This is a genomic window from Streptomyces aureus (assembly GCF_001418135.1).
In the GTDB taxonomy this organism is placed as follows: domain Bacteria; phylum Actinomycetota; class Actinomycetes; order Streptomycetales; family Streptomycetaceae; genus Streptomyces; species Streptomyces aureus_A.
Genome location: NZ_LIPQ01000029.1, coordinates 1 through 50,894, shown reverse-complemented (window position 1 = coordinate 50,894; position 50,894 = coordinate 1). Strand labels below are relative to the sequence as shown.

General features: G+C 70.9%; 48 protein-coding genes and 1 riboswitch. Of the genes, 18 read left to right on the top strand and 30 right to left on the bottom strand.

What is annotated here, in order from left to right; genetic code table 11:
- From thiS to AOK00_RS03510, 5 genes are all read left to right on the top strand, one after another.
- Positions 1 to 151, top strand: a 151-nt coding sequence (gene thiS / locus AOK00_RS03530) for a sulfur carrier protein ThiS (protein WP_055598854.1), incomplete at its 5' end; no start/stop codon positions are given.
- Between the two features lie 5 nt (positions 152 to 156).
- Positions 157 to 951 (top strand): thiazole synthase, encoded by a 795-nt coding sequence (locus tag AOK00_RS03525; RefSeq protein WP_055598853.1) that lies wholly within the window; start codon positions 157 to 159, stop codon positions 949 to 951.
- Between the two features lie 155 nt (positions 952 to 1,106).
- Complete coding sequence (gene pknB, locus AOK00_RS03520; protein ID WP_173861494.1) at positions 1,107 to 3,017, top strand: Stk1 family PASTA domain-containing Ser/Thr kinase; 1,911 nt, start codon at positions 1,107 to 1,109, stop codon at positions 3,015 to 3,017.
- A 6-nt stretch (positions 3,018 to 3,023) separates the two neighbouring features.
- Positions 3,024 to 3,890 (top strand): deoxyribonuclease IV, encoded by an 867-nt coding sequence (locus AOK00_RS03515; protein WP_055598852.1) that lies wholly within the window; start codon positions 3,024 to 3,026, stop codon positions 3,888 to 3,890.
- Positions 3,891 to 3,957: 67 nt separating this feature from the next.
- Positions 3,958 to 4,539, top strand: coding sequence for a DUF4396 domain-containing protein (locus AOK00_RS03510; RefSeq protein ID WP_055598851.1), 582 nt, complete (start codon positions 3,958 to 3,960; stop codon positions 4,537 to 4,539).
- 34 nt (positions 4,540 to 4,573) lie between these two features.
- Here the strand turns inward: AOK00_RS03510 and AOK00_RS03505 are convergent, their stop codons facing one another.
- Positions 4,574 to 5,218: a sulfite oxidase-like oxidoreductase gene (locus AOK00_RS03505; RefSeq protein ID WP_055598850.1), complete on the bottom strand. Its 645-nt coding sequence runs from the start codon at positions 5,216 to 5,218 to the stop codon at positions 4,574 to 4,576.
- A gap of 177 nt (positions 5,219 to 5,395) precedes the next feature.
- Here AOK00_RS03505 and bfr point away from each other — a divergent pair, with 177 nt between their 5' ends.
- On the top strand, positions 5,396 to 5,872 hold the full coding sequence (bfr, locus tag AOK00_RS03500) for a bacterioferritin (protein ID WP_030314454.1): 477 nt from the start codon (positions 5,396 to 5,398) through the stop codon (positions 5,870 to 5,872).
- An 8-nt stretch (positions 5,873 to 5,880) separates the two neighbouring features.
- On the opposite strand, the gene AOK00_RS03495 is transcribed toward bfr, so the two are convergent.
- Both AOK00_RS03495 and AOK00_RS03490 read right to left on the bottom strand, forming a co-directional pair.
- A complete protein-coding gene (locus AOK00_RS03495) occupies positions 5,881 to 6,120 on the bottom strand; it encodes a (2Fe-2S)-binding protein (RefSeq protein ID WP_055598849.1) in 240 nt (79 codons plus the stop codon).
- Positions 6,121 to 6,252: 132 nt separating this feature from the next.
- The gene (locus tag AOK00_RS03490; protein ID WP_437441383.1) at positions 6,253 to 7,605 is read right to left on the bottom strand and encodes a class II 3-deoxy-7-phosphoheptulonate synthase; all 1,353 of its coding nucleotides are present in this window, start codon (positions 7,603 to 7,605) and stop codon (positions 6,253 to 6,255) included.
- Between the two features lie 195 nt (positions 7,606 to 7,800).
- On the opposite strand from AOK00_RS03490, the gene AOK00_RS03485 reads away from it, so the two are divergent.
- The 3 genes from AOK00_RS03485 to AOK00_RS03480 all read left to right on the top strand — a co-directional run bounded on the left by AOK00_RS03485 (position 7,801) and on the right by AOK00_RS03480 (position 12,666).
- A complete protein-coding gene (locus tag AOK00_RS03485; protein WP_254047226.1) occupies positions 7,801 to 10,533 on the top strand; it encodes an N-acetylmuramoyl-L-alanine amidase in 2,733 nt (910 codons plus the stop codon).
- 100 nt (positions 10,534 to 10,633) lie between these two features.
- Entirely contained in the window at positions 10,634 to 10,690 is a 57-nt protein-coding gene (locus AOK00_RS41300; RefSeq protein ID WP_073917353.1) for a trp operon leader peptide, read from the top strand.
- A gap of 104 nt (positions 10,691 to 10,794) precedes the next feature.
- Entirely contained in the window at positions 10,795 to 12,666 is a 1,872-nt protein-coding gene (locus AOK00_RS03480) for an anthranilate synthase family protein (RefSeq protein ID WP_055598848.1), read from the top strand.
- Here AOK00_RS03480 and AOK00_RS03475 read toward each other — a convergent pair.
- The 4 genes from AOK00_RS03475 to AOK00_RS03460 all read right to left on the bottom strand — a co-directional run bounded on the left by AOK00_RS03475 (position 12,663) and on the right by AOK00_RS03460 (position 16,478).
- Positions 12,663 to 13,706 (bottom strand): 2-hydroxyacid dehydrogenase, encoded by a 1,044-nt coding sequence (locus tag AOK00_RS03475; protein WP_055598847.1) that lies wholly within the window; start codon positions 13,704 to 13,706, stop codon positions 12,663 to 12,665. The two genes, AOK00_RS03480 and AOK00_RS03475, sit on opposite strands and share 4 nt — an antisense overlap.
- Before the next feature lie 106 nt (positions 13,707 to 13,812).
- Positions 13,813 to 14,487, bottom strand: coding sequence for a response regulator (locus tag AOK00_RS03470; protein ID WP_055598846.1), 675 nt, complete (start codon positions 14,485 to 14,487; stop codon positions 13,813 to 13,815).
- The gene (macS, locus tag AOK00_RS03465; RefSeq protein WP_055598845.1) at positions 14,484 to 15,698 is read right to left on the bottom strand and encodes a MacS family sensor histidine kinase; all 1,215 of its coding nucleotides are present in this window, start codon (positions 15,696 to 15,698) and stop codon (positions 14,484 to 14,486) included. Before macS ends, AOK00_RS03470 begins: the two co-directional genes overlap by 4 nt.
- 48 nt (positions 15,699 to 15,746) lie before the next feature.
- A complete protein-coding gene (locus tag AOK00_RS03460) occupies positions 15,747 to 16,478 on the bottom strand; it encodes a lysophospholipid acyltransferase family protein (RefSeq protein ID WP_055598844.1) in 732 nt (243 codons plus the stop codon).
- A 200-nt stretch (positions 16,479 to 16,678) separates the two neighbouring features.
- Here AOK00_RS03460 and AOK00_RS03455 point away from each other — a divergent pair, with 200 nt between their 5' ends.
- Both AOK00_RS03455 and AOK00_RS03450 read left to right on the top strand, forming a co-directional pair.
- A complete protein-coding gene (locus tag AOK00_RS03455; protein WP_055598843.1) occupies positions 16,679 to 17,461 on the top strand; it encodes an alpha/beta hydrolase in 783 nt (260 codons plus the stop codon).
- Positions 17,454 to 18,137: a hypothetical protein gene (locus tag AOK00_RS03450; protein WP_055598842.1), complete on the top strand. Its 684-nt coding sequence runs from the start codon at positions 17,454 to 17,456 to the stop codon at positions 18,135 to 18,137. The genes AOK00_RS03455 and AOK00_RS03450 overlap by 8 nt, the downstream gene beginning before the upstream one ends.
- 66 nt (positions 18,138 to 18,203) lie before the next feature.
- Here AOK00_RS03450 and AOK00_RS03445 read toward each other — a convergent pair whose 3' ends face one another.
- The 6 genes from AOK00_RS03445 to AOK00_RS03420 form a co-directional block, all read right to left on the bottom strand.
- Positions 18,204 to 18,950, bottom strand: coding sequence for an endonuclease/exonuclease/phosphatase family protein (locus tag AOK00_RS03445; protein WP_055598841.1), 747 nt, complete (start codon positions 18,948 to 18,950; stop codon positions 18,204 to 18,206).
- 72 nt (positions 18,951 to 19,022) lie between these two features.
- Positions 19,023 to 19,964 carry an ROK family glucokinase gene (locus AOK00_RS03440; protein WP_030314421.1) on the bottom strand — a complete coding sequence of 314 codons (942 nt, stop codon included), beginning with the start codon at positions 19,962 to 19,964 and terminating at the stop codon, positions 19,023 to 19,025.
- A 66-nt stretch (positions 19,965 to 20,030) separates the two neighbouring features.
- Positions 20,031 to 20,528, bottom strand: a complete 498-nt coding sequence (locus tag AOK00_RS03435) for a DUF5304 domain-containing protein (protein WP_055598840.1) — start codon at positions 20,526 to 20,528, stop codon at positions 20,031 to 20,033.
- A 43-nt stretch (positions 20,529 to 20,571) separates the two neighbouring features.
- Positions 20,572 to 21,723 carry an ArsA family ATPase gene (locus AOK00_RS03430; protein WP_055598839.1) on the bottom strand — a complete coding sequence of 384 codons (1,152 nt, stop codon included), beginning with the start codon at positions 21,721 to 21,723 and terminating at the stop codon, positions 20,572 to 20,574.
- 66 nt (positions 21,724 to 21,789) lie between these two features.
- Entirely contained in the window at positions 21,790 to 22,233 is a 444-nt protein-coding gene (locus AOK00_RS03425; protein ID WP_055598838.1) for an SRPBCC family protein, read from the bottom strand.
- A 90-nt stretch (positions 22,234 to 22,323) separates the two neighbouring features.
- Complete coding sequence (locus AOK00_RS03420) at positions 22,324 to 23,091, bottom strand: metallophosphoesterase family protein (protein WP_037637491.1); 768 nt, start codon at positions 23,089 to 23,091, stop codon at positions 22,324 to 22,326.
- A 255-nt stretch (positions 23,092 to 23,346) separates the two neighbouring features.
- On the opposite strand from AOK00_RS03420, the gene AOK00_RS03415 reads away from it, so the two are divergent.
- Positions 23,347 to 25,143 carry an AMP-dependent synthetase/ligase gene (locus AOK00_RS03415; RefSeq protein ID WP_055598837.1) on the top strand — a complete coding sequence of 599 codons (1,797 nt, stop codon included), beginning with the start codon at positions 23,347 to 23,349 and terminating at the stop codon, positions 25,141 to 25,143.
- A gap of 99 nt (positions 25,144 to 25,242) precedes the next feature.
- On the opposite strand, the gene AOK00_RS03410 is transcribed toward AOK00_RS03415, so the two are convergent.
- Positions 25,243 to 26,385: a glycosyltransferase family 4 protein gene (locus tag AOK00_RS03410; protein ID WP_055598856.1), complete on the bottom strand. Its 1,143-nt coding sequence runs from the start codon at positions 26,383 to 26,385 to the stop codon at positions 25,243 to 25,245.
- A gap of 88 nt (positions 26,386 to 26,473) precedes the next feature.
- Here AOK00_RS03410 and AOK00_RS03405 point away from each other — a divergent pair, with 88 nt between their 5' ends.
- Entirely contained in the window at positions 26,474 to 27,739 is a 1,266-nt protein-coding gene (locus AOK00_RS03405; protein ID WP_055598836.1) for a glycosyltransferase family 87 protein, read from the top strand.
- 79 nt (positions 27,740 to 27,818) lie between these two features.
- Complete coding sequence (locus tag AOK00_RS03400; protein ID WP_055598835.1) at positions 27,819 to 29,285, top strand: DUF2079 domain-containing protein; 1,467 nt, start codon at positions 27,819 to 27,821, stop codon at positions 29,283 to 29,285.
- A gap of 27 nt (positions 29,286 to 29,312) precedes the next feature.
- Here the strand turns inward: AOK00_RS03400 and AOK00_RS03395 are convergent, their stop codons facing one another.
- A complete protein-coding gene (locus AOK00_RS03395) occupies positions 29,313 to 30,737 on the bottom strand; it encodes an MATE family efflux transporter (RefSeq protein ID WP_055598834.1) in 1,425 nt (474 codons plus the stop codon).
- 113 nt (positions 30,738 to 30,850) lie between these two features.
- Between AOK00_RS03395 and AOK00_RS03390 the strand changes: the two genes are divergently transcribed.
- On the top strand, positions 30,851 to 31,396 hold the full coding sequence (locus tag AOK00_RS03390) for a PadR family transcriptional regulator (RefSeq protein WP_055598833.1): 546 nt from the start codon (positions 30,851 to 30,853) through the stop codon (positions 31,394 to 31,396).
- 52 nt (positions 31,397 to 31,448) lie between these two features.
- Here AOK00_RS03390 and AOK00_RS03385 read toward each other — a convergent pair whose 3' ends face one another.
- The 5 genes from AOK00_RS03385 to AOK00_RS03365 form a co-directional block, all read right to left on the bottom strand.
- Positions 31,449 to 32,678, bottom strand: coding sequence for a hypothetical protein (locus AOK00_RS03385; RefSeq protein WP_055598832.1), 1,230 nt, complete (start codon positions 32,676 to 32,678; stop codon positions 31,449 to 31,451).
- Positions 32,679 to 32,828: 150 nt separating this feature from the next.
- A complete protein-coding gene (locus AOK00_RS03380) occupies positions 32,829 to 33,842 on the bottom strand; it encodes a C40 family peptidase (protein WP_055598831.1) in 1,014 nt (337 codons plus the stop codon).
- A 201-nt stretch (positions 33,843 to 34,043) separates the two neighbouring features.
- The gene (locus AOK00_RS03375; RefSeq protein ID WP_055598830.1) at positions 34,044 to 35,093 is read right to left on the bottom strand and encodes a C40 family peptidase; all 1,050 of its coding nucleotides are present in this window, start codon (positions 35,091 to 35,093) and stop codon (positions 34,044 to 34,046) included.
- A gap of 267 nt (positions 35,094 to 35,360) precedes the next feature.
- On the bottom strand, positions 35,361 to 36,725 hold the full coding sequence (locus AOK00_RS03370; protein ID WP_055598829.1) for an NYN domain-containing protein: 1,365 nt from the start codon (positions 36,723 to 36,725) through the stop codon (positions 35,361 to 35,363).
- 33 nt (positions 36,726 to 36,758) lie between these two features.
- Positions 36,759 to 37,001, bottom strand: a complete 243-nt coding sequence (locus tag AOK00_RS03365; RefSeq protein WP_030314394.1) for a hypothetical protein — start codon at positions 36,999 to 37,001, stop codon at positions 36,759 to 36,761.
- 158 nt (positions 37,002 to 37,159) lie between these two features.
- On the opposite strand from AOK00_RS03365, the gene AOK00_RS03360 reads away from it, so the two are divergent.
- Complete coding sequence (locus tag AOK00_RS03360) at positions 37,160 to 37,894, top strand: rhomboid family intramembrane serine protease (RefSeq protein ID WP_055598828.1); 735 nt, start codon at positions 37,160 to 37,162, stop codon at positions 37,892 to 37,894.
- The gene (locus AOK00_RS03355) at positions 37,891 to 38,172 is read left to right on the top strand and encodes an Lrp/AsnC family transcriptional regulator (RefSeq protein WP_015033007.1); all 282 of its coding nucleotides are present in this window, start codon (positions 37,891 to 37,893) and stop codon (positions 38,170 to 38,172) included. The genes AOK00_RS03360 and AOK00_RS03355 overlap by 4 nt, the downstream gene beginning before the upstream one ends.
- Before the next feature lie 71 nt (positions 38,173 to 38,243).
- Here AOK00_RS03355 and AOK00_RS03350 read toward each other — a convergent pair whose 3' ends face one another.
- From AOK00_RS03350 to ctaE, 6 genes are all read right to left on the bottom strand, one after another.
- Positions 38,244 to 39,665 (bottom strand): aminotransferase class V-fold PLP-dependent enzyme, encoded by a 1,422-nt coding sequence (locus AOK00_RS03350; RefSeq protein WP_173861493.1) that lies wholly within the window; start codon positions 39,663 to 39,665, stop codon positions 38,244 to 38,246.
- Between the two features lie 253 nt (positions 39,666 to 39,918).
- Positions 39,919 to 40,035: riboswitch (SAM riboswitch) on the bottom strand.
- Positions 40,036 to 40,123: 88 nt separating this feature from the next.
- Positions 40,124 to 41,188, bottom strand: coding sequence for an anthranilate phosphoribosyltransferase (trpD, locus tag AOK00_RS03345; protein WP_055598827.1), 1,065 nt, complete (start codon positions 41,186 to 41,188; stop codon positions 40,124 to 40,126).
- 131 nt (positions 41,189 to 41,319) lie between these two features.
- Entirely contained in the window at positions 41,320 to 42,942 is a 1,623-nt protein-coding gene (gene qcrB / locus AOK00_RS03340) for a cytochrome bc1 complex cytochrome b subunit (protein ID WP_055598826.1), read from the bottom strand.
- Positions 42,939 to 43,991: a cytochrome bc1 complex Rieske iron-sulfur subunit gene (qcrA, locus tag AOK00_RS03335; RefSeq protein ID WP_055598825.1), complete on the bottom strand. Its 1,053-nt coding sequence runs from the start codon at positions 43,989 to 43,991 to the stop codon at positions 42,939 to 42,941. The genes qcrB and qcrA overlap by 4 nt, the downstream gene beginning before the upstream one ends.
- Complete coding sequence (gene qcrC / locus AOK00_RS03330; protein ID WP_055598824.1) at positions 43,988 to 44,797, bottom strand: cytochrome bc1 complex diheme cytochrome c subunit; 810 nt, start codon at positions 44,795 to 44,797, stop codon at positions 43,988 to 43,990. The genes qcrA and qcrC overlap by 4 nt, the downstream gene beginning before the upstream one ends.
- 74 nt (positions 44,798 to 44,871) lie before the next feature.
- On the bottom strand, positions 44,872 to 45,492 hold the full coding sequence (gene ctaE / locus AOK00_RS03325; protein WP_055598823.1) for an aa3-type cytochrome oxidase subunit III: 621 nt from the start codon (positions 45,490 to 45,492) through the stop codon (positions 44,872 to 44,874).
- A gap of 202 nt (positions 45,493 to 45,694) precedes the next feature.
- Here ctaE and AOK00_RS03320 point away from each other — a divergent pair, with 202 nt between their 5' ends.
- Positions 45,695 to 46,096 carry a hypothetical protein gene (locus AOK00_RS03320; protein ID WP_055598822.1) on the top strand — a complete coding sequence of 134 codons (402 nt, stop codon included), beginning with the start codon at positions 45,695 to 45,697 and terminating at the stop codon, positions 46,094 to 46,096.
- Between the two features lie 30 nt (positions 46,097 to 46,126).
- On the opposite strand, the gene AOK00_RS03315 is transcribed toward AOK00_RS03320, so the two are convergent.
- The 4 genes from AOK00_RS03315 to ctaC form a co-directional block, all read right to left on the bottom strand.
- Positions 46,127 to 47,383 carry a L,D-transpeptidase gene (locus tag AOK00_RS03315; protein ID WP_055598821.1) on the bottom strand — a complete coding sequence of 419 codons (1,257 nt, stop codon included), beginning with the start codon at positions 47,381 to 47,383 and terminating at the stop codon, positions 46,127 to 46,129.
- A gap of 121 nt (positions 47,384 to 47,504) precedes the next feature.
- Complete coding sequence (locus AOK00_RS03310; protein ID WP_055598820.1) at positions 47,505 to 47,903, bottom strand: cytochrome c oxidase subunit 4; 399 nt, start codon at positions 47,901 to 47,903, stop codon at positions 47,505 to 47,507.
- Entirely contained in the window at positions 47,900 to 49,636 is a 1,737-nt protein-coding gene (ctaD, locus tag AOK00_RS03305) for an aa3-type cytochrome oxidase subunit I (RefSeq protein ID WP_055598819.1), read from the bottom strand. The genes AOK00_RS03310 and ctaD overlap by 4 nt, the downstream gene beginning before the upstream one ends.
- Positions 49,633 to 50,598, bottom strand: a complete 966-nt coding sequence (ctaC, locus tag AOK00_RS03300; RefSeq protein WP_055598818.1) for an aa3-type cytochrome oxidase subunit II — start codon at positions 50,596 to 50,598, stop codon at positions 49,633 to 49,635. The genes ctaD and ctaC overlap by 4 nt, the downstream gene beginning before the upstream one ends.
- Between the last annotated feature and the right edge of the window lie 296 nt (positions 50,599 to 50,894).

The following is a 50,894-nucleotide window of genomic DNA, read 5'->3' as shown; positions in this document are numbered from 1 at the left end:
CCTCGACGCCCTCGTGGCGACCCTGACCAAGGCCCGCTCCGGGGTCGCCGCCGCCCTCAACGAGACGGTCGTACCGCGCGGCGAATGGGAGACGACGTTCCTCGGCGAAGGCGACCGGGTGGAAGTCCTCACCGCGGTCCAGGGAGGCTGAGCGCGATGTCCGACGACGTGTTCACCCTCGGCGGTACGGAGTTCTCCTCGCGGCTCATCATGGGCACCGGCGGGGCGCCCAGCCTCGACGTCCTGGAACGCTCGCTGGCCGCCAGCGGTACGGAGCTGACGACGGTCGCGATGCGGCGCCTGGACCCGACCGTCCAGGGCTCGGTCCTCTCCGTCCTGGAGCGGCTCGGCATCCGTGTCCTGCCGAACACGGCGGGCTGCTTCACGGCGGGCGAGGCGGTCCTGACCGCCCGCCTGGCCCGCGAGGCGCTCGGCACCGACTGGATCAAGCTGGAGGTCGTCGCCGACGAGCGCACGCTGCTGCCGGACGGGGAGGAGCTCCTCGTGGCGGCCGAGACGCTGGTCGACGACGGCTTCACCGTCCTCCCCTACACCAACGACGACCCGGTCCTCGCGCGGAAGCTGGAGGACGTGGGCTGTGCGGCGATCATGCCGCTCGGCTCCCCGATCGGCTCGGGCCTCGGCATCCGCAACCCGCACAACTTCCAGCTGATCGCGGAGCGGGCGGGGGTGCCGGTGATCCTCGACGCGGGTGCCGGCACGGCGTCGGACGCGGCGCTCGCGATGGAGCTGGGGTGCGCGGCGGTGATGCTGGCGTCGGCGGTGACCCGCGCGCAGGAGCCGGTCCTGATGGCTTCGGCGATGCGGCACGCGGTGGAGGCGGGGCGGCTGGCGCACCGGGCGGGGCGGATCCCCCGCCGGCACTTCGCGGAGGCGTCGTCCCCCATGGAAGGCCGCCCGATCCTGGACCCGGAACGCCCAGCCTTCTGACGTGCCGCCGCGCCCTCGCCACCTCCGTGGGTACCGTCCCGCAGGACGGTATCCAACCGCACGGGCCACGCCGGGGGGCGGGGCTCGTCACAGGTGGGTCGCAGTCGGGGGCGTACGGACCGAGCCCCCACCCACCCCCTCGTAGACTCGACGCCGTGGACACGACCCTTCAGGACCCCCTCGTCGGGCGGCTGCTCGACGGCCGCTACCGCGTCGACGCGCGCATCGCCGTCGGCGGGATGGCCACGGTCTACCGGGCCGTGGACACCCGCCTCGACCGCGTCCTCGCGCTCAAGGTGATGCACCCCGCCCTCGCCACCGACGCCGCGTTCGTCGAGCGCTTCATCCGCGAGGCGAAGTCCGTCGCCCGCCTCTCGCACCCCAACGTCGTCGGCGTGTTCGACCAGGGCGCCGAGGGCGCGTACGTCTATCTGGCGATGGAGTACGTCGCCGGCTGCACCCTCCGGGACGTCCTGCGCGAGCGCGGCGCCCTCGCGCCCCGGGCCGCCCTGGACATCCTGGAGCCGGTGCTCGCCGCGCTCGGCGCCGCGCACCGGGCCGGGTTCGTGCACCGGGACATGAAGCCGGAGAACGTCCTGATAGGGGACGACGGCCGGGTCAAGGTCGCCGACTTCGGTCTCGTACGGGCGGTGGGCTCGGCGACCGCCACCACCGGATCGGTCCTGGGGACCGTCTCGTACCTCGCACCGGAGCAGATCGAGCACGGCACCGCCGACACCCGCGCCGACGTGTACGCCTGCGGTGTCGTCCTCTACGAGATGCTGACCGGCGGCAAGCCGCACGCCGGCGACACGCCCGCCCACGTGCTCTACCAGCACCTCAGCACGGACGTGCCCGCCCCTTCGGCGACCGTTCCCGGGCTCGCCGTGGAGCTGGACGAGCTGGTCGCGGGGGCCACCGCCCGCAACCCCGAGGTCCGCCCGTACGACGCCGTCGCCCTGCTCGCCCTGCTGCGGGAGGCCCGCGCCGCGCTCCGCGAGGAGCAGCTGGACGCCCTGCCCCCGCAGGCCCGGGCGGGGGCCCGGGACACCGCGGACGACCGGACCAGCGTGATCGCCCGGGCCGTACCGGCCGAGGCCGCGGCCGACGCGCACCAGGTCCTGCACACGAACCGGCTGCCTGCCCCCGAGCCGCCCGTGCCCGGCCGCCGTCGCCGGCCCCCGCGCGGCCCTCTGCTCCTCGTCCTGGGCGTACTGCTCGCCCTCGGCCTGGGCACCGGTGTCTGGTACATCAATTCCGGCCAGTTCACCCGGGTCCCCGCCGTGCTCGGCCAGACGGAGACCGAGGCGACCAAGCGGATCACCGACGCCGGGCTCGAGGTCGGCACGACGAAGCGCGCGTTCAGCGACGTGTACGAGCGCGGCACCGTCATGGCCGTCGACCCGGCCCCCGGCGAGCGCCTCCGGGGCAACGGCACGGTCGCCCTGACCCTCTCCCGCGGTCCCGAGATCGTGAAGGTGCCCAACCTCAAGAACAGGCCCCTCGCCGAGGCCGAGCAGGTCCTCGCGAAGGAGGGCCTGGTCGCCGGGGTGATCACCCAGCAGTTCAGCGAGACCGTCGCCCAGGGGTCCGTGATCGGCTCCGACCCCGAGCCCGGCACCGAGCGGGCCCCCGACTCGGCCGTCGCCCTGGTGGTCAGCAAGGGCTCCCCGATCGACGTCCCCGATGTCACCGGCAGGACCGTCGCCGACGCCACGGCCCTGCTCCAGGACGAGGGGCTCAAGGTGGTCCTGGCCCCGGAGCGGATCAACTCCCCCGAGGCCGCCGGGTCCGTCGCCGCCCAGTCGCTCGCCGAGGGCAGCCGGGCCGCCGAGGGCGACACCGTCACCCTCACCGTCTCCAAGGGCCCCCGGCTCGTCGCGGTCCCGGACGTCGTCGGCGAGACGGTCGACGACGCGCGTACGGCCCTGGAGGACGAGGGCTTCGAGGTGGAGGTCAAGAAGTCCTTCCCCTATCTGGGCAGCGAGGTCACGGGCCAGTCCGTGAGGGGTGGCTCCACCGCGCCCGAGGGCTCCACCGTCACGATCACGATCAAGGGACTGTAGAAACTGATGCGCAACCCCGTCGGCGGCCATGTCCCGGTGGCCGGTGGCCTCGCCAAGGTCGGCCTCGGCTACGCCCGTGAGCTCGGCGCCGAGACCGTGCAGGTCTTCGTCGCCAACCCGCGCGGCTGGGCCACCCCGCCCGGGAACCCCGCCGAGGACGAACGGTTCCGCGCCGAGTGCGCCGCCGAGTCGATCTCGGCCTGGGTCCACGCCCCGTACCTGATCAACTTCGGTTCCCACACCGAGGCCACGGCGGAGAAGTCGGTGGAGTCGATGCGGCACTCGCTGCGGCGGGGGCGGGAGATCGGTGCGAAGGGCGTGGTGGTGCACACCGGCTCGGCGACCGGCGGCCGCCCGCGCGCGGTGGCGCTCGCGCAGGTCCGGGAGCGGCTGCTGCCGCTGCTCGACGAGCTGACGCACGACGACGACCCGGACCTGCTCCTGGAGTCGACGGCCGGCCAGGGCTTCTCGCTCTGTTCGCGCGCGGAGGACTTCGGGCCGTACTTCGACGCGCTCGACCGGCACCCGAAGCTGGGGATCTGCCTCGACACGTGCCACATCTTCGCCGCCGGCCACGACCTGACCGGTCCGCACGGCGCGGCGCAGACGCTCGACCAGCTGGTGGCGACCGTGGGCGAGGGACGGCTGAAGCTGATCCACGCCAACGACTCCCAGGACGTCGTCGGCGCCCGCAAGGACCGGCACGCGAACATCGGCGTGGGCCACATCGGCGAGGACGGGTTCCGCAACCTCCTCCGTCACCCGGCGACCGAGGGCGTGCCCCTGATCATCGAGACGCCCGGCGGCACGGCGGGGCACGTCGCGGACGTGGAGCTGCTCAAGAAGCTGAGGGACGACACGACCCCCCGTTGAGGAATACCCCAGGGGGGTATACGGTTTACATGACGGCAGGAACCGCTACCCAACCCTGGGGGCACCCATGGAGCACGACGCGCACGCCCACCACGACCACAGCGCTCACAGCACCCACGCCGACCACGAGACCCACTCCGGACACGAGGGGCACGAAGGCCACCAGCACGGCGGGCACCACGAGGGCCACGGCGCTCACCACACCCCCGGCAAGGCCTCCTGGTCCATGGCCGCCAAGGCGACGCTGCACTGCCTCACCGGCTGCGCCATCGGCGAGGTCCTCGGCATGATCATCGGCACCGCGCTCGGCTGGGGCAACATGGAGACGATGATCCTCGCGATCGTCCTCGCCTTCTTCTTCGGCTACGCGCTGACCCTGCGCGGAATCCTGGCCGCCGGCGTCGATTTCAAGACAGCCTTCAAGGTCGCGCTCGCCGCCGACACCCTGTCCATCGCGGTCATGGAGATCATCGACAACGGCGTCATCGCCCTGTGGCCCGGCGCCATGGACGCCCACCTGTCCGACCCCGTCTTCTGGATCGTGCTCGCCATCGCGCTCGCCGCCGCCTTCGTGATCACCGTCCCGGTCAACAAATGGATGATCGGACGCGGCAAGGGGCACGCGGTGGTCCACCAGTACCACCACTGACCTGCGACACCACACCGAAGGACGGTCCGGAGCGCTACAGCTCCGGGCCGCCTCCCGGTTCCTCCTGGTACGAGTACCGCTGCTCCGTCCAGGGGTCGCCGAGGTTGTGGTACCCGCGCTCCTCCCAGAAGCCCCGCCGGTCGGCGGCCATGTACTCCACTCCGCGGACCCACTTGGGGCCCTTCCAGGCGTACAGGTGCGGGACGACCAGGCGCAGCGGGAAACCGTGCTCGGCGGTGAGCAGCTCGCCGTCCATGTGGGTGGCGAAGATCGAACGGTCGTCGGCGAAGTCGGTGAGCCGCATGTTGGCGCTGTAGCCGTACTCGGCCCAGACCATCACATGGGTGACCTGCGGGGCCGGCGGGGCGAGCTCGAGGACCGTGCGGGCCGGGACGCCGCCCCATTCGGCCCCGAGCATGCTGAATTTCGTGACGCAGTGCAGATCGGCCACGACCGAGGAGAACGGAAGGGCCGAGAACTCCTCGTGGTTCCAGCACCGCTTGTCACCGTCGGCCGTCGCGCCGAAGACCCGGAACTCCCAGCGGTCCGGCTTGAACTTGGGGACGGGCCCGTAATGGGTGACCGGCCAGCCGCGCTGGAGCCGCTGCCCCGGCGGAAGGTCCGGCGAACGATCCGGCTGCCCCGCTTCCCGGTGTACTCCGCTCTCCGTCCGACCCATGCCATCCATGGTGACAGACGGCGAGGGGTGGTCATGACCAGGAGACCTCCGGCCTGGCCCGATTCGGGCAACTCCCACTAAGCCTGCACTTACTGGACGCCCCCCATTCGGGGTGCGAGGATGCGGCCATCCTGCCCAGTGACGGCGTAGACACGCAACGTGGAAGGAGCCTCTGCGATGCAGGGCGACCCCGAGGTCCTCGAATTCCTCAACGAGCAGCTGACCGGCGAGCTGACGGCCATCAACCAGTACTGGCTGCACTACCGCATCCAGGACAACAAGGGGTGGACGAAGCTCGCCAAATACACGCGCGAAGAGTCCATCGATGAGATGAAGCACGCGGACAAGCTGACCGAGCGCATTCTGATGCTCGACGGCCTGCCCAATTACCAGCGCCTCTTCCACGTACGGGTCGGTCAGACCCTCACCGAGATGTTCCAGGCGGACCGCCAGGTCGAGGTCGAGGCCATCGACCGTCTGAAGCGCGGGATCGAGGTCATGCGGGCCAAGGGGGACATCACCTCCGCCAACCTCTTCGAGGAGATCCTGGCCGACGAGGAGCACCACATCGACTACCTGGACACGCAGCTGGAGCTGATCGAGTCCCTGGGTGAGGCCCTCTACATCTCGACGCTCATCGAGCAGCCGAGCTGAGGCTCCCCCTAAGCGGCTTCCCCGAGTTCGGTGACGGTCTCCGCCGCCAGCGCGGGCATGCCCTGGTCCAGGAGGTCGCGTCGCGGGCAGTTGCCGCGGCCGAGGATGGCCTGAATGCGACGGACGCAGGAACCGCAGTCCGTGCCGGCCTTGCAGGCCGAGGCGATCTGGCGGGGCGTGCAGGCGCCCGCGTCGGCATGCGCCTTGACCTGCTTCTCCGTCACTCCGAAGCATGAGCATACGTACATCGCGGTTCACCTCCCGCCGTGATCGATAAGGCTAACCTAACCTTACCCGGCACCGAGGGACCGTAAAAGCCCTGGATACGACGATGGGGCGCGGATCACATGGATCCGCGCCCCGACGTCGTAGGTATCTACTTACTGATCGCGGTACATCTCCGCCACCAGGAAGGCCAGGTCCAGGGACTGGCTGCGGTTGAGACGCGGGTCGCAGGCCGTCTCGTAGCGCTGGTGCAGGTCGTCGACGAAGATCTCGTCGCCGCCGCCCACGCACTCGGTGACGTCGTCACCGGTGAGCTCGACATGGATGCCGCCCGGGTGGGTGCCCAGCGCCTTGTGGACCTCGAAGAAGCCCTTGACCTCGTCGAGCACGTCGTCGAAGCGGCGCGTCTTGTGGCCGGAGGCCGCCTCGAAGGTGTTGCCGTGCATCGGGTCGGTGACCCAGGCGACGACCGCACCGGAGGCGGTGACCTTCTCGACCAGCTCGGGGAGCTTGTCGCGGACCTTGTCGGCGCCCATGCGGACGATGAAGGTCAGCCGGCCCGCCTCGCGGTTCGGGTCGAGGCGGTCGATGTACGTCAGCGCGTCGTCCACCGAGGTGGTCGGGCCCAGCTTGATGCCGATCGGGTTCGCGATCTGCGAGGCGAACTCGATGTGGGCGTGGTCGAGCTGACGGGTGCGCTCACCGATCCAGACCATGTGGCCGGAGGTGTCGTACAGCTTGCCGGTGCGCGAGTCCGTACGGGTCAGCGCACCCTCGTAGTCGAGCAGCAGCGCCTCGTGGGAGGCGTAGAACTCGACGGCCTTGAACTCGGCCGGGTCGGTGCCACAGGCCTTCATGAAGTTCAGCGCGTTGTCGATCTCCCGCGCCAGCTGCTCGTAGCGCTGGCCCGAGGGGGACGACCTCACGAAGTCCTGGTTCCAGGCGTGCACCTGGCGCAGGTCGGCGTATCCACCGGTGGTGAAGGCGCGCACCAGGTTGAGCGTGGAGGCGGAGGCGTTGTACATCCGCTTCAGCCGCTCGGGGTCCGGGACGCGGGCCTTCTCGTTGAAGTCGAAGCCGTTGACCGAGTCGCCCCGGTAGGTCGGCAGGGTCACGCCGTCCCGGGTCTCGGTCCCCTTGGAGCGGGGCTTCGAGTACTGGCCGGCGATGCGGCCGACCTTCACCACGGGCACGGAGGCCGCGTAGGTGAGGACGGCGCTCATCTGGAGCAGCGTCTTGAGCTTGGCCCTGATGTGGTCGGCGGACACGGCGTCGAAGGCCTCGGCGCAGTCGCCGCCCTGGAGCAGGAACGCCTCGCCACGGGCGACGGCTCCCATCCGGGCGCGCAGCTGGTCGCACTCGCCGGCGAAGACGAGCGGAGGATACGACTCGAGGTCCGCGATCACATCGCGCAGAGCCTCGGCATCGGGGTACTCGGGCTGCTGCGCCGCGGGCAGGTCTCGCCAGGTCGCCTTGGCGACGGCGTGGGAATCAGCGTTCACGGTCACACGCACCACATTACGGGGTTCTTCGTCCTGTCCTGTCCCCCTGCCCAGTGACTGAGACGCGCGCCCGAAATGTCCTCTGCCGATATTCACACCATCGAGTGGTGTTACCCTCTGGCCCGTTTCACTTTGAACAGTCGAATCACAGGGGTGGGCGTGACCCAGAGGCACCGCAGGGACCGTAAGAAGAAACGAATCTTGTACGGCGCGGCGGCCGCCGTCGTGGCCACCGCCACGATCGGCAGCATCGCGATCGCCTCTCCCGGCCTCCTCGGCGCGGCGGGCGACGGCAAGGCTGCTGGGGACCCTTCCCTCCAGTCGCAGTTCGCAAACGCGGCGCGCGAGTTCGATGTGCCGCAGAGCGTGCTGATGGCGGTGTCGTACAACCAGACCCGCTGGGAGTCCCACGACGGCGAGCCGAGCACGACCGGCGCGTACAACGTCATGGGTCTGACGAAGGTCGAGCCGGAGGACGTGGCCCAGAAGGTCACCGACGAGCAGATCGACCACTTCAACGGCTCCGGCCGGCCGGAGATCGAGAAGACCTTCGACCGCGCGAAGGTCCGGCAGATCCTGGAGAAGGCGCTCGTCGACACCGACGACCCCCGGCTCCACACCCTGGACAAGGCCGCCGAGCTGATCGACAGCTCCACCGAGGCCGTCCAGAACGACACCTCCGCCTCCATCCGGGCCGGTGCCGCGCTGCTCGCCGACTACCAGAAGCAGGCCGGCGCCGAGCTGTCCGACGACGCGGGCGACTGGTACCCGGCCGTGGCGCGCTACAGCCAGTCCACCGAGAAGAAGGGCGCCGACCTCTTCGCGAAGCGCGTCTTCGAGTCGATCAAGGAGGGCGAGCAGGCGGTCACCCTCGACGGCGAGCAGGTCGCGCTGCCGGCCGACCCGTCGGTCGAGCCGGTCAAGCCGTCGAACGTGCCGCTGGCGGCGAGCTTCGCGGCCACGACGGCGGCCGCGCTCCCCGAGTGCCCCGCCGCCCTGAACTGCAGCGTCAAGCTGAGCGTCCCCAATTCCGCGGGGAAGAAGAACTACACCGCGGCCGACCGCCCCAACCAGGGCGTCGACATCCGCCAGATCGTCATCCACGACACCGAGGGCGGTTTCCAGGGGTCGCTCGACTCCCTCACCAACCCGAACGTGCCGGGCAGCGCCCACTACCTGATCAAGGCCTCGGACGGTCAGGTCACCCAGATCCTCGAGAACAAGAACCTGGCGTGGCACGCGGGCAACTGGACCCACAACATGCACGCCATCGGCGTGGAGCACGAGGGCTACGCCATCAAGGAGGGCAGCTGGTACACCGAGCCCCAGTACCGCTCCTCCGCGGCCCTGGTGAAGTACCTCGCGACCACCTACAACGTGCCGCTCGACCGTGAGCACATCATCGGTCACGACGAGGTCGCGCTCCAGACGGACACCGGCCTCGCCAACCTCCACTGGGACGCCGGCCCGTACTGGGACTGGAACTACTACATGTCCCTCCTGGGCGCCCCGCAGGGCGACAAGGGCGCGGGCGGCCTGCTCAAGGCCGGCCAGGTGGTCCGTGTGGTGCCGCCGTTCACCACGGCCAACCAGCCGAAGCTGACCGTCGGCGGCACGGCCGTCCCGGCGCGTCCGTCCAACTTCGGCTACCTGTACACGACGCCGTCGACGAGCGGGACGACGCTGAAGGACCCGTACTTCACCTCGGGAGCGACCGAGGGCTCGAACTACGCCAACAAGGTCCGCGCCGGCGGCACGTACGTCGTGGCGGAGGCCCGGACCGACTGGACGGCGATCTGGTTCGCGGGCCAGAAGGCCTGGTTCCACAACCCCGGTGGCCAGTACACCGCGCCGGTGAACGGCACCACGGTGAAGGTGAAGTCCGGCCTGGCCTCGGTCAAGGTCTACGGCCGCTCCTTCCCGGAGACCGCCGCCTACACCGCGGCCGGGCTCTCCGCACCGGGTGACGAGAACGCCTCCCTGTCGAAGTTCTCCCTCCCCGTGGGCCAGGCCTATGTGAAGGCCGGCCCGGCGGTGAAGGGTGACGACTGGTTCGGCTCCGCCCAGAAGAACGTCATCGGCGCCACGCTGTTCGTGCCGATCCGCTACCACCACAAGATCGTCTGGGTGAAGCAGAGCGACATCGCGGAGGCGCCCGGCGCCACCCCCGTCGCCACGAACAACCGCTACAACCTCCTCGCCCGGGACGCCTCCGGTGTCCTCTGGCAGTACCAGGGCATGGGCGGCGGCGCGTTCCTCACCCGGTACCGGGTGGGCAGCGGCTGGAACGCGTACAACACCATCACCCCGATGACCGCGCTCCGCGCCGACGGCACCGGTGACGCCGTCGCCCGTGACGCCTCGGGTGTGCTCTGGTACTACCAGGGCAGCGCGAACCCGTCGTCGCCGTTCAAGGGCCGTCTGCAGGTCGGCAGCGGCTGGCAGGCCTACGACCGGATCATGGGTGTCCGGGACGTGACCAACGACGGCAAGCCCGACCTGATCGCCCGCGAGAAGTCCGGGGTGCTGTGGCTGTACAAGGGCACCGGTGTCCCGTCGGCCCCGTTCGCCACGCGGTCCCGCGTCGGTGCCGGCTGGCAGGCCTACAACGCCATCGTCAGCACCGGTGACCTGTCCGGCGACGGCAAGGCCGACCTCGTCGCCCGGGACGCCTCCGGTGTCCTCTGGTCGTACCAGGGCACCGGCAGCGTCACGCAGCCGTTCGCCACGCGCACCAGGGTCGGGGCCGGCTGGCAGGCCTACAACACCATCGTGGGTCCGAGCGATCTGGACGGTGACGGCAAGGTCGACCTGATCGGCCGCGACGGAACCGGGACCCTGTGGTCGTACAAGGGCACCGGCAGCCTCACGACGCCGTTCGCCACGCGCGCCAAGGTCGGCTCGGGCTGGCAGATATACAACCTGGTCTTCTGATCCGGTAGAGGGTCGTCCGACGGCTCCTGGGGGTCCGGCTCGCACCGTCCACGGTGCGGACCGGGCCCCTTCCCGTGTCCGGCTGCGTTACAGTGCTCGCATGTACGCCTCGCAGATCCAGAACTGGTGGTGGACCGCTCATCCGGCGGCCCACTGATCGCGCGTACACCGACAGACACGCGAAGGCCGCCCGAGGGGCGGCCTTTCTCGTACCCGGGGCCGTTCCTCTCCGTACTCCACTCGGAAGGAACGACACACCTCATGGACCTCTCCCGTCTCCTCGACCCCTCCTGCCCGCCCTTCGCCCTGCTGCGCCGCCGTACCCCCGGCCGTGACCACGACACCGTCGAGGTCCTGATCGGCCGGGTCCACGAGGCCGAGCGCCTCGCGGAGCTGCCCGTGGGCCCGCGGCCGACGCTCGCCCTGGTGCCCTTCCGGCAGATCCGGGAGCGCGGTTTCGACGTCCGCGACGACGGCACCCCGCTCTCCGTGCTCGTCGCCGAGGAGTCCTGCGAGCTGCCGCTCGCCGAGGCCCTCCGGCAGCTCCCGGCGCACGACGTGCGCGTCGAGAACGGCGGTTTCGACGTCTCCGACGAGGAGTACGCCGGGATCGTGCGGCGGGTCGTCGACGAGGAGATCGGCTCCGGCGAGGGCGCGAACTTCGTCATCCGGCGGACGTACACCGGCGAGATCCCGGGCTTCGGGCGGGCCGACGCGCTCGCCCTGTTCCGGCGGCTGCTCGCCGGTGAGCGGGGTGCGTACTGGACCTTCGTCGTGCACACCGGCGACCGGACGCTGGTCGGGGCGAGCCCCGAGGTGCACGTGCGGATGTCGGGAGGCACGGTCGTCATGAACCCGATCAGCGGCACGTACCGCTACCCGGCCGGGGCCGCCCCGACCGCCGAGGGCCTGCTCGATTTCCTCGCCGACCGCAAGGAGACCGAGGAGCTGTCGATGGTGGTCGACGAGGAGCTCAAGATGATGTGCACGGTCGGCGACATGGGCGGGGTGGTGATCGGTCCGCGGCTGAAGGAGATGGCCCACCTCGCGCACACCGAGTACGAGTTGCGGGGCCGTTCCAGCCTGGACGTGCGGGAGGTGCTGCGGGAGACGATGTTCGCGGCGACCGTGACCGGTTCGCCCGTGCAGAACGCCTGCCGGGTGATCGAGCGTCACGAGGCGGGCGGCCGCGGCTACTACGCGGGCGCCCTCGCCCTCCTCGGTACGGACGGGAGCGGCGCCCAGACCCTGGACTCCCCCATCCTGATCCGTACGGCCGACATCGCGGCGGACGGGCGGCTCGAAGTGCCGGTCGGGGCCACGCTCGTACGGCACTCGGACCCGGCGGGCGAGGTCGCCGAGACCCACGCCAAGGCGGCCGGGGTGCTCACCGCGCTCGGCGTGCGGCAGGGGCGGCCGGTCGGCGCCGCCGCCCCGGCGACGGCCAGGCTCGCGGACGATCCGCGCGTACGGGCGGCCCTGGACGCGCGGCGGGCCGATCTCGCGCCGTTCTGGCTGAAGATGCAGGTGCGGTCCGCGGAACTGTCCGGTCATGCCCTGGTGATCGACGCCGAGGACACGTTCACGGCGATGCTGGCGCACGTGCTGCGCTCGTCGGGCCTTGAGGTGTCGGTGCTCCGCCACGACGAGCCGGGGCTGCGGGAGCTGGCGCTCGCCCATGAGGGGCCGGTCGTGCTCGGCCCCGGCCCGGGCGATCCGGCGGACGCCGCCGACCCGAAGATGCGCTTCCTGCGCGGTCTGACGGCCGAGCTGGTGCGGGACCACCGGCACGGTCTGCTCGGGGTGTGCCTGGGGCACGAGCTGATCGCCGCCGAGCTGGGTCTGGAGATCGTCCGCAAGCGGACCCCGTTCCAGGGGGCCCAGATGCGGATCGACCTCTTCGGGCAGCAGCGGAGGGTGGGCTTCTACAACAGCTTCACCGCCCGCTGCGACGACCGGACGGCGACCGAGCTGGCCCTGCACCGGATCGAGGTGAGCCGGGACGCGGAGACCGGCGAGGTGCACGCGCTGCGCGGACCGGGCTTCGCGGGGGTGCAGTTCCACCCCGAGTCGGTGCTGACGACGGACGGCGCGGCCCTGACGGCCTCGCTCCTCGCCGGCGTGCTGGTCTAGGCCCTGTCGTCGAACTCCCGCGCGCCCCGCGACGGCAGGGCCTGGGAGAGCCTCGGGACGAGGACGTTCTCGCTGCGCCGCCCGGCGGTGTAGTCGAGGACGTTCCGGACCGTGGTGCCGATGATCTGACCGACGGCGTCCTCGGTGTAGTACGCCTGGTGCGAGGTGACCACCACGTTCGGGAAGGTCACCAGGCGGGCCAGGGTGTCGTCCTCGACGACCTCGAGGGACTTGTCGAGGAAGAAGAGCCCGGCCTCCGCCTCGTACACGTCGAGACCCACGCCCGCGAAGCGGCCGGCCCGGAGTTCGGCGACGAGCGCCTCGGTGTCGACGAGTCCGCCGCGGCTGGAGTTCACCAGGATGGCGTCGTCCTTCATCGAGCGGAGGGCGGCGGCGTCAAGGAGGTGCTGGGTGGACGGGAGCAGCGGCACGTGGAGACTGATGAGGTCGGCCTCGGCGAGGAGCCGCTCCTTCTCGACGTACTTCATGCCGAGGTCGACGCAGGCGGGGTTCTCGGCGACGTCCCAGCCGAGGAGGTTCATGCCGAAGCCGTGCGCGATCCGGGTGAAGGCCTCGCCGATCTTGCCGGTGCCGAGGACGCCGACGGTACGGCCCCGCAGGTCACGGCCCATCAGCCCGTCGAGGCGGAAGTCGAAGTCGCGGGTCCGGTTGGAGGCGCGGACGATCCGGCGGTTGACGGCCATGGCGAGGGTCCAGGCGAACTCGGCGACGGAGTACGGCGAGTAGTACGAGACCCGGGCGACCGTGAGGCCGAGACGCTCGGCGACCTCCAGGTCGATGTTGTTGAAGCCCGTGGAGCGCTGGGCGATCATCTGCGTCCCGCCGGCGGCGAGGGTCTGCAGGACGCGGTTGTCCAGGATGGCGTTGACGCTGGTGGAGATGATCTCGTAGCCGGCGGCGATGGGCGCGGTGTCCTCGGTGAGGAAGACGCTCAGACAGCGGATGTCGTGGTGCCCCACGAAGGCCTTCTCCATGAGGGGCTTCTCGTCCGCCTGCACGCCGAATGCCAGGATTTCCACGCGTTTCCCCTCAACATGACGAATGGGCCGTATATCCGCGACACGTGCGAATATACGGCCCCTCAGGTCGCCGTGCCCTGCACGCGGGCGGACCGTGGCGGCCGCGTCAGGCGTCGTCGAGGCCGCGCTCGATGGCGTACCGGACGAGCTCCACCCGGTTGTGCAGCTGGAGCTTGCCGAGGGTGTTCTGGACGTGGTTCTGCACCGTGCGGTGCGAGATCACCAGCCGCTCGGCGATCTGCTTGTAGCTGAGGCCCTTGGCGACGAGCCGCAGGACCTCCGTCTCGCGCTCGGTCAGCTGCGGGGCCTTCGGCTCGTCGGTGCCGGCCGCCGGGGCGGGCTCGGTCGCGAGCCTGCGGTACTCGCCGAGGACCAGTCCGGCGAGGCCTGGGGTGAACACGGGGTCGCCGACCGCCGTCCGTCGTACGGCGTCGATCAGCTCCTCCGTACTCGCCGACTTGAGGAGGTAGCCGGTGGCACCGGACTTGACCGCCTCCAGGACGTCCGCGTGCTCGCCGCTCGCCGAGAGGACCAGGACCCTCAGCCCCGGCCGGCCGCCGACGAGCTCCTTGCACACCTGGACGCCCGGCTTCACCGGCAGGTTCAGGTCCAGGACGAGGACGTCCGGCAGGACCGCGAGGGCGCGGCGCACCGCCTGCTCGCCGTCGCCCGCCGTGGCGACCACGTCCAGGCCCGCCTCGGCCAGATCGCGGGCGACCGCGTCCCGCCACATCGGGTGGTCGTCCACGACCATCACTCTGATCTGCTGCTGCTCGCTCATCTTCCTTGTCCTGCCTTCCCCCGCGGAACCTTCAACTCGACTTCTGTGCCCTGCCCGGGGACCGAGATCAGCTCGGCCGAGCCCCCCAGGTCCCGCAGTCTCCCCCGGATGGAGAGGGCGACCCCCATCCGGCCCTCCCCCCACGCCTCCGCGAGGCGGCCCTCCGGGATGCCGGGGCCGTCGTCCCGGACGGTGACGATCACCTCGTCGGGCCAGTCCTCGACCAGGATCCACGCGTTCGCGTCCTCCCCGGCGTGCACCCGCACATTGTCCAGTGCGGCACCGACCGCGGCGGCCACCTCGCGGGCGGCGGGCGGCGCGAGGAGGACGGGCGCGCCCGGCTCGGAGAGCGTGACCTTCGCCCCGGCGCGCGGGGCGAGCAGGAGGCGCAGGTCGACAGGGGTGTCGTCGTCCGGCTCGTCGTCCACGTCGACGACCCGGACCACGGCCCCCTCGGACTCGTCCTCCGACACCAGGCTGGGGCGGGCGAGACCGCCCGCGACGAGCGTACGGAGCGCCACCTCCTGCTCCCCCGCCATCCTGGCGATCTCGGCGGCCTCGCCGCCCATCGCCGTGCCGCGCCGCTGCACCATCGCGAGGACCTGGAGGACGCTGTCGTGGATGTCGCGGGCGAGCCGCTCCCGCTCGCGGGTCGCGGCCTCGATCTCCAGGGCGCGGGCGAGGGTGCGCTCGGAGGCGCGGGCGACCTCGACGACGTATCCGATGGCGATGGAGGCCACCCAGACGAGGAGGACGTTGTGGAGGGTGTCCCGGCTGGGGTGGCCGCGTTCGACGATGTTGGCGACGGCGACGAGGGAGGAGGCGACGCCGGCCCAGCGCCAGCCGCCCTTGATCGCGTACGCGAGGACGGATCCGGCGGTCCATATCGACGGCAGGGTGGGGCCCTCGATGGTCTGGGCGTGGGCGTCGGCGAGCGGGGTGAGGAGGATGCCGACGAGGGCGACGGTGAGGTCGGCGCCGAGGAAACGCTTGGTGCAGCTGGCCGCGTTCGCCACCTTGGGAAGGGTGGCGAGGGTCCAGACGCACATCACCGCCAGGAAGACGACGGCGATCCAGGGCCGCTCGTACCGGTCCCGGCCGAACGCGAACAGCAGGACCGCGTAGACCATGGTCAGGACTCGGTAGCCGGTCAGCGCCCGCCACAGCGGCTGCTCGACCGACATGCGCACGACACGCTCGCGCTTGGCCATCTCCCCCACCCCCGGCCGTCCCGTACGGGACGGCTGACCGCCGGACGCCTACGCGCCGGACTCTTCCCGAGCGGCGATCTCGGCCTTCACGGCCTCCTTGGCCGCCTTCTCCGCGTCCGCGATCTGTCGCTTGGCGGCGGTCGCGTAGATGTCGACGTACTCCTGGCCGGACAGCTTCATGATCTCGTACATGACCTCGTCGGTCACCGAGCGGAGGATGAAGCGGTCCCCCTCCATGCCCTGGTAGCGGGTGAAGTCCAGCGGCTTGCCGATCCGGATCCCCGGGCGCATCAGCTTGGGGACGACCTTGCCGGGGGGCTGGATCTTCTCGGTGTCGATCATGGCGACCGGGATCACCGGAGCGCCGGTGGCCAGGGCCACCCGCGCGAGGCCGCCGGGCTTGCCCCGGTAGAGGCGCCCGTCGGGCGAGCGGGTGCCCTCGGGATAGATCCCGAAGAGGCCGCCCTTCTGGATGACCTCGATACCGGCCTTGATCGCCGCCTCGCCCGCGCCGCGGGCACCCGAACGGTCCACCGGAAGCTGGCCGACCCCCTTGAAGAAGGCGGCCGTCAGCTTGCCCTTCACACCCGGCGAGGTGAAGTACTCCGCCTTGGCGATGAACGTGACCTTGCGGTCGAGCACGGCGGGCAGGAAGAAGGAGTCGGAGAACGACAGGTGGTTGCTCGCCAGGATCGCGGGCCCCTCGGCGGGAATGTTCTCCAGACCCTCCACCCAGGGCCGGAAGGCAAGCTTCAGGGACCCTCCGAGGGAGAACTTCATTGCGCCGTAGATCAACTCGCCATGCCTTCCGTGTGCCGTGGCGACGACTTTATCCCGTACCGGGGTACGGCCCCCGCTACGGCCCTGGTCGGTGTCGGTCCGGTCGCGTACCGTGAAGGTCCTTCCCCATTTTCCGTCGCTTCGGCGCACCCAGGGCGCACCCGAAGGCGAACGCGAAGTCGAGCGAACAGGAGACCCCGGTGCCGGTCCTTCCCGGAGCCGAGCCGTACCGCCATGAAGGCGGAGAGGTCGGCGTCCTTCTCTGTCACGGATTCACCGGTTCCCCGCAGTCGCTGCGCCCGTGGGCCGAGTATCTGGCCGCGCGCGGTCTGACGGTGTCACTGCCGCTGCTGCCCGGGCACGGCACCCGCTGGCAGGACATGCAGCTCACCACCTGGCACGACTGGTACGCCGAGGTCGACCGGGCGCTGAGCGAGCTCGTGGAGCGGTGCGCGACCGTCTTCGTCTTCGGCCTCTCCATGGGCGGGGCGCTGACCCTGCGGCTCGCCGCCCGGCACGGGGACGCCGTGAAGGGCATCGTCCTGGTCAACCCGGCCAACAAGGTGCACGGCCTGGCCGCGCACGCGCTGCCGGTCGTCCGGCACCTGGTCCCGTCGAACAAGGGCATCGCCAGCGACATCGCCAAGGAGGGCGTCACCGAGGTCGGCTACGACCGGGTGCCGCTGCACGCCGCGCACTCCCTGCGGCAGTTCTTCCGGACCGTGGACGCGGAGCTTCCGCAGGTCACGCAGCCGGTGGTACTGCTCCACAGCCCTCAGGACCACGTCGTACCGCCCGCCGACTCGGCCCGGATCCTCTCCCGGATCTCCTCGACGGACGTCAAGGAGATCCTGCTGGAACAGAGCTACCACGTGGCGACGTTGGACCATGACGCGGAGCGGATCTTCGACGAGAGCCTGGCCTTCGTCGAGCGTCTCGCGCCGGGTCTGGTCGACGAACAGGGGAGCAGGAGCGGTGGCTGAGGAGCAGGACGGCGGCGGGCGAGAGCCGCAGCCCATCGACGAGGAGGCGGCCTGGGCCGCGATCGTCGCGGGGTACGGCGAGGAGCCGGCGGACCCGCCGGGGGCCAAGCCGTACCGGACCGTCGAGAACCTGTCACTCCCGGAGCCGGATACCGACGGCGACGAGGACGAGGACGCCGGGGAGGTCCGGCCGGTGAAGCCGGCGCCGGCCGCCGGGAAGGGCACGCCCTGGAAGCCGAGGCCGACGACCGGCGGGACCCCGCCGGAGGCCGACGAGGAGCCCGGGGCGGAGGAGGAGCCCGAGGCGGGTCCCGAGCGCCCCGCGCTCGGCAGCTCCGTCGTCTTCGCGCCCGGCGTTCGCCCGGCCGGCCCCCGCGACTACTCCCCCGCGGAACCGGACGACGCGCCCGGCGGCTCCGACGAGGGCCACTTCGTACCGCCGGAGCCGCCGCCGCTGCCCGAGGCGGACGTGACGACCAAGTTCGCCTGGCTGGCCGTGGTCGGCGGGCCGGTGCTGATGCTGGTGGCCGTGCTGCTCAGCTGGGACATGACCTGGTGGCTGACCACGCTCTGCATCGGCGGCTTCCTCGGCGGCTTCGCGACCCTCGTGGGCCGTATGAAGCACGACGACGATGACGACGGCTTCGACGACCCGGGCCGCGGCGCGGTCGTCTGACCGTCCTGATGCCGGACTCCGTCCGTCGGCCGGTGAGCTGCTCCCCGGCCGACGGCGGGGCGGACCTCAGGGCGCCGCGGGCACCCGCACCGCCGCCAGTACCGGAAGGTGATCGGTGGCGGCCCGCAGATCCGCCGGGTCGAGGTCCGTCGGTACCCCGCAGCCGAGGAACTCGACGCCCCGGGTGGCGAGGATCGCGTCGATCCGCTGGTGCGGATCAGCGGGGGTCGAGGTGTTCGCCCCTCCCCAGGGGCTGGCCTCCCAGCCGTCCTGGAGTTCCTTCGCCAGCCGCCGGAAGGCGGGCCCGTCGGGCCGTTCGTTGAGGTCGCCGGCGACCAGGGTGTACGGGGTCCCCAGGGCGGCGACCCGGTCGAGGATTATCCCGGCCTGGGCGTACCGCTCGTCCTTCCGCAGGCTCAGATGGCAGCTGATGAGGCCGACCCGGGCCCCGGCGAAGCGGACGACGGCGGTCGCGAGACCGCGCCGGTGCAGGCCCGGGGTCAGCGGCAGCAGCACGTCCTCGGTGCGTTCCACGGTGGCCCGCAGGGAGCAGAGCAGCATCGGTCCCGCCGCGGTCGCGCCGCCGCTCAGCATGACGAGCTCGCTCTTGGCGGCGAGCCGGGCGGCGTGTTTGCGCCAGCGGAAGAAGCGCGGGGCCTCCTGGACGAAGACGAGGTCCGGGTCGCAGGCCCGGATGACCCGGGCGAGGGCGTCCTCGTCGTCGCGCATCGAGCGGACGTTGTAGCTCAGGACCCGGAGGACGGCCGAACCGTCCTCCTCGGTGCGGGAGTTGGGCAGCTCACTGATCGCCATGACACGTAACGTACGACAACCGCCCGCCACGTCCACAGGGACGCGACGGGCGGTTGTCGTACGAGGGACCGCTCAGCCCTGGCGGGCGAGGTCCGCCGCGCCGACCAGACCGGCCTTGTTGCCGAGCTGGGCCGCGAGGACCTGCGCGTGCGGGCGCCACTGGCCGCCGATCAGCCAGCGCCGGAAGGACTTCCGGATCGGGTCGAGGACGAGATCGCCCTCGTCCGAGACGCCGCCGCCGACGATGAACGCCGAGGGGTCGAACAGCGAGGCCAGGTCCGCGAGGCCGGCACCGGCCCAGCGGGCCAGTTCACGGAAGGAGTCGACGGCGACCGGGTCGCCGGCGCGGGCGGCCTGGCTGACGTGCCGGCCCTCGATGCCCTCGGGGGTGCCGTCGCCGAGCCCGAGGAGGACCTGGGCCCGCTCGGGGGTGGCGTTGGCGCGCTGCTTGGCGTAGCGGACGAGCGCGCGCCCGGAGGCGTACTGCTCCCAGCAGCCCTGGCTGCCGCAGCCGCACAGCAGACCGTCCGGGACGACCCGGATGTGGCCGAACTCGGCGGCCACGCCGAAGCGTCCGCGGCGCAGCTTGTTGCCGATGATGATGCCGCCGCCGAGGCCGGTGCCGAGGGTGATGCAGATGACGTCCTCGTGGCCCTGGCCGGCGCCGAACCTGTACTCGCCCCAGGCGGCCGCGTTGGCGTCGTTCTCGACGACGACGGGCAGGCCTACCCGCTGCTCGACCTTGTCCTTGAGCGGCTCGTGCCGCCAGTCGATGTTCGGCGCGAAGAGGACGGTGGCACGCTTGTCGTCGACGTAGCCCGCGGCACCGATGCCGACGGCCTCGATCGTGTGGCCCTTGCCGGCCTCGGACACGGCCGCGCAGATCGCGTCGACGATGCCTTCGGGGGTCGGCGGGGTGGGCACCTTGTGCGTGTCGAGGATGTTGCCCTCCTCGTCGACCACGCCAGCCGCGATCTTCGTGCCGCCGATGTCGACGCCGATGGTGAGTCCCATGTGTCCCTCAGTTTTCGGTCGAGCCCCGCTAAGGCCCACCGTACCCGAGGGGGACGGCCGTCCCGATCAGTCGAGGTCGATGTGCTGGCCGGTTCCGGGCCCCTCGTCGTCCTTGGGGTCGCGGGCATCGGCGTCCCCGTCGGTGCCCTTGTCCGCCTTGTCACCCTGCCCGTCCGCGTCCCGGCGGGGGTCGCGCGGGTCGTCGGGGGTCACCTTCTCGTCGCGCGTCCACCGGGTCTCGTGGGACTCGACGGCGGAGCGGTAGGCGGCGAGCAGTTCGTTCCCGGCGGCGGCGAGGTGGTCGAAGACCTGCGGGTTGCGCTCGATGACGGGCTCGACGACCGCCTTCGCCTGGTTGACGAGCTGCTGCACGGTCTGCGCGGCCTGGCCCGCGAGCAGCGGGTTCCCGAGGCCCCCGGAGACCTTGCCGGCGACGGCCTCGAAGAGCTTGCGGAACTCGTCGGCGGCGGATCCGGTCTCCGCCCCGTGCTGCGCCCGGCGGCGGGCCTTCTCCGCCTCCAGGTCCTCGGCGCACGCCTTGGCCCAGGCGTCCGAATCGCTCATGGCGTACTCCTCACTGGCTGGTACTTCGACGGTACACGCCCCCTCAGGGGGTGCGGGGCCAGAGTCCGGGGTCGGGGGTGAAGCGCACCCGGAGGTCCCCCTCGACGAGGCCCGCGCCGGTGACGGTGCAGCGCCGCAGGGCGGCCGGCAGGGGCACGTTGCGGCGGAAGGCGCCGACGGTCAGAAGCAGTTCGTCACCCCTGCGGACGAGGGACAGATCCTCCTTGACGGCGCCGGGGAGGCCGATGTGCCACACCAGGACGCCGTCCTCCTCCCGGCGGTCCTCGACGGACCACGCCGGTACGGGATCGGGGACGGCCGCCGGGCGCCGGGCGGGCGCGAGCAGCACGAGGTCCTCGGGGCCGCGGGGGTCCCGGCCGAGGTGCGGCAGCTCGTCGACGGCGCCGGCGAGGCCGGAGGCGGTACGGAGCTCCGCGAGGTGCCGGTGCTGCTGGGTGGTGAGTCCGGCGAGCCAGGGGTCCTCGGAGTCGGCGGGCAGCAGCCGGTTGGCGACGACGGAGTCGAGGGCGAGGCGCTGGAGGGCGAGGCCGAGCCGGGCGGTGCGCAGGGCGCGGACGGCGGCGGGGCCGGGTTCGAGGACCAGCCGGACGCTGGTGGTGGGGGCGTCGACGACGGTCTGGACGGCGGCCAGCTCCTCCTCCCAGCGCCCGGTGGTCTCGTACAGCCACTGCGCGGGCATCGGGACGCCGGCGAGCTGGGCGAGCATCGGGCGCAGGGCGCGGGCGGCCTGCCGTTCCCGCGGCAGGAGGCGGCGCAGATAGCGGCGGAGCTGCTCGGGCAGGGCGAGGAGGGCGAGGGCCTCGGCGAGCGGCGGCAGATCGACGACGGCGAGGTCGTGGCCGCCCTCGGCGGCGTCGCGCAGGGCGCGCAGCAGGGCGAACTGGCGGCTGCCGGGGAGTTCGGTGAGTTCGGCGTCCTCGAAGGGCGCGGCGCCCAGCAGGTCGAGGGCGGCGGAGGAGCGGGCCTGGAGGGCGAGGAACTCCCGGCGGAAGTCACCGGCCGGCTCGGGGCGCAGGACACGGAGGCCCTCGCCGCCGTCGCCGCCCAGGAGCGGATCGGCGTCCTCGGTGACGAGCAGGACCCGGCGGCCCGCCCGCGCCTCGGCGAGGGCGGTCGCGGCGGCGACGGTGGTGCGACCGGCGCCGCCGGACCCGGTGACAAGGATGATCCGCATGCGGAGGACGTTACCCGCGCCCTCCCGGCGCTCGTACGGGAGGACGTGACCGTCCCCCTCCGGGGCTCACACGCCGGATTCGACGCGCTTCTTCAGGCCCGCCAGCGCCCGGTCGATGATGACCTTCTCGGCCTTGCGCTTGATCATGCCGAGCATCGGGATCTTCACGTCGACCGTCAGCTGGTACGTGACCTCCGTCCGGTCACCGCCGCCCACCGCCGCCAGCCGGTACGACCCGTCGAGCGACCGCAGCATCTGGGACTTGACCAGCGTCCAGCTGACCTCGTCGCCGCCGGTCCACGTGTACGCGAGGGTGTGGTCGTCCTTGATCGCGCCGGCGTCGAGAAGCAGCCGCACCTTCTCGGCGCGGCCGGCCTCGTCGGTCTCCAGGACCTCGGCCTCCTTCACCTCGCCCGTCCACTCGGGGTAGCGGGCGAAGTCGGCGATCACGCCCATGACGTCGGCCGGTGCCGCCTCGATGGTGATGCTCGAGCTGGTGTGTTCGGCCATCGTGGTGGCTCCTCCACTGTGCGGTCCGGCGGAAGTCAAAGGGGCACAGACGTGCCGACGGAAGGCTATCGCGCTGCGACGCGGGGCCCGTCACCACTCCAGGGCGAAGGGTCTGCCCGTCGAGGCGAAGTGGCCGACGTTGACGCACTCGGTCGACGCGATCCGCATCCGCCGGGCCAGCGGCTGGTGGACGTGGCCGAAGAGGGCGTAGCGGGGCCGGGTGCGCCGGATGGCGTCGAGGAGGGCCCGGCTGCCGCGCTCGAAGCGCCGGGCGACGGTGTCGTACGTCAGGTCCGGCACGTCGGGCGGGATGTGGGAGCAGAGGACGTCGACGTCGCCGAGGGCCTCGACCTTCGCCGCGTACTCCTCGTCGGAGATCTCGTACGGCGTGCGCATCGGGGTGCGCAGGCCACCGCCGACGAAGCCGAAGACGAGGCCGCCGACCTCGACCCGCTCGCCGTCGAGGACGGTCGTCCCGGGCCGGGCGAACTCGGGCCAGAAGCGGGGGATGTCGACGTTGCCGTAGGTGGCGTACGTGGGGGTGGGGAAGGCGGCGAAGAGTTCGGCGTACTGGCGGCGGACCGCGCCCTCGATCGCGGTCTCGCGGTCGACGTCGAGCTCGGCCCAGAGGCGACGCCCCAGGTCACGGGCCTCGTCGAAGCGGCGGGCGGTGCGCAGCTCGACCAGCCGGTCGGCGTTCTCGACGCCGAACAGCTCGGGGAAGATCCCGCGGCTGTGGTCGGCGTAGTCGAGGAAGAGGACCAGGTCCCCCAGGCATATCAGGGCGTCGGCCCCGTCCCCCGCCCTGGCGAGGTCTCCGGCGTTGCCGTGCACGTCACTGACCACATGGACTCGCATGGGCCCACCTTAGGGGGTGTCACCTGCGGTTACTTCCGAGTCTGGAAAGCTGTGGATTACTGTGCGCAGAGCACCGCCACACATGTGTGACGCACGGAACATCTGGCCGGAACCCCCTATCCGGAACCATGTACTGATGGGTAACGTCCGGGCAGTCCAGTCGTGCTCTCCCCCACGGAGCACCTGCCAGTTCTTGGACTTCACCGGTGCATCACACAGAGCCGTGGCGCCGGCGCCCGATGAGGAGCAGCAGTCTTGCGCGAGTTCAGCCTTCCGGCCCTGTACGAGGTCCCCGCGGACGGCAACCTGACGGATCTCATCCGCCGCAACGCCTCCCAGCACCCAGACGTCGCCGTCATGGGCCGCAAGGTCGACGGCGTGTGGACGGACGTGACCGCGACGCAGTTCCTCGCGGAGGTCCGCGAGGCGGCCAAGGGTCTGATCGCGGCCGGTGTCGAGCCGGGCGATCGGGTCGCGCTGCTCTCCCGCACGCGCTACGAGTGGGTGCTCCTCGACTTCGCGATCTGGAGCGCGGGCGGCGTGACCGTCCCCGTGTACGAGACGAGCTCGCCGGAGCAGATCCAGTGGATCCTCGGCGACTCGGGCGCGACCCTGGTGATCGTCGAGAGCGCGGCCCACCAGGAGGCGGTGGTGTCGGTCCAGGAGAACCTGCCGGAGCTGAAGGGCATCTGGCAGATCGACGACGACGCGGTCGCGCAGCTGACCGGGACCGGCCTGGACGTGTCCGACGAGCTGCTCGACGCGCGCATGTCGGCGGCGAACGCGGACGACCCGGCGACGATCGTCTACACCTCGGGAACGACGGGCCGCCCCAAGGGCTGCGTCCTGACCCACCGGGCCTTCTTCGCCGAGTGCGGCAACGTGGTGGAGCGGCTGAAGCCGCTCTTCCGTACCGGCGAGTGTTCGGTGCTGCTGTTCCTGCCGGCCGCGCACGTCTTCGGGCGGCTCGTCGAGGTCGCGTCCGTGATGGCGCCGATCCGGCTCGGCTGCGTCCCCGACATCAAGAACCTCACGGACGAGCTGGCCTCGTTCCGGCCGACGCTGATCCTGGGCGTGCCCCGGGTCTTCGAGAAGGTCTACAACTCGGCGCGGGCCAAGGCCCAGGCCGACGGCAAGGGCAAGATCTTCGACAAGGCCGCGCACACGGCCATCGCGTACAGCAGGGCGCTGAGCACCCCGCAGGGCCCGTCCTTCGGCCTCAGGCTGAAGCACAAGATCTTCGACAAGCTGGTCTTCAGCAAGCTGCGGGCGGTGCTCGGCGGCCGCGGCGAGTACGCGATCTCGGGCGGTGCGCCGCTGGGTGAGCGGCTGGGTCACTTCTTCCGCGGCATCGGCTTCACGGTCCTGGAGGGCTACGGCCTGACGGAGTCGTGCGCGGCGACGGCGTTCAACCCCTGGGACCGGCAGAAGATCGGCACGGTCGGTCAGCCGCTGCCGGGTTCGGTGGTGCGGATCGCCGACGACGGCGAGGTGCTGCTGCACGGCGAGCACGTCTTCTCGCGGTACTGGAACAACGAGGCGGCGACGGCCGAGGCGCTGGCGGACGGCTGGTTCCACACGGGCGACATCGGCACCCTCGACGAGGACGGCTACCTCGCGATCACCGGACGGAAGAAGGAGATCCTGGTGACGGCGGGCGGCAAGAACGTCGCCCCGGCGGTCATCGAGGACCGGATCCGGGCGCACGCGCTGGTCGCGGAGTGCATGGTGGTCGGCGACGGCCGCCCGTTCGTGGGCGCGCTGGTCACGATCGACGAGGAGTTCCTGGGCCGCTGGGCCTCGGAGCACGGCAAGCCGGCGGGCTCGACGGCGGCCACCCTCCGGGACGACTCGGACCTGGTGGCGGAGGTCCAGCGCGCGATCGACGACGGCAACGCGGCGGTCTCCAAGGCGGAGTCGGTCCGCAAGTTCCGCATCCTCCCGGCGCAGTTCACGGAGGAGGCGGGCCACATCACCCCGTCCCTGAAGCTGAAGCGGAACGTGGTGGCGAAGGACTTCGCGGACGAGATCGAGGCGATCTACCGGGCCTGATCCGGTCCGGCGTACGTACGGCCGGAGGCCCGGGGCGGTGTCGCCCCGGGCCTCCGGCCGTTTCCGTGTCCGTGTCGTTCCGTCCCACCCGGACGCTCGCTACAGAAGCTCCTTGAGACGCTCCGCGAGGAGGTCCCAGCGCCATTTCTCCTCGACCCAGGCGCGGCCGCGCTCGCCCATGCGGGCGCGGAGCTCGGGGTCGAGGAGGAGGGTGCTGACGCGCTCGGCGGTGTCCTCGGCGGACTCGCCGCGCACGACCCAGCCGGTCTCGCCGTCGAGGACCGCGTCGGGGGCGCCGCCCGAGTCGCCCGCGACGACGGGGAGGCCGGTCGCGGAGGCCTCCAGGTAGACGATGCCGAGGCCCTCGACGTCGAGGCCGCCGCGCCGGGTGCGGCACGGCATGGCGAAGACGTCTCCGGCGCCGTAGTGGGCGGGCAGTTCCGACCAGGGGACGGCGCCGGTGAAGCGTACGGATCCGGCCACCCCGGTCTCGGCTGCGAGGCGGTGCAGATCCTTCTCGTACGGGCCGCCGCCGACGATCAGGAGGACCGCGTCCGGCACCCGGCGCAGGATCTGCGGCATGGCCCTGATCAGGGTGTCCTGGCCCTTGCGCGGGACGAGCCGGGAGACGCAGACGACCACGGGACGGTCGCTGAGCCCGAGGCGGGCACGGACCTCGGCGCCGCCCGAGTCCGGGTGGAAGGTCTTCTCGTCGACGCCCGGCGGCAGCTGCCTCATGCGGCCCGCTGCGGCCGGCGTGAGGGCGGCCGCGATCCGGGAGCGGGTGTACTCGCCGAGGTAGGTGACGGTGTCCGTGCCCTCGCCGATCCGCCGGAGCAGCTGCCGGGAGCCGGGCAGCTGGGCCCAGCCGGCCTCGTGTCCGTGCGTGGTGGCGACGAGTCGCCGCGCGCCGGCCCTGCGGAGCGCGGGGGCCATCAGGCCGAGGGGCGCCGCCGCGCCGAACCACACGGACTCACAGCCGTGCTCGCGCAGGAGCGCGGTGGCCCGGGCCGTGACCCGAGGTGTGGGCAACAGCACGGTGGTGCGATCCCGGACGACCGTGAAAGGCTGTTCGGCGTCGAACGCGGCCGTCGCCTCGATCCCTTCGCGGCTGCGCTTCCAGGTGGAGGCGTACACCACGATCTGGTCGGGATCCAGGCGGAGGGCCATGTTGTGCAGGAAGGCCTGGATTCCGCCCGGACGCGGCGGGAAGTCGTTGGTTACGATCAGGGTCTTGTGCATCGTGGCCGACAGTACCGCGAGCGCACCCACCGCCCAGCACCACCATCCCCCGCGGCAGCGGGCCGACAGGACAAGGAACAGGACAGGTATGACGGGGGCAGTGGGCATCGGATCACGCGCGCGTCTCCGCCTCCCGCTCGGCCTCTGGGGCCTGACCCGGATCATCGTCCTGCTGTGTGCGTTCAAGGTCGTGGTGGTGCCCGGCCCGGACTCGATGGTCGAGGTCGAGCAGATCTACCAGGGCTGGTTCGACGTCCTGCGGACCGGCGAGTATCCCCGGTCCGACGTGACCTGGCAGTACCCGCCGGCCGCCGCCCTCGCGATCCTCTCTCCCGCGCTGCTGCCCTTCCTCGGCTACACGGCGGCCTTCTTCGTCCTGGCGCTCCTGTGCGACGCCTTCGTCATGGGCCTCCTCCTGCACACCGGCCGCCGGGCCGGCCGGTCGATGCGGGGCGCGTGGCTCTGGCTGGCCGCGGTGCCCCTGCTCGGCCCGACGGCGTACGCCCGCTACGACGTCATGGTGACGGCCGTCGCCGTGGCCGCTCTGCTGACCGTCGGCCGCGACCCGCGCGTTCTGGGTGTCCTCGCCGGTTTCGGTGCCGTCCTCAAGGTGTGGCCGGCGCTGCTGCTCGTGGGGACCCCGAAGGGCGGGGCGACCTGGCGTTCCTGGCCGGTGGCGGCCGGCGCGGCGGGAGCGGTGCTGCTGCTCTGCGCGGCCTGGATGCCCGGGTCGCTGGCCTTCCTCTCGTACCAGAGCGAGCGGGGTACGGAGGTCGAGTCACTGGGCGCGATGGTGTTCCACGTGGCCCGGCACTTCGGCTGGGAGGGCGAGGCCCGGATGAACTACGGCTCGATGGAGTTCCTCGGCCCCTACGTCTCGTGGGTGTCGTCCGGTGAGATGGCGCTGACGGTCGCCGCGTTCGGATGGCTGGCGCTGTGGCGGTTCAAGGCGCGCCGGTTCTCCTCGTCGACGACGGCGGACGCGGCCTTCGTCGCCGTCCTGCTCTTCACCGTGACGAGCCGGGTGATCTCACCGCAGTACATGATCTGGCTGTTCGGCCTCGCCGCGGTCTGTCTCGCCTACCGCTCGACCGCCATGCGGCGCCCCGCCCATCTGGTGCTGTGGGCGACGGCCGTGACGCAGTTCGAGTACCCCGTCTGGTTCTCCCATGTGACGCAGAGCGATCCCCTGGGCATCGCTGTGCTGTTCCTGCGCAACGGTCTCCTGGTGGTCGCCACCCTCTCCGCCTGCCGCGCCCTGTGGCGGCACACGGTGACCGAGGCCGGCGTCGCGCGCATCCCGGGGCAGACGCGTCGGCCCGAGCGGGAAAAGGTCCTGGCCGGTTCGGCCTGAGCGGTAGTGGCCCGAACACCGATACGCACTGGTGCTACCCTGGGGCACCCTTGCCTTCCCGTTAGGTTCTTCTGCTGACATGAACAACTCGATTCTCTCGGTCGACACGCTTCAGCGGCACGGGAAGAGCGGCGACGGGGCCGCTGCGCAGGATGCGCCGAAAGCCTCGGCCGGCATATCGGGGAAATCCCTGCTCCTGATTTCCGGCACTTTCTTCCTCGTTTATCTCCTCCTGTCGGCACGGCGCCACGCGGCGAACCTCACCACGGGGTACGACCTGGGCATCTTCACCCAGATCGTGCGGTCCTACTCCGAGTTCACCGCCCCGTACTCCGACCTCAAGGGGCCCGCGTACAACACGCTCGGGGATCATTTCCATCCGATCCTCGCGCTGCTCGCTCCCTTTTACAAGGCATTCCCGTCCAGCTATACGCTGCTCGTCTGCCAGGCAGCTCTCGTGGCGTTTTCCGTAGTCCCCCTGATGAAATGGGCAGACAAAGTCAGGGGACGGAAGTTCGCCTATTGGGTCGGAGTTTCCTACGGCGCCTCCTGGGGAATTGCCGCACTCATCTATTTCGACTTCCACGAAGTCTCCTTCGCGGTGCCGCTCCTGTCCCTCTCGCTCTGTGCCGCCGGTCGGAAGAACTGGCGCGCGGCCGCCCTCTGGGCCCTGCCGCTGGTGCTGGTCAAGGAGGATCTGGGGCTCACGGTCGCCGCGATCGGCGCCTATGTGGCGTGGAAGGGGCCGAGGGTGACGGGGCTCGCCCTCGTCGCCTTCGGTGCCGGCGCGACGGCGCTTGAGATGCTGGTGATCCTTCCGCACTTCAATCCCCTCGGGCAGTTCGCCTATCTGCCGCCCGAGACCGCCGAGGAGGTCGGCGTGCTGGCGCAGGCCGCCGGAGCCCTCTGGCCCCCGGTCAAGTGGCTGACGCTCTTCATGATCGTCGCCCCGACCGGCTTCCTGGCCCTCCGGTCGCCGATCCTGCTGGTCGCGCTGCCGACGCTGGGCTGGCGCTTCACGGGATCGAACCCCTTCTACTGGGGGATGGAATTCCACTACAGCGCGGTCCTCATGCCCATCGCCTTCGCCGCCGCCGTGCACGCGGTCGCGAACGGTGTGACGGCACGAAGACTCGTGCCCGCCTGCGTCATCGGCGCGGTGGCCACGAGCGTCACGCTCTTCACCCATCCCCTGCATGAGGTCGTACTGCCACGGACGTGGAGCGACTCCGCCTACATCAGGACGTCGGACGAGCTGCTCGGGAAGATCCCCGACGGCGCGACCGTGGCCGCGTCGAACCGGCTGGCCGCCCAGCTCGCCGACCGGGCCCGCGTCAGCGAGGTATGCCTGTTCCCCCGCTCCTTCCCTCCGAAGGAGCGACCCGAGTGGCTGATATACGACGTCGCCGACAACTCCGACCCGGAGTGCCCGACCGGCAAGGCCCTGGAAACGGCCGAACCGTACGTCCCCGGATACCGGGTCCTCGACACACGGGACGGCATAACCCTGCTCAGGCTGGCCGGCGACGACGGGAATTCCCGGTAGGACGCCCCCGGGAGGGCAGGCGCCTGATCATCCGAACCGGCCGTCGGCTTCCGCCGGCGGCCGGTTCGCGTGCGAGGAGCCCCCGCGGCCGGGCCGCTTCCGAGCGCCGCCGGGAGTACGGCGGTACAGGAGAGCGAGGGCCGCGCACTGGGCCGCTGTCGCGAGGCCCATCGCCAGGCAGATGCCGGGCAGTCCGAGCCCCGAGAGACCGTGGGCGAGTGGCAGCTGGACGAGGACGCCCGCGATCGTGATCCGGGCGAGGTACGGACTCCCGCCGGTGCCCTCGAAGACTCCCGCGAGCGCGATGAACCCGCCCATGAGCAGCAGATGGGGGCCGAGGCAGCGCAGGAAGAGGGCGCCCGCCTCCGCCACCTCCGGTTCGGCGCCGAAGATGCGCATGACGGGTCCCGCGCCGAGGAACAGCAGCACGGCGGCACCGCCACCGAGGACTCCCCCGAGCAGCAGGGCCTGGCGTCCGACGGCGCGGCGCTCGTCGAGGCCGGCGTCGGCCCGTCGCGCCTGCCCCGGCTCCTCGTCGGGCCCTCGCCCCGCCCCCTGCGTGCTCCCGAGCAGATGCGCGCTGTGGATGGCGGCGGCCTGCCGGACGGCGTAGAACGCCATGGTCGCGACGTACATGGCCTTGGTGGCGATGCCGTAGGCGGCGATCTCGGTGACGCCGAGCCGGGCCACGACGGAGACGAGCGCGAGCGCACCCGCCATCCGGACCGCGAAGTCGACGCCCATGGGGAGACCGGTGGCGGCGGTGCGGCGCAGGGCGGCGGCGGAACGCTCGGCCGGACGGACCGCGCGGGCGGCCCTGACCAGCGGGTGGCGCCGGAGGACGAGCAGCCCGACGGCGAGCGCGACGACCCGGCCGGTGACGGTGGCGAGGGCGGCGCCCCGCACCCCGTACGCCTGGATGAGCAGCGGGTCGAGGACCAGGATCAGCCCGTTCGCGAGGAAGGCGAGCCGCATGGGGGTGCGGGTGTCGCCCGCGCCCTTGAGGATCCCGTCGAGGACGTTGACGGCGAAGAAGACGGCGGTGCCGGGGAGCGAGACGGCGAAGTAGGCGGTGGCCAGGGCGTGGGCGGGGTGGTCCTGGCCGCCGAGCAGCAGGGCGGCGAGCGGTTCGCGCAGCAGGTACCCGCCGACGGCCACGGGCGGCACGAGCAGGGCGCCGAGGGCGGCCCCGCCGCGGACGGCGGCGCGGACGGCGGCCGGGTCGTCGGCGCCCCGGGCGCGGGCGACGAGCACGGTGGTGCCGGAGCCCGCCACGAGGACGACGCCGAGGAGCAGGTTCTCGACGTTGGTGGCGACCGCGACGGCGGCGACGGCGTCCCCGCCGAGGCGGGCGACCCAGATGACGTTGATGACGCCGGCGGCGACGCCGGCGAGGAGTTCGAGATACACCGGGCGGGCGAGCCGGACGAGCGTACGGCGGTGCGCGGACATGGACGAGAGCCCCCTCTTTTCGATGTACCTCGATTCGAGGCACATCGAAAAGAGGTAGCATGGGGACCGGTCGGACGCCAAGCACGACCGACGCGCACGAAGGAGGCCGCCCGGTGCTGGAGCTGTCGATCCTGGGCTTCCTGTACGAGAAGCCCCTGCACGGCTACGAGCTGAAGGAGCGCATCCACGGCCTCAGCGGCCACGTGCGCCCCGTCAGCGACGGCGCCCTCTACCCGGCGATCACCCGCCTGGTGAAGAACGGCCTGGTGGACAGCCGTACGGAACCGGGCGCGAGCGCGGCCCCACGCCGGACCCTCTCACTCACCGCCGACGGACGCCGGGAGCTGCTCGCCCGGCTGCGCGCCCCCAAGGACGCCGAGATCACCGACGGCCAGCGCTTCTTCACGCTGCTGTCCTTCCTCGGCCACCTGCCCGACCCGGCGGACCAGGCGGCCGTGCTGCGCCGCCGCCAGGAGTTCCTGAACACCCCGGCCAGCTTCTTCTACGAGGACGGGGCCCCGGTCGTCGCCGAGCGGGAGCCGGACCTCTTCCGCCGGGGCATGCTGCGGATCGCCCGCGCGACGGGCACGGCCGAGAAGGCCTGGCTGACGGAGGCCCTGGCCGAACTCGAGGGCCGGGAGCCACCCGCGCGCCCCTGAGTCCGCCGGACAGTCCAGGACCCCCCGATCCACCCGATCCGGCGGGCAGGCCTCACCCCAGCCGCTTCCCCAGGTACTCCCGCCAGTCGGCGGTGAACTCCTCCGGGGTGGTGCCGAGCACCTCCTGGAGGGCCTTCTCCACGGCGCCCTCCCGGCCCGGGTGCGCGCCCACCGCGCGGTAGAAGTCGGTCAGCTTCGCCTCGCCCCAGCGGTCCGCGATCAGCTCGCAGGCCAGCCAGCCGCCCTCGTACGCCCTGGCCAGCGCTTCCGCGTCCCCGCCGAAGGCGAAGTCCGGATCGCCCGGGAGCCGGGCGGGCAGCTTCCCCGCGCGGACCGCGCGGCGCAGTTCGGGGGCGGCCTGCGCGGCGGTGCGGTCGGCGTCCCGGAAGGCGACCCAGTCGGCGAACCCCTCGGAGAGCCAGACCGGCGTCGACGGGGTGGTGGCGGCACGGGTGGCGACATGGACGGTCTCGTGGGTGAGAACGAGCTGCCGGCCGAACTCGCCGAGGACCCCGTACGCCTCCGGGTTCACGATCACCCGGTCCGCGGGGGCGTCCGCACCGCCCCGGGTCTCCCCCGTGGTGACGGCGGCGATGCCCCGGTAGGAGCTCCCCGGCGCCCCGAGGAGCTCCCCCATCCCCGCCAGCGACCCGGGGACGAGGACCACCACGTCACGGGCCCACTCGACCGGCCAGGCGGCGGAGACGGCGGGAACGGCCCGGTCCGCCGCCGCGGCGATCTCCCGGAGCCGCCCGGACTTCTGGCCGACGCCGAGGACGAGCGAACGGGCGCCCCGGACGGTCGCCACGTCGCCCTGCTCCCAGAGGTGCCGGGGCGCGCCCTGGGCCGGACGGTCACCGGTCACGTACCAGCGCCCGTCCCGCTCGGCCAGGTCGAGGACCCGGGCACCGGTGACGGGCCGCCTGTCGTGGCCCGCCAGCCGGTAGCCGAGGTCGGCGCGGACGGTGACGCGGTCGGCGGCCGTACGGTCGACCCCGGTGAGCCGGTAGGTCCAGCCGCCGACGGGAACCGTCGCGAGCCGCCGGAAGACGGTGAGGGCGGTCGGGACGTACGAGGGGTCGACGGCGGCGAGGTAGCCGGGCTGGTCACGATCGAGGAGCGCCCTGGCGTGCCGGTCGAGGAGCGCCTGTATCTCCCGGGCGGCCGTGTCGGCGGGCCGGCCGGCTCGCGCACCGCAGCCGACGAGCCCCACGAGCAGGAGCAGGAGGGCCGTCAGGCAGGCCGCCACCGGCCTGCGCGCTCCCCACCCCTGACCTGCCACGCCTCCGATCGTACGGCCGGATCGGCGGGAACTGCTTCCGGCAGGGTCCCGGACCCGGGCCGGCCCCGGCCGGAAGCGGCGGCATCACACCCGGCCCTGCCCCGGCCGGCACCCTCCGCGGGTCTGCGGAGGGTCCTGGCCCGATCCGCCTCAGACCCGGGTCACCGTCGCGTGCGACATCATGTTCACCGGGTCGTAGCGGACCCGCGCCCCCGGGTAGGGGGCGTGGATGACCTGGCCGTTGCCGGCGTAGATCCCCACGTGGCTTGCGTCGCCGCGGTACGTGACGAGGTCACCGGGCTGTGCCTGGGAGAGCGGCACCTGCCGGCCCGCGTACCGCTGCGCGGAGGAGGTCCGCGGCAGGCTGATCCCGGCCTTCCCGTACGACCAGACCATCAGGCCCGAGCAGTCGAAGGCGGAGGGGCCGGTCGCCCCCCACACGTACGGCTTGCCGACCGCGCTGCGGGCGGCGATCACCGCGGCGGCGGCCCGTGAGGAGCCCGGGGCGGCCTCGGGCATCGGCGGCGGCTGCTCCTCCGCGCGGCCGCCGGAGCGCGAGGCCCGGTCGAAGTCGGCGCGCTCCTCGACGGTGAGGCTCGCGAGGACCCGGCGGGCCTCGGCGAGCTTGCCCTCGACGACGCGCTTGTGGCGGGCGACCTCGGCGCGGCTGCGCTCCAGCTCGACCAGGACCGTCCGGGCCTCGGACCGCTTCTGGCTCAGCCGGCGCTGCTCCCGGCGCAGCTCGCCGAGCGCGACCCCCTGACGGGCGGTGATCCGGTCGAGCGCGGAGGCCCGGTCGAGGTAGGTGTCCGGGTCGGAGGAGAGCAGCAGGGCGAGGGCGGGGTCGATGCCGCCGGAGCGGTACTGGGCGCCGGCGACCGAACCGAGCGCGCCCCTCATGTGGTTGATGCGCTCCTGGCCCCGGGCGAGGCTGTCCTGGGCCTGGGAGACCGTCCGGCGCAGCGCGTCCGCCTTCTCGTCCGCCCGGTTGTAGCCCTCGGTGGCCTTCTCGGCCTCCTCGAAGAGGCGGTCCACCGTGGCACGGGTGGCCGCGGACCCGGCCCCGGGGTCGGCGCTCGCGGGGACGGCCCCGAGGGTCGCCGCGGCGGTGGCCGCGGCGGCGGTGAGGACGGTGACCCCGGCGGGTCGGCGGTGGGACGCCACGAATCGCACTCCGTTCGGCTCGACGCAGACTGGCGCGGCAGACAGTAGCCGCTGATCACTCCGCGTCCAACGAAGGCGCCGGGCACACAAAGTGACGCCCCGCCGGAGACCACAAGGTCACCGGCGGGGCGTCAGGTCAGCTCGCGTCGCGGGGAACCACCCGATTGGGCGGTTCGGCTGCGCGGGTCGCGTCGCGGCGGGTCAGCCGCCGATGCGGACTCCGAACTGGAACGTGCCCATGTAGTTCATGGACTCGTAGCGGACGTAGGCGCCCGGCTTGGGGGCGTGCAGGATCGTGTTGTTGCCCGCGTACAGACCCACGTGCGAAAGGCCGTTGAAGAAGACCAGGTCGCCCGGCCTGAGCTGGCTGCGGCCGATCTTCACGCCGTCGTTCTGCTGGGTGTAGGTGGTGCGGGTGAGGTCGACGCCGGCCTTGCCGTAGGCCCACTGGGTCAGACCCGAGCAGTCGAACGAGCCGGGGCCCTCCGCTCCGGGGTCGTACGGCATGCCGATCCGGGTGGCGGCGGCGCTGAGCGCGGCGGCGCCGAAGCCGGAGGCGGCGGCCTCGTTGCCGAGGTCGATGCGCTCACCGGCGGCGCGGCTTGCGCGCTGCTCCTTCGCGCGCTCCTCCTGCTCCACCTTGGCCCTCTCGGCCGCGGTGAGGGTGTTGAGGAGCTTCTTCGCGTCGGCCAGCTTGCTCTGGTAGCTCTTCTTCTTGGCGCCGAGGGCCTTGCGGACGTCCTCGAGGTCGGCGAGCTTCGTCGTGGCCTCGGCGCGCTGCTGCGCGAGGCTGCGCTGCTTGGACTGGATCGAGGTGAGGACGTCGGCCTGCTGCGCACTCAGCTGGTCGATCGCGGACGCCTTGTCGAGGTAGGTGTCCGGATCGGCCGAGAGGAAGAGCTGGAGCGCCGGGTCGATGCCGCCGGAGCGGTACTGGGCGCTGGCCACCGAACCGATCTGGTCGCGCAGGGTGTTGAGTTCCTGCTGACCGCGGGCCACCTTGTCCTGGAGGTTGCCGACCTCCTCCTGCAGCTTCCCGCGGCGCTCCTCGGCCTGGTTGTACTGCTCGATGGCCTCTTCGGCCTCGTGGTGCAGCTTGTCGACCTTCGACTTGACCTCGTCGATCTTGGGCTTGGCGGGGGCCGCCTGGGCGCCCGTCTGGGCGGTGAGCGCTACGGCGGCGGCCGCGGTCGCGGTGAGTACGGTCACGCGCATGCGGCTCGGCTGCTTGGGTCGACGGTGGGACGCCACGAAGGCGAGCTCCTTCTTCCTCAGAGCCGCCCAACCGGTAACGGGCAGGCGGTTCCTCCGCCGCCACCCCGGATGGGTGATCAACCGCGCGAAGGTTCGAGCCCCGACCCTAGTGACCAAGTTGTGATCAGTTCAAATCCCACTGGCAAAAATATCGCCCACGGACCACTTAATTTACACGCACCACACAGGCAGTGATGGGCACTTGACCGTCCGCCCTCCAGAATTCGGGCATTCGACCCAAGAGTTGCGATGTGGCGCGATGCCTCAGGAGAGCCGCGAAAGCCGCTTCAGCAGCAAGGCGGACGCCACCGGGCGCGCCCCGGCCTTCGCCACCCCGTCGGCCACCTCGCGGTCGGTGGAGACCACCACGACCGGCCGGCCCGGCGGCTCGGCCCGGACCAGCTGCCGGATCAACTCGTCGGCGGTCACACCGGGCTTGGAGAACAGCACCCGCACCCCCCGCGGCGGCGCGAGGAGCACCGGGGCCGCCAGCTCCGCCCCGTCGAAGACACAGGTGACCTCGGCGCCCGAGCGGGCCGCGAGGGCCGACAGGCTGCCGAGCAGCCGCAGCCGCTGCTTCTCCAACGGCATCGTGGGATAGCCGGTCTTGGTGACGTTGTAGCCGTCGACGACCAGATGGGCCTGCGGCAGCGCGAGGAGCTGGTCGAGCAGCGCCGGGTCGGTCTCGGAGAGCGCCCGCGCCGCGATGTCCTTCGGGGACATCCGCCCGGGCTCCACCGCGTCCACGGTGTCCGCCGGGTGCACCGACACGGGGGGCAGCGCGAGTTCGCGACGCAGCCCCTGGGCGGCGTCGAGCACGGTGTCGAGGAGCAGCCGCAGCCGCATGTCCTCCACCGAGCGCCCCTCACGGGCGGTCCTGCGGCTCGCCTCCAGGGCGGCCTCGACCTCGCCGAGCCGGGCCTTGAGGCGCCGGCTCTCGCTCTCGGCGGACGACACCTGGGCGGCCGCCTCCGCCTTCGCGGCGTCGATCTCGCCCTGGACGCGGCGCAGCGCGGCCTCGCCGCGCTTGACGTCGCTCTGGGCGCTGCGCAGCTTGCGGTGAAGCGATTCCGCTTCCTTCCGGGCCGCCTCCAGATCGTGGCGCAACTGCTCGGTCTCACCGCGCGAGCGGTCCCGGGCGGCGGCGAGTTCCTCGCGCAGCCGCTCCAGTTCGCGCCGGCCGGCCTCGTCGGCCCGCTCGGCGTCGACGCGCTGGGCCTCCTCGCCCGCGGCGGCCACCAGCTTGACCCAGCCCGGCGGGCGCAGCACATAGGCCGCGGCCGCCACGTCGACGGGGTCGGCCGCGGCGGGCGGGGTGCCGGTCTCGACGGCTCCGGCCAGCTCGGGCTGGCCCTGCTTGAAGCGCTCGCCGATCCGCTGCCGGAACAGCGGGTCGCTCTCCAGGGCCGCCGCCATCGCGTTCCCGGCGAACTTGGCGCGCCGGCTCGCCGTGAACCGGGCGTACTGCCTCAGGGGTGCGGGCAGCTCCGCGACGGTCAGCCCGCCGAAGGCGTCGGCGACCAGCGCGACGACCCGCCGCCGCACGCCTTCCGGCAGTGGGTGGTCGAGCGTCTCGGCAGCGTCACCTGCCGCGCCGGCCGGCTCTCCACCGTGCGCGGGCTGCTCCACGATCCGTCACCCCTATGTCGTCCGCGCCGTCCCTCAGGAGGCGGCGCCCGGCCTGTCCACCAGTTCGATCTGATCCACCGCGTTGCACCAGCGGCAGCGGACCGACTCGATGGTCTCACTGACCACCTGCCGCTCCTCGACCGTCGGGTCTCCCGCGAGGTCCAGATGGACGTACTCCACGACCTTGGAGGAGCGCGTCACGTCGAAGCGGGTCAGGTTGCCGCAGAGCGTGCAGCGCCACCGGGTGTCGGCGGTCGGCAGGGGAACCGTCGTCATCGTGCCGTCCTTCTTCCTGTTGCGTGGTACCAGGTGCGGGAGCCGCGGTGCGCCGTCGAACTGCGGTCGTACTGCCCGTTACCCTACGGCCTCGCCGGTACGCGGGGGCACGGCGAGGCACTCTGTCCAGTTCGGCCCCGGTACGCCATGATCTGTCCATGATCGACTGGCGAGGCGCGGCCCTCGGGGCCTGGCGGGGCACCCGCGGCGGCCCCACGGTGACGTACGGACTGATCGCCGCCTGCTGTCTGCTCTTCGTGATCGGCCCGGTCTCCGGGCTCAACCCGGTGTACGGCACGGGGGACGAGCTCCTCGCGTCGCAGGGCGTGTACTTCCGGCGCTGGGGTGTGGTCCCCGCGGAGCTGATGAGCGGCGAGCCCCGCGCCCTGCTCACCCCGCTCACCGCGCTCTTCGTCCACGGCAGCTGGCTCCACCTGCTGGGAAACATGCTGTTCCTGTACGTCTTCGGGGCGATGGCCGAGGAGCGCATGGGTCCCGTCGGGTTCGCCCTCTTCTACCTGGGCACGGGGTACCTCGCGCTGCTCGGGTACGCGGTGGCGCACGCGAACAGCGAGCAGACCCTGGTCGGGGCGTCCGGGGCGATCTCCGGGGTACTCGGGGCCTTTCTGTTCCTCTTCCCGCGCTCCCGGGTCACCAGTCTCTTCCCGTTCCTCTTCTTCCTGCCGCTGCGCTTCCCGGCCTGGATCGTGCTGATCTTCTGGTTCGTGCTCCAGTGGCTGGCCGCGCGGGCGGCGGGCGCGGGCCCCGGCGTCGCCTATCTGGCCCATGTGGTGGGCTTCTCCGTCGGCTTCCTCTACGCCTGGGGGCGCTACCGGGGTGGGGATAGAGTGAAAGCCCAAGCCGCGGCGACCGAGGGAGAAAGCCAGCCGTGATCACCGCGATCGTGCTCATCAAGACCAGCGTGGACCGCATCCCCGAGATCGCCGAGTCGATCGCCGGGCTCGACAGCGTCAGCGAGGTCTTCTCGGTGACCGGCACCTACGACCTCATCGCCATGGTCCGCGTGCCCCGTCACGACGACCTGGCGGACGTCATCCCCGGCAGCATCAGCAAGATCCCGGGCGTCGAGGCCACGGACACGCATGTCGCCTTCCGTACGTACTCCCAGCACGATCTGGAGGCGGCCTTCGCCATCGGTCTGGAGTCCTGAGACCTCGTACACGGCATGAGTGAAGGGGGCCTCCCGATCGGGAGGCCCCCTTCACCCGTACGAGTGAGTGCTCAGCCGCGGTCCGGGACGCACCGGCCGTCCTCGGTACGGTACTTCCACTGCGCGCCGTCGCGGACGAGCTCCTTCACGGCGCCGACGAACCGCTCCACGTGCTCGTCCGGCGTACCGGCGCCGAAGCTTACCCGGATGGCGTTGAGCGACCTCTCCCCCGGGGCCGCCTCGGGGGCACCGCACTCGCCCGGGTCCTGCGGGTCGCTGCCGAGCAGCGTGCGGACCAGCGGGTGGGCGCAGAAGAGACCGTCGCGGACACCGATGCCGTACTCGGCGGAGAGCGCGGCGGCGAAGTGGGAGCTGTTCCAGCCCTCCACGACGAAGGAGATGACGCCGACGCGCGGCGCGTCGTCGCCGAACAGCGAGAGCACCCTGACCTCGGGGACCTCGGCGAGTCCTTCCCGGACCTTGGCGATCAGGTGCCGCTCACGCTCGACGAGGGTGTCGAAGCCGGCCTCGGTGAGCGCCTTGCAGGCGGAGGCGATGGAGTAGACGCCGATGACGTTCGGGGAACCGGCCTCGTGCCGGGCCGCGGTGGTGTGCCACTCCACGTCCACACCACCGTCGGCCCGACGGGCCACCTTGCGGGAGGCGCCGCCGCCCGCGAGGTAGGGCTCGGAGTCCTGCAGCCAGTCGGCGCGGCCCGCGAGGACGCCGGAACCGAAGGGCGCGTACAGCTTGTGCCCGGAGAAGGCGATCCAGTCCACGTCGAGCTCCTGGACGGAGACCGGGTGGTGGGGCGCGAGCTGGGCGGCGTCGAGCACGATCCGGGCACCGTGCGCGTGCGCGGCGGCGGCGAGCTCCTTCACCGGCCACAGCTCACCGGTGACGTTGGAGGCACCGGTGACGCAGACCAGGGCGGGACCGTAGGGGTCACGGTCGGCGAGGGCCCGCTCCAGGGTGGCGACGGCCTGCTGCGGGGTGCGCGGCGCGTTGAGGTAGGTGACGCGGGCGTCGCGCCAGGGCAGCAGCGAGGCGTGGTGCTCGGTCTCGAAGACGAACACCTGGCAGTCGGCCGGGATCGTGGCCGCAAGCAGGTTGAGCGAGTCGGTCGTGGAGCGGGTGAAGACGACCTGGTCACCGGGACGGCAGTCGAGGAACTCGGCAACGGTGACGCGGCTGTTCTCGAAGAGGTCGGTGGAGAGCTGGGAGAGGTACCCGGCGCCGCGGTGGACGCTGCCGTAGTAGGGGGCGTACGCGGCGACGTCGTCCCACACCCGCTGGAGGGCCGGAGCGCTGGCCGCGTAGTCGAGCGCCGCGTAGGTCACCTCGCCGCCGGTGACGAGCGGGACGGTGACGTCCCGGCCGAGCACGGGCAGCGGGGCGGCGCAGCAGGGGTCTGCGGTCTCGGCGGAAGCGGTCTCGACGAGGGTGGCGGCGGTCTCGGCGGTGGCGACGGCGGCGTCAGGGCGTGCGGACATGGCGGTATCTCCCGGCGGGCGGTGCGGAATGGCTTCGGTGATCCCGTACGCGGCCGGAGACGGCGGGGTACGGATGATGGCCTCGGAAGACACGGGTGCACAGGGGCACGGGGGAAACTCAGGGGTACACGGGGTACGCGAAAGTGACCCTGATCCGATGATCCGAGGGTGAAGAAGGGGCGTACTCGCCCTATCGCATTCGCTTGCTCACGGAAAAAGCTCCTCGAGAGACCAGGACCCCTGGTGTTCGAGGGGTCCGCGCTTGCCGTAGACCTCGCTGCCTACGGCCTGGTCATCACCCGGGGCACCCCGCCACGGACGGAGGGTTGCCGGACAGCAAGCCGGGGCCAAAACGCTGTCACTCGTGACCTGTAGAGCATCCTGCCACATGATCGCCGAAGCGCAAGACCCCGGTCCGCATACTGGACCGGGGTCGTGGGCGTACGACGCGCGCGGGGTCAGGCGTTGCTGGCGGCGACCCAGCGCTCCAGGGCCCGGCGGGCCTCGCCGGAGTCGATCGACTCCGCGGCCCTCTCGATGCCGGCGCGGATCTGCTCCGCCAGGGTGCCCTCGCCCGGCGCGAGCGCGGTCAGCGCCGCCGCCGAGTTGAGCAGCACCGCGTCCCGTACCGGCCCGGTCTCCCCCGCGAGCAGCCGGCGGGCCACGTCGGCGTTGTACGAGGCGTCCGCGCCGCGCAGCGCCTCCACGGGGACGAGGTCGATGCCGACGTCCCTGGGGTCGAAGGCCTCCTCCCGCACCGAACCGTCGCGGACCACCCAGACCCGCGAGGTGGCGGTGGTGGTCAGCTCGTCGAGGCCGTCGTCGCCCCGGAAGACGAGCGCGGAGGAGCCGCGCTCGGCGAGCACCCCGGCGACGATGGGCGCCACCCGGGCGTCGGCGACACCGGTCGCCTGGGACCGGACGCGGGCCGGATTGGTGAGCGGACCGAGGAAGTTGAAGACGGTCCGGATGCCGAGTTCCTTGCGGGCCATCGCCACATGGCGCAGCGCCGGGTGGAACTTCACGGCGAAGCAGAAGGTGATCCCGGCCTCCTCGGCGACCTCGACGACCCGCTTCGGGGTCAGGTCCAGGTTGACGCCGAGCTTCTCCAGGACGTCGGAGGCGCCGGAGGCGGAGGAGGCGGCCCGGTTGCCGTGCTTGACGACCTTGGCACCGGTGCCCGCCACGACGATCGCCGACATCGTGGAGATGTTGACGGTCTTGGCGCCGTCGCCGCCGGTGCCGACGATGTCGACGGTGTCGCCGGGCACCTCGATCGTGTTGGCGTGTTCGTACATGGTGCGGACGAGGCCGGTGATCTCCTCGACGGTCTCGCCCTTGGCGCGCAGGGCCACGACGAAGCCGGCGATCTGGGCGTCGGTGGCCTCGCCGCGCAGGATCCGGTCCATGGCCCAGGCGGTGTCCTCCGCGCTCTGGTCGCGGCCGGACAGCAGGCCGTCCAGGACGACGGGCCAGGAGCGGCCCGCCGACGTAGGTCCTCCAGCGGGGGTCACAGCGCTCATGGCAGCTCCTGGTCAGTCCGTAACGGCTAGGGCTCCACCCTATCGACCCCCGGGTACGGCAAAGAGCCCCGTCCATCGAATGGACGGGGCTCTCACCGTGGCGACTTGTCGAAAGTCAGGAGTTCAGGTGATCAGTGGTGGCCGTGGCCGCTCTGGATCTCCTTGTACTCCTCGACCGTGGGCTTGGCGACCTGGCTGTCGCCGCCGTAGTAGCCCTTGTTGAGCTTGACCCGGAGCTTCTCCATGCGCCCGATCTTGCGCTCCACGCCGTTCTCGTCGACGGCCGGCGGAAGCTCCGCGGCGTCGTACTGCTCGTGCGCGGTGAGACGGTGCAGCTCGCCCTGGCTGAGCGGCTCGTGGATCTCGACGAACTCACCGTGCGGCAGGCGCTTGATGATGCCGGACTCGCGGCCGTGCAGCACCTTGTCCTTGTCGCGGCGCTGGAGGCCGAGGCAGATCCGCTTGGTGACGATGAACGCGATGACCGGGCCGACGAAGAAGAAGATCCGCACGAACCAGGTGATCGAGTTGAGCGACAGGTGGAAGTGGGTCGCCCAGAGGTCGTTTCCACCACCCACGAGCATGATCATGTACGCGGTGATCCAGGCGACACCGAAACCGGTGCGCGTCGGAGCGTTGCGCGGGCGCTGCGCGATGTGGTGCTCGCGCTTGTCGCCGGTGATCCACGACTCGATGAACGGGTAGACCGCGATCGCTGCGAGGACCGCCGGGAAGATCGCCAGCGGGATCATCACGCCGAGGACCAGCGTGTGGCCCCAGAGGTTGATCTCCCAGCCCGGCATGACTCGGATCAGACCCTCGGCGAAGCCCATGTACCAGTCGGGCTGGGCGCCGGTGGACACCTGGTCCGGACGGTACGGGCCGAGGGCCCAGATCGGGTTGATCGAGGCGATCGCGGAGATGACCGCGATGACACCGAAGACCAGGAAGAAGAAGCCTCCGGCCTTGGCCATGTAGACCGGCAGCAGCGGCATGCCCACGACGTTCTTGTTCGTGCGGCCGGGGCCCTCGAACTGCGTGTGCTTGTGGAAGAACACCAGGATGAGGTGGGCCACCACGAGGCCGAGCATGATGCCGGGCAGCAGCAGGACGTGGGCCGAGTAGAACCGGGCCACGAAGTCGCCGCCGGGGAACTCCCCGCCGAACAGGAACATCGACAGGTACGTGCCGATGACCGGCACGGACAGGATCGCGCCCTGCATGAAGCGGACACCGGTGCCGGAGAGCAGGTCGTCCGGGAGCGAGTAACCGGTGAAGCCGGTGAACATGCCCAGGAAGAACAGCAGGAAGCCGAACAGCCAGTTGATCTCACGGGGCTTGCGGAACGCACCCGTGAAGAACACGCGCATCATGTGCACGAACATGCCGGCGAGGAAGATCAGCGCCGCCCAGTGGTGGATCTGCCGGATGAGCAGACCACCGCGGACCTCGAACGAGATGTGCATCGTCGAGTTGAACGCCTCGGACATCAGCTGTCCCTGGAGCGGGACGTACGGTCCGACGTACTCCACCTCGTTCATCGACGGGTGGAAGAACATCGTCAGATAGACGCCCGTCAGGATGATGATGAGGAAGCTGTAGAGGCAGATCTCGCCCAGCATGAAGGACCAGTGGTCCGGGAAGATCTTCCGCATGTTGGCCTTGGCCAGCGTGTAGATCCCCAGGCGACCGTCGGCCCAGTCGGCGACCCGCTCACCGGCGGGTGCCTTCTTGGTATCGGTCACGGTGCTCATCCGCGCTCCCAGAAGGAAGGACCGACGGGCTCGTCGAAGTCGCCGAGCGCCTCCAGGAAGCCCTTGTCGTTCACGCCGATCCGCAGCTGCGGGAGGGCGTGACCGGCCGGGCCGAAGATGACGCGGGCGCCGTCGGAGAGGTCGAAGGTGGACTGGTGGCACGGGCAGAGGACGTGGTGCGTCTGCTGCTCGTACAGGGAGATCGGGCAGCCCACGTGGGTGCAGATCTTCGAGAAGGCGACGATGCCCTCGTGCGACCACTCGAGCTCGCGCTTGTCCTTGATGTCCTCCGGCTGGATCCGGACGATCATCAGGGCGGCCTTGGCGATCTCGACCTGGAAGTCGTGGTCGTGCTCCGAGAGGCCCTCGGGCATCGCGAAGGTCAGCGATCCGACCGCGACGTCCTCGGGACGAAGCGGCTCGTGCGTGTTCATGTTGATGAGCTGAAGCCCCTTGGCCCACATCGTGGTCCGGAGCTTCTTCTCGGGCAGCGGGCCCATGTCACGCAGCAGCACGATGCCGGAGAGCGGTACGAGCGACAGCGCGCCGAACATCGTGTTGCGGATGAGCTTGCGGCGGCCCATGCCCGACTCCGCGGCACCGGCCGCGAAGTCCGCCATGACCTTCGCCTTGGTCTCCGGGTCGGCCGCGATCGGGTGCCGCTCGTCCGCGATCTCGACGTCGGACATCAGGGTGCGGGCCCAGTGGACCGCGCCCGCGCCGATGAAGAAGAGGGCGAGACCGAGGGTCCAGCCGAGCGCGAAGTTGAGCGCGGACACCCGGCCGAAGGGCCAGATGTACACGATCTTGTCGACCGGGAAGATCACGTACGAGGCGATGAAGCCGATCGTGGCCAGCATCGACAGCGTGAACATGAAGGCGACCGCGCGCTCGGACCGACGGGCGGCCCGCTCGTCGATGTCCTGGATGCGGGGCTTGTGGGGCGGGAGGCCCGGGTCGGCGAACGGGTCGTCGGCGACCATCACCGCGCCGTGCGCGGTGTCCTGCCCTGCCGGCAGGTTCTCTTCTGGAATCTCTTGGCTACTCATGACTTCTTGGCCTTAGCGGTGTGGGCCGCGACCCAGATGGCAACTGCGATCAGCGCACCCAGGCCGAAGACCCAGGCGAACAGGCCCTCGGAGACGGGGCCGAGGCCACCGAGCGAGAGACCGCCCGGGCTGTCGGCCTTGTCGCCGTTGACGGCCTGGACGTACGCGATGATGTCCTTCTTCTCCTTCTCCGGCATGGTCGTGTCCGGGAAGGAGGGCATGTTCTGCGGGCCGGTCTGCATGGCCTCGTAGAGGTGCTTCGGGCTCACGCCTTCGAGGTTCGGGGCGTACTTGCCGTAGGTCAGCGCGCCACCCTCGCCGGTGAAGTTGTGGCACTGGGCACAGTTGGTGCGGAACAGCTCGCCACCCTTGGCGATGTCGGCACCGTCAGGGCTGTACTGGCTCTCGGTCGGCGTGATCGGGCCGGCACCGAGAGAGGCGACGTACGCCGCGAGCTGATCGATCTCAGCCTGCGAGTAGATGACCTTCTTCTTCGGCACCTGGGCGCCCGGCTGCTGGGCCGGCATGCGGCCCGTGCCGACCTGGAAGTCGACGGCGGCCGAACCGACGCCTACGAGGGAGGGGCCGTCAGTGGTGCCCTGACCGCCGGTTCCGTGGCAGCTGGCGCAGCCGACGGAGTAGAGCTTCTTCCCCTCCTCGATGGCGAGGGACTGGGCGGTTTCATCGGCCTTCGCCGTGCCCGCGGGCGCGAACGCGGCGTACAGCCCCCCAGTGGCCGCCAGCGCGAGAAGTAGGACGACGACCGCCGCCAGCGGATGGCGTCGTCGTGCGGAGAGCTTTTTCACGGATTACCCCGGTGTCAGGATCTTCTGCGTCGATGCTTGCTGGATGTCTCGGTCCGCCGTGTCGGCGGCGCCGACTACTTGATCATGTAGATCGTGGCGAAGAGGCCGATCCAGACGACATCGACGAAGTGCCAGTAGTAGGACACGACGATGGCGGCGGTTGCCTGCTCGTGAGTGAACCTCTTGGCGGCGTACGTCCGGCCGAGGACCAGCAGGAAGGCGATGAGACCGCCCGTCACGTGCAGGCCGTGGAAGCCGGTGGTCAGGTAGAACACGGAGCCGTACGGGTCCGACGAGAGCGAGAGGCCCTCGTGCTTCACCAGCTCGGTGTACTCGAAGACCTGTCCGCCGATGAAGATCGCACCCATCACGAACGTGATGATGAACCACGACCGGAGCTTCTTCACGTCGCCCCGCTCCGCGGCGAAGACGCCGAGCTGGCAGGTGAGTGAGGAGAGCACCAGGATCGTGGTGTTGGTCGCCGAGAACGGGAAGTTCAAGGCCGAGGCCTTTTCCGCCCAATACTCGGCGCCCATCACCGATCGCAGGGTGAAGTACATCGCGAAGAGGGCCGCGAAGAACATCAGCTCGGAGCTCAACCAGATGATGGTTCCGACGCTGGTGAGGTTCGGTCGATTGACCGACGGGTGCGCGTGCCCTGTTTCTACTGTCGTTACTGTCGCCACGACCGACATTATGTCGGTCGCTTATCCCGCCCTCACTCCGGGGGGTGCCGTTCGGAGTGTCAGAGGGGTGTGTCCAGCCCATACGGCCCAGTGCGAGGGCCCCCCGGCACCCTTCGAACAGGTGTTGAACGGGTGTTGACGGGGTGTGGACCGGAGTAGCATCCGCGCATCGGTCGACGACGACCCACCCGCCTTCCCAGCCGGAGGAACGATGCAGTCGAGTGCCACGGTCCTGGTCTACAGCGACGACGCGAACACCCGCGAGCAGGTACGGCTGGCGGCCGGGCGCAGGCCCGCGTCGGACGTCCCCCCGGTGCGGTTCGTGGAGTGCGCGACGCTGCCGGCGGTGCTGAAGCGCCTGGACGAGGGCGGCATCGACGTCTGCGTCCTGGACGGCGAGGCGGTTCCCGCGGGCGGCATGGGCGTCTGCCGGCAGATCAAGGACGAGGTCTTCCACTGCCCGCCGGTGCTGCTGCTCATCGGCCGCCCGCAGGACGCCTGGCTGGCCACCTGGAGCCGCGCGGACGCCGCGGTCACCCTTCCGGTCGAACCGGTCGAGTTCGCGGCGTCCTTGGCCTCCCTGCTGCGCTCGCGCCTGTCGATCGACGCGTAGTCGCCGCACGGGGCGAACCGGCCCTGAGCCCTAGAGGGGGAGGGGCCTGAGGCGGGCCTTCTCGGTGGTGGCCACCGGACTGCCGGCGGCCTCCACCAGGGCGCTGCCCTCCCGCCACTTGGCCCACGGCAGGTTCCAGTCGCCGAAGCCGTTGCCGAAGGTGTCCATCGTGTCGCCGTGGCTGTTGACGACGCGGACGATGTCGCCGGGGCGGACGGTCTCGTAGAACCAGGCCGCGTTCCCCGTCGACATGCCGACACAGCCGTGGCTGACGTTCGCCACGCCCTGTGAGCCGACCGACCAGGGCGCGGCGTGGACGTACTCACCGCTCCAGGTGACCCTGGTGGCGTAGTAGACCGGCAGGTCGTACGACTCCGCGCTGCCCTCCGCGATGCCGATGCTGGTGCCCCGCATCCGGACGTAGTACTCCTTGGCGAGCACCACTTTGATGCCGTTTCGGGTGGAGAAGCCCGGCTTGCCGGTGGTCACCGGAATGGTATTGATCACTTCTCCGTTGCGCCGCACGGTCATGTAGTGCGACCCGGCGTCCGCGACGGCCTCGATCCGGTCGCCGATCGTGAGCTTCAGCGGCTTGGAGGCGCCGCCGTAGAGCTTGTCGCCGACCTTGAGGCCGTCCAGGTTGCCGGTGACCGTGACACTCGCGCCGGCCGGCCAGTACTCCTTCGGGCGGAAGTGCAGCTTCTTGTCGTCCACCCAGTACCAGGCGCCCTCGACGGACGGCGTGGAGCGGACCTTGAGGGCCCGTTCGACGACGGCACGGGCCTCGCGGTCCTTGACAGGGAGGCTCAGGTCGGCCGTGATGGGCTGTCCGACGCCGTATGTGCCCGCCTCCGGGCCGAAGGCCGCCGTCAGCGCCCGTTTGGCCGGGGCCGTCTCGAAGGTGAACGTACGGGCGCCTGGAGCGCCGTCCTCGTCCTCGGTGGCGACGCGGACCGTGTAGCGGGCGCCGGCCGCCAGGGAGGCCGTGGAGCGCCAGCGCCGCCCGTCCGCGGTGAGTTCGCCCGCCAGGTGGCGCCCCGCGGCGTCTATGGCGGTGACGTCGGTGATCCTGCCGTCCTCGCCCTTGGCGGTGACCTCAAGGGGCTTCTCGGGGTCCGCCTTGGCACCGTCCGCGGGGGCGCTGACCGCGAGCTGGTCCGCCGCGTCGTACGCCCTCGCCGACAGCGGATGGCTGTCGGGGCCCGCACACGACGAGGCGGCTGCGGTGACGGTGACGGCCAGAAGAGTGGAGCCCAGAACAGTCCGAATGCGCGGCGTGTCGTTCATGACTTCACGCTAAGGACTGTCCTCGGCACCAGCGCGCCGAGTGCGCCGAAAGAGGGGCCCGGACACTTCGGTGACGAAGTGTCCGGGCCCCTCTGGTGCTCCGGTGCGGAGCGGGGTACCGCTACTGGTTCTGGTTCTCGCCGCGGTAGAACTCGAAGACCCAGCCGAACAGGCCGACGAGGATCAGCGGGGCGGAGAAGTACAGGATCCACCAGCCCATCGCGATGGCGAGGAACGCGAGCGCGCCGCCGATGGAGAGCGAGAGCGGCTGCCAGCTGTGCGGGGCGAAGAAGCCGACCTCACCGGCCTCGTCCGCGACGTCGGCCTCCTTGTCGTCCTGCGCCATCGCGTCGACACGCTTGGCCGTGAAGGCCAGGTAGTAGCCGATCATGATGGACAGGCCGAACGCCAGGAACAGCGCCGTCGTGCCGACCGGCTCCTTCGACCACACGCCGTACAGGACGGCCATGGCGAGGATGAAGACGCTCAGCCAGATGAACATCTTGCCCTGGATCTTCACTTGCCGGCCTCCTTGCCGCCCGCGAGGGCCTCGGCCACGTGACCCTTGTTCTCGAGCTGGTCGAGAACCGCGATCTCAGGGTGGTGCAGATCGAACGCCGGGGATTCCGAACGGATCCGCGGCAGGGTGAGGAAGTTGTGCCGCGGCGGCGGGCAGGACGTCGCCCATTCGAGCGAACGGCCGTAGCCCCACGGGTCGTCGACCTCGATCTTCTTGCCGTACTTGGCGGTCTTCCAGACGTTGTAGAGGAACGGCAGGATCGACAGACCGAGCAGGAAGGAGGAGATCGTCGAGATCGTGTTCAGCGCGGTGAAGCCGTCGGCGTCGAGGTAGTCCGCGTAACGACGCGGCATGCCCTCGGCACCGAGCCAGTGCTGCACGAGGAAGGTGCCGTGGAAGCCGATGAACAGCGTCCAGAACGTCATCTTGCCGAGGCGCTCGTCCAGCATCTTGCCCGTGAACTTCGGCCACCAGAAGTGGAAGCCGGCGAACATCGCGAAGACCACGGTGCCGAAGACGACGTAGTGGAAGTGCGCGACGACGAAGTACGAGTCGGAGACGTGGAAGTCCATCGGCGGCGAGGCCAGGATGACACCGGTCAGACCACCGAAGGTGAAGGTGATCAGGAAGCCGATCGTCCAGAGCATCGGTGTCTCGAAGGACAGCGAGCCCTTCCACATCGTTCCGATCCAGTTGAAGAACTTCACGCCTGTCGGTACGGCGATGAGGAACGTCATGAAGGAGAAGAACGGGAGGAGCACGCCACCGGTGACGTACATGTGGTGGGCCCACACGGTCACGGAGAGACCGGCGATCGCGATGGTCGCGGCCACCAGACCGATGTAGCCGAACATCGGCTTGCGGCTGAAGACCGGGATGACCTCGGAGATGATGCCGAAGAACGGCAGCGCGATGATGTACACCTCCGGGTGGCCGAAGAACCAGAAGAGGTGTTGCCAGAGCAACGCTCCACCGTTGGCCGCGTCGAAGACGTGTGCGCCGAACTTGCGGTCCGCCTCCAGGGCGAACAGCGCGGCCGCGAGGACCGGGAAGGCGAGCAGGACCAGAACACCGGTCAGCAGCACGTTCCAGGTGAAGATCGGCATGCGGAACATCGTCATGCCCGGAGCGCGCATGCAGATGATCGTGGTGATGAAGTTGACCGAGCCGAGGATCGTGCCGAAGCCGGAGAAGGCCAGACCCATGATCCACATGTCGGCGCCGACACCCGGCGAGCGGACGGCGTCCGACAGCGGGGAGTAGGCGAACCAGCCGAAGTCGGCCGCACCCTGCGGGGTGAGGAAGCCGGCCACCGCGATGATCGAGCCGAAGAGGTACAGCCAGTACGCGAACATGTTCAGCCGCGGGAACGCCACGTCGGGCGCGCCGATCTGCAGCGGCATGATCCAGTTGGCGAATCCGGCGAACAGCGGCGTCGCGAACATCAGCAGCATGATCGTGCCGTGCATCGTGAACGCCTGGTTGAACTGCTCGTTCGACATGATCTGCGTACCCGGCCGGGCCAGCTCGGCGCGCATGAAGAGCGCCATGAGTCCGCCGATGCAGAAGAAGACGAACGACGTGACCAGGTAGAGCGTGCCGATCGTCTTGTGATCGGTGGTGGTCAGCCACTTGATCACGACATTGCCGGGCTGCTTGCGCCGTACGGGCAGCTCGTTCTCGTACGAGTCCTCAGCTGCGGCGGCACCCTGGGTTTCGTTGTGGATGCTCACAGTTGGTTCTTCTCCGCATTCCTGGCCGGGTCCGTCTGCTCGATGCCAGACGGGATGTAGCCGGTCTGCCCCTTCTCGGCCAGCTCCTTCAGGTGCTGCTGGTAGCGCTCCGGGGAGACCACCTTGACGTTGAAGAGCATCCGGGAGTGGTCGACACCGCACAGCTCGGCGCACTTGCCGAGGAAGGTGCCTTCCTGCGTCGGGGTGACCTCGAAGGCGTTGGTGTGACCCGGGATGACGTCCTGCTTCATGAGGAAGGGGACCACCCAGAAGGAGTGGATCACGTCACGGGAGGTCAGGACGAACCGGACCTTCTCGCCCTTCGGCAGCCACAGGGTCGGGCCCGGGTTGCCGGTCTGCGGGTTGCGGTCACCGGGGATACCGGCGTCGTACACGCCGCCGGCGTTCGCCGGGAAGTCGTCCTGGAACTTGTCCGGGATGGCGGCGAGGTTCGGGGCCGTCTGCGCGTCACCCTTCACACCCGGCACGTTCTCGATGTAGTTGAAGCCCCAGCTCCACTGGTAGCCGACCACGTTGATGGTGTGGGCCGGCTTGTCGGCGAGCGAAAGGAGCTTCGACTCGTCGCGCGCGGTGAAGTAGAAGAGGACCGACACGATGATGAGTGGCGTCACCGTGTACAGCGCCTCGATGGGCATGTTGTACCGCGTCTGCGGAGGTACCTCGACCTTGGTGCGGGTGCGCCTGTGGAACATGACGGACCACAGGATCAGCCCCCAGACCAGGACGCCCGTGGCGAGCGCAGCTGCCCACGAGCCCTGCCAGAGGGAGAGGATCGTAGGAGCCTCTTCCGTGACCGGAGTGGGCATACCCAGGCGGGGGAAGTCTTCCCAGTTGTACGAGCAGCCGGTGGCTGTCGCCAGGATCAGGCCCGCAGTCAGCACCTGCGGCAGCTTCCGCCGCATCGGGCGCCGCGACGAGCGGTCGGAGCCGTTGGGACTCACGTAGCGCCTTCCCGAGAGTCTCGGCCCGCGTTGGTCGGCCACGGCCGTCCGTCTCGCTGGTCGGTCGCCGCCCCGGCCGCGGGCAGGGGTTTGGATGTTTATGCGGACCAAACCCTACTGGACGCTATTTGGGGTCGCGCGGGGAGGGTGCCCAACGCGCCGTCCGAGTCCCCGAAGGGGTGGACTCCGGCGTTCCGGTGGGGGGTCGGACGCGTCCGTTCGGCGGTCTGCCGGTGTACGGCGAGGCGGTTCTGACGAGGGCTCACGAGGGACGGGGGGCGGGGTCGGCCACGGGC

Excerpts from the sequence above, each read along its gene's own strand:
- AOK00_RS03515 (WP_055598852.1), top strand. The coding sequence starts at position 3,024 with ATGCGCAACCCCGTCGGCGGCCATGTCCCGGTGGCCGGTGGCCTCGCC.
- AOK00_RS03400 (WP_055598835.1), top strand. The coding sequence starts at position 27,819 with ATGAACAACTCGATTCTCTCGGTCGACACGCTTCAGCGGCACGGGAAG.
- AOK00_RS03510 (WP_055598851.1), top strand. The coding sequence starts at position 3,958 with ATGGAGCACGACGCGCACGCCCACCACGACCACAGCGCTCACAGCACC.
- AOK00_RS03365 (WP_030314394.1), bottom strand. The coding sequence starts at position 37,001 with ATGACGACGGTTCCCCTGCCGACCGCCGACACCCGGTGGCGCTGCACG.
- AOK00_RS03425 (WP_055598838.1), bottom strand. The coding sequence starts at position 22,233 with ATGGCCGAACACACCAGCTCGAGCATCACCATCGAGGCGGCACCGGCC.
- bfr (WP_030314454.1), top strand. The coding sequence starts at position 5,396 with ATGCAGGGCGACCCCGAGGTCCTCGAATTCCTCAACGAGCAGCTGACC.
- AOK00_RS03495 (WP_055598849.1), bottom strand. The coding sequence starts at position 6,120 with ATGTACGTATGCTCATGCTTCGGAGTGACGGAGAAGCAGGTCAAGGCG.
- AOK00_RS03480 (WP_055598848.1), top strand. The coding sequence starts at position 10,795 with ATGGACCTCTCCCGTCTCCTCGACCCCTCCTGCCCGCCCTTCGCCCTG.
- AOK00_RS03440 (WP_030314421.1), bottom strand. The coding sequence starts at position 19,964 with ATGGGACTCACCATCGGCGTCGACATCGGCGGCACGAAGATCGCGGCT.
- AOK00_RS03525 (WP_055598853.1), top strand. The coding sequence starts at position 157 with ATGTCCGACGACGTGTTCACCCTCGGCGGTACGGAGTTCTCCTCGCGG.
- AOK00_RS03315 (WP_055598821.1), bottom strand. The coding sequence starts at position 47,383 with ATGAACGACACGCCGCGCATTCGGACTGTTCTGGGCTCCACTCTTCTG.
- AOK00_RS03505 (WP_055598850.1), bottom strand. The coding sequence starts at position 5,218 with ATGGGTCGGACGGAGAGCGGAGTACACCGGGAAGCGGGGCAGCCGGAT.
- qcrA (WP_055598825.1), bottom strand. The coding sequence starts at position 43,991 with ATGAGTAGCCAAGAGATTCCAGAAGAGAACCTGCCGGCAGGGCAGGAC.
- AOK00_RS03410 (WP_055598856.1), bottom strand. The coding sequence starts at position 26,385 with ATGCACAAGACCCTGATCGTAACCAACGACTTCCCGCCGCGTCCGGGC.
- AOK00_RS03435 (WP_055598840.1), bottom strand. The coding sequence starts at position 20,528 with ATGAGCGATTCGGACGCCTGGGCCAAGGCGTGCGCCGAGGACCTGGAG.
- AOK00_RS03445 (WP_055598841.1), bottom strand. The coding sequence starts at position 18,950 with ATGGCGATCAGTGAGCTGCCCAACTCCCGCACCGAGGAGGACGGTTCG.
- macS (WP_055598845.1), bottom strand. The coding sequence starts at position 15,698 with ATGGCCAAGCGCGAGCGTGTCGTGCGCATGTCGGTCGAGCAGCCGCTG.
- AOK00_RS03320 (WP_055598822.1), top strand. The coding sequence starts at position 45,695 with ATGCAGTCGAGTGCCACGGTCCTGGTCTACAGCGACGACGCGAACACC.
- AOK00_RS03420 (WP_037637491.1), bottom strand. The coding sequence starts at position 23,091 with ATGCGAGTCCATGTGGTCAGTGACGTGCACGGCAACGCCGGAGACCTC.
- AOK00_RS03360 (WP_055598828.1), top strand. The coding sequence starts at position 37,160 with ATGATCGACTGGCGAGGCGCGGCCCTCGGGGCCTGGCGGGGCACCCGC.
- trpD (WP_055598827.1), bottom strand. The coding sequence starts at position 41,188 with ATGAGCGCTGTGACCCCCGCTGGAGGACCTACGTCGGCGGGCCGCTCC.
- AOK00_RS03470 (WP_055598846.1), bottom strand. The coding sequence starts at position 14,487 with ATGAGCGAGCAGCAGCAGATCAGAGTGATGGTCGTGGACGACCACCCG.
- AOK00_RS03460 (WP_055598844.1), bottom strand. The coding sequence starts at position 16,478 with ATGAAGTTCTCCCTCGGAGGGTCCCTGAAGCTTGCCTTCCGGCCCTGG.
- AOK00_RS03405 (WP_055598836.1), top strand. The coding sequence starts at position 26,474 with ATGACGGGGGCAGTGGGCATCGGATCACGCGCGCGTCTCCGCCTCCCG.
- AOK00_RS03395 (WP_055598834.1), bottom strand. The coding sequence starts at position 30,737 with ATGTCCGCGCACCGCCGTACGCTCGTCCGGCTCGCCCGCCCGGTGTAT.
- qcrB (WP_055598826.1), bottom strand. The coding sequence starts at position 42,942 with ATGAGCACCGTGACCGATACCAAGAAGGCACCCGCCGGTGAGCGGGTC.
- ctaE (WP_055598823.1), bottom strand. The coding sequence starts at position 45,492 with ATGTCGGTCGTGGCGACAGTAACGACAGTAGAAACAGGGCACGCGCAC.
- AOK00_RS03430 (WP_055598839.1), bottom strand. The coding sequence starts at position 21,723 with ATGCGGATCATCCTTGTCACCGGGTCCGGCGGCGCCGGTCGCACCACC.
- AOK00_RS03350 (WP_173861493.1), bottom strand. The coding sequence starts at position 39,665 with ATGTCCGCACGCCCTGACGCCGCCGTCGCCACCGCCGAGACCGCCGCC.